58 protein-coding genes (2 of these 58 running past the window's edge) are annotated in these 53,981 nt (G+C 66.5%); 31 read left to right on the forward strand and 27 right to left on the reverse strand.

The window, feature by feature from the left end; genetic code table 11:
* The 4 genes from AB3147_RS14870 to AB3147_RS14885 form a co-directional block, all read left to right on the forward strand.
* A protein-coding gene (locus AB3147_RS14870) for an aromatic alcohol reductase (RefSeq protein WP_367352281.1) crosses the window boundary here: on the forward strand, positions 1 to 509 show its 3' portion. It extends 424 nt beyond the left edge of the window; 509 of the gene's 933 nt are visible here — the last part of the coding sequence; its start codon lies off the left edge, out of view; the stop codon is at positions 507 to 509.
* A gap of 170 nt (positions 510 to 679) precedes the next feature.
* Entirely contained in the window at positions 680 to 1,951 is a 1,272-nt protein-coding gene (locus tag AB3147_RS14875) for a SorT family sulfite dehydrogenase catalytic subunit (protein ID WP_367352282.1), read from the forward strand.
* A gap of 14 nt (positions 1,952 to 1,965) precedes the next feature.
* Complete coding sequence (locus AB3147_RS14880; RefSeq protein ID WP_239212768.1) at positions 1,966 to 2,340, forward strand: SorU family sulfite dehydrogenase c-type cytochrome subunit; 375 nt, start codon at positions 1,966 to 1,968, stop codon at positions 2,338 to 2,340.
* Between the two features lie 145 nt (positions 2,341 to 2,485).
* Positions 2,486 to 3,142, forward strand: coding sequence for a hypothetical protein (locus tag AB3147_RS14885; RefSeq protein ID WP_367352283.1), 657 nt, complete (start codon positions 2,486 to 2,488; stop codon positions 3,140 to 3,142).
* Between the two features lie 6 nt (positions 3,143 to 3,148).
* Here AB3147_RS14885 and AB3147_RS14890 read toward each other — a convergent pair whose 3' ends face one another.
* Positions 3,149 to 3,478, reverse strand: a complete 330-nt coding sequence (locus AB3147_RS14890; protein WP_367352284.1) for a YciI family protein — start codon at positions 3,476 to 3,478, stop codon at positions 3,149 to 3,151.
* A gap of 204 nt (positions 3,479 to 3,682) precedes the next feature.
* On the opposite strand from AB3147_RS14890, the gene AB3147_RS14895 reads away from it, so the two are divergent.
* Positions 3,683 to 4,282: a hypothetical protein gene (locus tag AB3147_RS14895; protein ID WP_367352285.1), complete on the forward strand. Its 600-nt coding sequence runs from the start codon at positions 3,683 to 3,685 to the stop codon at positions 4,280 to 4,282.
* A 9-nt stretch (positions 4,283 to 4,291) separates the two neighbouring features.
* Here the strand turns inward: AB3147_RS14895 and AB3147_RS14900 are convergent, their stop codons facing one another.
* Together AB3147_RS14900 and AB3147_RS14905 are read right to left on the reverse strand one after the other, a co-directional pair.
* Positions 4,292 to 4,843, reverse strand: a complete 552-nt coding sequence (locus AB3147_RS14900; RefSeq protein ID WP_367352286.1) for a sugar O-acetyltransferase — start codon at positions 4,841 to 4,843, stop codon at positions 4,292 to 4,294.
* A gap of 46 nt (positions 4,844 to 4,889) precedes the next feature.
* Positions 4,890 to 6,032 (reverse strand): citrate/2-methylcitrate synthase, encoded by a 1,143-nt coding sequence (locus AB3147_RS14905; RefSeq protein WP_175121363.1) that lies wholly within the window; start codon positions 6,030 to 6,032, stop codon positions 4,890 to 4,892.
* 130 nt (positions 6,033 to 6,162) lie between these two features.
* On the opposite strand from AB3147_RS14905, the gene AB3147_RS14910 reads away from it, so the two are divergent.
* The 5 genes from AB3147_RS14910 (at position 6,163) to AB3147_RS14930 (ending at position 11,212) form a co-directional block, all read left to right on the forward strand.
* Complete coding sequence (locus AB3147_RS14910; protein WP_367352287.1) at positions 6,163 to 7,116, forward strand: 2-hydroxyacid dehydrogenase; 954 nt, start codon at positions 6,163 to 6,165, stop codon at positions 7,114 to 7,116.
* Positions 7,117 to 7,144: 28 nt separating this feature from the next.
* A complete protein-coding gene (locus tag AB3147_RS14915) occupies positions 7,145 to 7,843 on the forward strand; it encodes a fumarylacetoacetate hydrolase family protein (protein WP_367352288.1) in 699 nt (232 codons plus the stop codon).
* A gap of 57 nt (positions 7,844 to 7,900) precedes the next feature.
* On the forward strand, positions 7,901 to 8,665 hold the full coding sequence (locus AB3147_RS14920; RefSeq protein ID WP_175121360.1) for an SDR family oxidoreductase: 765 nt from the start codon (positions 7,901 to 7,903) through the stop codon (positions 8,663 to 8,665).
* Positions 8,666 to 8,747: 82 nt separating this feature from the next.
* A complete protein-coding gene (locus tag AB3147_RS14925) occupies positions 8,748 to 9,722 on the forward strand; it encodes a Bug family tripartite tricarboxylate transporter substrate binding protein (RefSeq protein ID WP_175121359.1) in 975 nt (324 codons plus the stop codon).
* A 584-nt stretch (positions 9,723 to 10,306) separates the two neighbouring features.
* Positions 10,307 to 11,212: a hypothetical protein gene (locus tag AB3147_RS14930; protein WP_438861021.1), complete on the forward strand. Its 906-nt coding sequence runs from the start codon at positions 10,307 to 10,309 to the stop codon at positions 11,210 to 11,212.
* Between the two features lie 35 nt (positions 11,213 to 11,247).
* Here AB3147_RS14930 and AB3147_RS14935 read toward each other — a convergent pair whose 3' ends face one another.
* From AB3147_RS14935 to proP, 4 genes are all read right to left on the reverse strand, one after another.
* Positions 11,248 to 12,411 carry a GGDEF domain-containing protein gene (locus tag AB3147_RS14935; protein ID WP_175136366.1) on the reverse strand — a complete coding sequence of 388 codons (1,164 nt, stop codon included), beginning with the start codon at positions 12,409 to 12,411 and terminating at the stop codon, positions 11,248 to 11,250.
* A 242-nt stretch (positions 12,412 to 12,653) separates the two neighbouring features.
* The gene (locus AB3147_RS14940; RefSeq protein ID WP_056561644.1) at positions 12,654 to 13,133 is read right to left on the reverse strand and encodes a VOC family protein; all 480 of its coding nucleotides are present in this window, start codon (positions 13,131 to 13,133) and stop codon (positions 12,654 to 12,656) included.
* A gap of 124 nt (positions 13,134 to 13,257) precedes the next feature.
* The gene (locus AB3147_RS14945; protein ID WP_175136365.1) at positions 13,258 to 14,136 is read right to left on the reverse strand and encodes a PhzF family phenazine biosynthesis protein; all 879 of its coding nucleotides are present in this window, start codon (positions 14,134 to 14,136) and stop codon (positions 13,258 to 13,260) included.
* Positions 14,137 to 14,147: 11 nt separating this feature from the next.
* Positions 14,148 to 15,680 carry a glycine betaine/L-proline transporter ProP gene (proP, locus tag AB3147_RS14950; RefSeq protein ID WP_367352290.1) on the reverse strand — a complete coding sequence of 511 codons (1,533 nt, stop codon included), beginning with the start codon at positions 15,678 to 15,680 and terminating at the stop codon, positions 14,148 to 14,150.
* Positions 15,681 to 15,813: 133 nt separating this feature from the next.
* On the opposite strand from proP, the gene AB3147_RS14955 reads away from it, so the two are divergent.
* Positions 15,814 to 16,272 carry a MaoC family dehydratase gene (locus AB3147_RS14955; protein WP_367352291.1) on the forward strand — a complete coding sequence of 153 codons (459 nt, stop codon included), beginning with the start codon at positions 15,814 to 15,816 and terminating at the stop codon, positions 16,270 to 16,272.
* A gap of 58 nt (positions 16,273 to 16,330) precedes the next feature.
* Here AB3147_RS14955 and AB3147_RS14960 read toward each other — a convergent pair whose 3' ends face one another.
* Positions 16,331 to 16,735, reverse strand: a complete 405-nt coding sequence (locus tag AB3147_RS14960) for a RidA family protein (protein ID WP_191577414.1) — start codon at positions 16,733 to 16,735, stop codon at positions 16,331 to 16,333.
* 143 nt (positions 16,736 to 16,878) lie between these two features.
* Between AB3147_RS14960 and AB3147_RS14965 the strand changes: the two genes are divergently transcribed.
* Positions 16,879 to 17,796 (forward strand): LysR family transcriptional regulator, encoded by a 918-nt coding sequence (locus AB3147_RS14965; protein WP_175121347.1) that lies wholly within the window; start codon positions 16,879 to 16,881, stop codon positions 17,794 to 17,796.
* A 24-nt stretch (positions 17,797 to 17,820) separates the two neighbouring features.
* Here the strand turns inward: AB3147_RS14965 and AB3147_RS14970 are convergent, their stop codons facing one another.
* Positions 17,821 to 18,705 (reverse strand): LysR family transcriptional regulator, encoded by an 885-nt coding sequence (locus AB3147_RS14970; protein WP_291387367.1) that lies wholly within the window; start codon positions 18,703 to 18,705, stop codon positions 17,821 to 17,823.
* A gap of 156 nt (positions 18,706 to 18,861) precedes the next feature.
* Here AB3147_RS14970 and AB3147_RS14975 point away from each other — a divergent pair, with 156 nt between their 5' ends.
* Positions 18,862 to 19,848: a tripartite tricarboxylate transporter substrate binding protein gene (locus tag AB3147_RS14975; protein WP_175183602.1), complete on the forward strand. Its 987-nt coding sequence runs from the start codon at positions 18,862 to 18,864 to the stop codon at positions 19,846 to 19,848.
* Positions 19,849 to 19,912: 64 nt separating this feature from the next.
* Complete coding sequence (locus AB3147_RS14980; protein WP_367352292.1) at positions 19,913 to 20,245, forward strand: cupin domain-containing protein; 333 nt, start codon at positions 19,913 to 19,915, stop codon at positions 20,243 to 20,245.
* 102 nt (positions 20,246 to 20,347) lie between these two features.
* On the opposite strand, the gene AB3147_RS14985 is transcribed toward AB3147_RS14980, so the two are convergent.
* The 4 genes from AB3147_RS14985 to AB3147_RS15000 all read right to left on the reverse strand — a co-directional run bounded on the left by AB3147_RS14985 (position 20,348) and on the right by AB3147_RS15000 (position 24,292).
* Positions 20,348 to 20,914, reverse strand: coding sequence for a type 1 glutamine amidotransferase domain-containing protein (locus AB3147_RS14985; protein ID WP_367352293.1), 567 nt, complete (start codon positions 20,912 to 20,914; stop codon positions 20,348 to 20,350).
* Positions 20,915 to 20,982: 68 nt separating this feature from the next.
* On the reverse strand, positions 20,983 to 22,314 hold the full coding sequence (locus tag AB3147_RS14990; RefSeq protein WP_313065838.1) for a PQQ-dependent sugar dehydrogenase: 1,332 nt from the start codon (positions 22,312 to 22,314) through the stop codon (positions 20,983 to 20,985).
* Complete coding sequence (locus tag AB3147_RS14995; protein ID WP_217467814.1) at positions 22,311 to 22,739, reverse strand: DUF2231 domain-containing protein; 429 nt, start codon at positions 22,737 to 22,739, stop codon at positions 22,311 to 22,313. Before AB3147_RS14995 ends, AB3147_RS14990 begins: the two co-directional genes overlap by 4 nt.
* 98 nt (positions 22,740 to 22,837) lie before the next feature.
* A complete protein-coding gene (locus AB3147_RS15000; protein WP_367352294.1) occupies positions 22,838 to 24,292 on the reverse strand; it encodes an efflux transporter outer membrane subunit in 1,455 nt (484 codons plus the stop codon).
* An 89-nt stretch (positions 24,293 to 24,381) separates the two neighbouring features.
* Between AB3147_RS15000 and AB3147_RS15005 the strand changes: the two genes are divergently transcribed.
* From AB3147_RS15005 to AB3147_RS15020, 4 genes are all read left to right on the forward strand, one after another.
* The gene (locus AB3147_RS15005) at positions 24,382 to 24,999 is read left to right on the forward strand and encodes a TetR/AcrR family transcriptional regulator (RefSeq protein WP_175121340.1); all 618 of its coding nucleotides are present in this window, start codon (positions 24,382 to 24,384) and stop codon (positions 24,997 to 24,999) included.
* A 74-nt stretch (positions 25,000 to 25,073) separates the two neighbouring features.
* Positions 25,074 to 26,180: an efflux RND transporter periplasmic adaptor subunit gene (locus tag AB3147_RS15010; RefSeq protein WP_367352295.1), complete on the forward strand. Its 1,107-nt coding sequence runs from the start codon at positions 25,074 to 25,076 to the stop codon at positions 26,178 to 26,180.
* The gene (locus AB3147_RS15015; RefSeq protein WP_367352296.1) at positions 26,180 to 29,284 is read left to right on the forward strand and encodes an efflux RND transporter permease subunit; all 3,105 of its coding nucleotides are present in this window, start codon (positions 26,180 to 26,182) and stop codon (positions 29,282 to 29,284) included. Before AB3147_RS15010 ends, AB3147_RS15015 begins: the two co-directional genes overlap by 1 nt.
* A 57-nt stretch (positions 29,285 to 29,341) precedes the next feature.
* Positions 29,342 to 29,881, forward strand: coding sequence for a PaaI family thioesterase (locus AB3147_RS15020; RefSeq protein ID WP_367352297.1), 540 nt, complete (start codon positions 29,342 to 29,344; stop codon positions 29,879 to 29,881).
* Between the two features lie 7 nt (positions 29,882 to 29,888).
* Here the strand turns inward: AB3147_RS15020 and AB3147_RS15025 are convergent, their stop codons facing one another.
* Positions 29,889 to 30,596, reverse strand: coding sequence for an acetoacetate decarboxylase family protein (locus AB3147_RS15025; RefSeq protein WP_367352298.1), 708 nt, complete (start codon positions 30,594 to 30,596; stop codon positions 29,889 to 29,891).
* Between the two features lie 124 nt (positions 30,597 to 30,720).
* Between AB3147_RS15025 and AB3147_RS15030 the strand changes: the two genes are divergently transcribed.
* From AB3147_RS15030 to AB3147_RS15045, 4 genes are all read left to right on the forward strand, one after another.
* Positions 30,721 to 31,125 (forward strand): DUF2946 family protein, encoded by a 405-nt coding sequence (locus AB3147_RS15030; RefSeq protein WP_343739142.1) that lies wholly within the window; start codon positions 30,721 to 30,723, stop codon positions 31,123 to 31,125.
* Positions 31,126 to 31,305: 180 nt separating this feature from the next.
* Positions 31,306 to 33,417 carry a TonB-dependent siderophore receptor gene (locus AB3147_RS15035; protein WP_438860977.1) on the forward strand — a complete coding sequence of 704 codons (2,112 nt, stop codon included), beginning with the start codon at positions 31,306 to 31,308 and terminating at the stop codon, positions 33,415 to 33,417.
* Between the two features lie 13 nt (positions 33,418 to 33,430).
* A complete protein-coding gene (locus AB3147_RS15040) occupies positions 33,431 to 34,909 on the forward strand; it encodes a PepSY domain-containing protein (RefSeq protein ID WP_367352299.1) in 1,479 nt (492 codons plus the stop codon).
* A 32-nt stretch (positions 34,910 to 34,941) separates the two neighbouring features.
* The gene (locus AB3147_RS15045; RefSeq protein ID WP_367352300.1) at positions 34,942 to 35,418 is read left to right on the forward strand and encodes a hypothetical protein; all 477 of its coding nucleotides are present in this window, start codon (positions 34,942 to 34,944) and stop codon (positions 35,416 to 35,418) included.
* A gap of 47 nt (positions 35,419 to 35,465) precedes the next feature.
* Here the strand turns inward: AB3147_RS15045 and AB3147_RS15050 are convergent, their stop codons facing one another.
* The 4 genes from AB3147_RS15050 to AB3147_RS15065 all read right to left on the reverse strand — a co-directional run bounded on the left by AB3147_RS15050 (position 35,466) and on the right by AB3147_RS15065 (position 37,275).
* Positions 35,466 to 35,663 carry a hypothetical protein gene (locus AB3147_RS15050; protein WP_175121331.1) on the reverse strand — a complete coding sequence of 66 codons (198 nt, stop codon included), beginning with the start codon at positions 35,661 to 35,663 and terminating at the stop codon, positions 35,466 to 35,468.
* Entirely contained in the window at positions 35,660 to 35,920 is a 261-nt protein-coding gene (locus tag AB3147_RS15055) for a hypothetical protein (protein WP_286899434.1), read from the reverse strand. The genes AB3147_RS15050 and AB3147_RS15055 overlap by 4 nt, the downstream gene beginning before the upstream one ends.
* Positions 35,921 to 36,004: 84 nt before the next feature.
* Positions 36,005 to 36,853, reverse strand: a complete 849-nt coding sequence (locus tag AB3147_RS15060; RefSeq protein WP_367352301.1) for a c-type cytochrome — start codon at positions 36,851 to 36,853, stop codon at positions 36,005 to 36,007.
* Positions 36,850 to 37,275 carry a c-type cytochrome gene (locus AB3147_RS15065; protein ID WP_218344079.1) on the reverse strand — a complete coding sequence of 142 codons (426 nt, stop codon included), beginning with the start codon at positions 37,273 to 37,275 and terminating at the stop codon, positions 36,850 to 36,852. The genes AB3147_RS15060 and AB3147_RS15065 overlap by 4 nt, the downstream gene beginning before the upstream one ends.
* Before the next feature lie 171 nt (positions 37,276 to 37,446).
* On the opposite strand from AB3147_RS15065, the gene AB3147_RS15070 reads away from it, so the two are divergent.
* Genes AB3147_RS15070 through AB3147_RS15080 form a run of 3 tightly spaced genes read left to right on the forward strand, consistent with a single transcriptional unit; the run spans position 37,447 to position 41,285 of the window.
* Positions 37,447 to 38,409, forward strand: coding sequence for a cytochrome c oxidase subunit II (locus AB3147_RS15070; RefSeq protein WP_367352302.1), 963 nt, complete (start codon positions 37,447 to 37,449; stop codon positions 38,407 to 38,409).
* Positions 38,406 to 40,940 carry a cbb3-type cytochrome c oxidase subunit I gene (locus tag AB3147_RS15075; RefSeq protein WP_367352303.1) on the forward strand — a complete coding sequence of 845 codons (2,535 nt, stop codon included), beginning with the start codon at positions 38,406 to 38,408 and terminating at the stop codon, positions 40,938 to 40,940. Before AB3147_RS15070 ends, AB3147_RS15075 begins: the two co-directional genes overlap by 4 nt.
* A 3-nt stretch (positions 40,941 to 40,943) precedes the next feature.
* Positions 40,944 to 41,285, forward strand: a complete 342-nt coding sequence (locus AB3147_RS15080; protein ID WP_367352304.1) for a hypothetical protein — start codon at positions 40,944 to 40,946, stop codon at positions 41,283 to 41,285.
* 21 nt (positions 41,286 to 41,306) lie between these two features.
* On the opposite strand, the gene AB3147_RS15085 is transcribed toward AB3147_RS15080, so the two are convergent.
* Positions 41,307 to 42,260, reverse strand: a complete 954-nt coding sequence (locus AB3147_RS15085; protein WP_279971109.1) for a cation diffusion facilitator family transporter — start codon at positions 42,258 to 42,260, stop codon at positions 41,307 to 41,309.
* 181 nt (positions 42,261 to 42,441) lie between these two features.
* Here AB3147_RS15085 and AB3147_RS15090 point away from each other — a divergent pair, with 181 nt between their 5' ends.
* Entirely contained in the window at positions 42,442 to 43,050 is a 609-nt protein-coding gene (locus tag AB3147_RS15090; protein ID WP_239212715.1) for an NAD(P)H-dependent oxidoreductase, read from the forward strand.
* Positions 43,051 to 43,073: 23 nt separating this feature from the next.
* The gene (locus AB3147_RS15095) at positions 43,074 to 43,685 is read left to right on the forward strand and encodes a TetR/AcrR family transcriptional regulator (RefSeq protein WP_239212714.1); all 612 of its coding nucleotides are present in this window, start codon (positions 43,074 to 43,076) and stop codon (positions 43,683 to 43,685) included.
* 13 nt (positions 43,686 to 43,698) lie between these two features.
* On the opposite strand, the gene AB3147_RS15100 is transcribed toward AB3147_RS15095, so the two are convergent.
* Entirely contained in the window at positions 43,699 to 44,511 is an 813-nt protein-coding gene (locus AB3147_RS15100) for a class I SAM-dependent methyltransferase (RefSeq protein WP_367352305.1), read from the reverse strand.
* Between the two features lie 43 nt (positions 44,512 to 44,554).
* Positions 44,555 to 44,815, reverse strand: coding sequence for an HAD hydrolase-like protein (locus AB3147_RS15105; protein ID WP_367353542.1), 261 nt, complete (start codon positions 44,813 to 44,815; stop codon positions 44,555 to 44,557).
* Between the two features lie 251 nt (positions 44,816 to 45,066).
* Here AB3147_RS15105 and AB3147_RS15110 point away from each other — a divergent pair, with 251 nt between their 5' ends.
* Together AB3147_RS15110 and AB3147_RS15115 are read left to right on the forward strand one after the other, a co-directional pair.
* Positions 45,067 to 45,582 (forward strand): helix-turn-helix transcriptional regulator, encoded by a 516-nt coding sequence (locus tag AB3147_RS15110; RefSeq protein WP_367352306.1) that lies wholly within the window; start codon positions 45,067 to 45,069, stop codon positions 45,580 to 45,582.
* The gene (locus tag AB3147_RS15115) at positions 45,579 to 45,995 is read left to right on the forward strand and encodes a VOC family protein (RefSeq protein ID WP_367352307.1); all 417 of its coding nucleotides are present in this window, start codon (positions 45,579 to 45,581) and stop codon (positions 45,993 to 45,995) included. Before AB3147_RS15110 ends, AB3147_RS15115 begins: the two co-directional genes overlap by 4 nt.
* Positions 45,996 to 46,023: 28 nt before the next feature.
* On the opposite strand, the gene AB3147_RS15120 is transcribed toward AB3147_RS15115, so the two are convergent.
* From AB3147_RS15120 to araD, 3 genes are all read right to left on the reverse strand, one after another.
* Positions 46,024 to 47,013 (reverse strand): Bug family tripartite tricarboxylate transporter substrate binding protein, encoded by a 990-nt coding sequence (locus AB3147_RS15120; protein ID WP_367352308.1) that lies wholly within the window; start codon positions 47,011 to 47,013, stop codon positions 46,024 to 46,026.
* A gap of 62 nt (positions 47,014 to 47,075) precedes the next feature.
* The gene (locus AB3147_RS15125; RefSeq protein ID WP_056561707.1) at positions 47,076 to 47,786 is read right to left on the reverse strand and encodes a ribonuclease activity regulator RraA; all 711 of its coding nucleotides are present in this window, start codon (positions 47,784 to 47,786) and stop codon (positions 47,076 to 47,078) included.
* A gap of 51 nt (positions 47,787 to 47,837) precedes the next feature.
* Positions 47,838 to 49,571 carry an L-arabinonate dehydratase gene (araD, locus tag AB3147_RS15130; protein ID WP_367352309.1) on the reverse strand — a complete coding sequence of 578 codons (1,734 nt, stop codon included), beginning with the start codon at positions 49,569 to 49,571 and terminating at the stop codon, positions 47,838 to 47,840.
* A gap of 137 nt (positions 49,572 to 49,708) precedes the next feature.
* Here araD and AB3147_RS15135 point away from each other — a divergent pair, with 137 nt between their 5' ends.
* Entirely contained in the window at positions 49,709 to 50,398 is a 690-nt protein-coding gene (locus tag AB3147_RS15135) for a GntR family transcriptional regulator (protein WP_291377265.1), read from the forward strand.
* Between the two features lie 88 nt (positions 50,399 to 50,486).
* Here AB3147_RS15135 and AB3147_RS15140 read toward each other — a convergent pair whose 3' ends face one another.
* Positions 50,487 to 51,905 (reverse strand): hypothetical protein, encoded by a 1,419-nt coding sequence (locus AB3147_RS15140; RefSeq protein ID WP_218344087.1) that lies wholly within the window; start codon positions 51,903 to 51,905, stop codon positions 50,487 to 50,489.
* Between the two features lie 150 nt (positions 51,906 to 52,055).
* Here AB3147_RS15140 and AB3147_RS15145 point away from each other — a divergent pair, with 150 nt between their 5' ends.
* On the forward strand, positions 52,056 to 52,517 hold the full coding sequence (locus AB3147_RS15145) for a surface-adhesin E family protein (RefSeq protein ID WP_175183627.1): 462 nt from the start codon (positions 52,056 to 52,058) through the stop codon (positions 52,515 to 52,517).
* Positions 52,518 to 52,548: 31 nt separating this feature from the next.
* On the opposite strand, the gene AB3147_RS15150 is transcribed toward AB3147_RS15145, so the two are convergent.
* Together AB3147_RS15150 and AB3147_RS15155 are read right to left on the reverse strand one after the other, a co-directional pair.
* Entirely contained in the window at positions 52,549 to 53,370 is an 822-nt protein-coding gene (locus tag AB3147_RS15150) for an ABC transporter permease subunit (protein ID WP_438860978.1), read from the reverse strand.
* A 14-nt stretch (positions 53,371 to 53,384) separates the two neighbouring features.
* Positions 53,385 to 53,981, reverse strand: partial view of an ABC transporter substrate-binding protein gene (locus tag AB3147_RS15155; protein ID WP_343737189.1) — the 3' portion only. 594 nt of this gene lie beyond the right edge of the window; the window shows 597 of its 1,191 coding nt (coding positions 595-1,191); the start codon falls outside the window, past its right edge — the gene reads right to left on this strand; the stop codon is at positions 53,385 to 53,387.

Consider the following 53,981-nt stretch of genomic DNA (forward strand, 5'->3'; position numbering starts at 1 on the left):
ACATGCTGCGCGCCCAGCGCAACACTGAATGGATCATCGTTTCGACGGGCATGTTCACGAGCTTTCTGTTCGAACCCGCGTTCGGTGTGGTGGATCTGGCCGCCAACACGGTGAACGCGCTGGGCAGCCTGGACAATGCGGTCACGCTGACCACGGCCGAAGACATTGGCGCGCTGACCACCGAGATCCTGTTCACACAGCCCCGCATCGCCAACCAGGTCGTGCATGTCGCGGGCGACACCCTCACGTACCGGGCGGTCGCGGATGCCTTGGACCGCCTGCTGGAGCGCAAGGTCACGCGGCGCGAATGGCCGGTGCCGGAGCTGCTGCGCGCACTGGCGGCCGAACCTGACGATGCGATGCGCAAGTATCGCGCAGTGTTCGCGCAGGGCCGTGGCGTGGCGTGGGACAAAGCACAGACCTTCAATGCCCAGCGCGGTATTGCCGTTTGCACTGCCGAACAATGGCTTCGTTTGCACCAGGACAGATTCCGTTCTCTGCGCCCCTGAACCAATATCCGAAAGTCTTATATCTGAAATGACCGTAAACCTATAGTTCTTTAGAACCCGTTGACATAAAGAGGGGCATTGCCGATGATGCGGAAGGCCGCAAGCGCTGGGCCGCCATAAGCACAACACCGCGCTCGCGCTGCGGGACGCGGCAACCAGAGAGGCAAGCCATGGAGACAACCCCACGCAACCCCGCACGGCGCCGCCTGTTGGCCGGCAGCGCCAGCGCCCTGGCCGCGGCCGGTCTGGGCGCCAGCGGCATCGCGCGCGCCAGCGATGCGCCCGCCAAACCCGCCGCCACCCCTGCAACTGCAACTGCGCCCGCAGCGAAACCGGCCGCCGCATCCACGGCCAAACCCCTGCCGCCTTACGCGGCCTGGAAAGACGCCGACAGCGTCATCGTGCACAGCGCCAACACCATCGAAACGCGCCGCAGCGCGTTTGGCGACGGCATCATCACGCCGTCGCGCCAGCTCTATGTCCGCAACAACCTGCCGCCGCCGGACGCGGCCATCCTGGACGATCGGGACGGCTGGAAGGTCGAGATCCAGGGCGTCAAGCAGCCGCGCACGCTGACCGTGGGCGACCTGAAGACGCTGGGCGTGGAATCGATCGCGACGGTGCTGCAGTGCTCGGGCAACGGCCGGGGCTTCTTTCCCCACAAGCCCAGCGGCACGCCGTGGGAAGTGGGTGCGGCAGGCTGCGTGATGTGGACGGGCGTGCCGGTGCGCACGCTCGTGGAATACCTGGGCGGCCTTGATGGCACGCCCGCCTTCATGACCGGCACCGGCGGCGAAGTGCTGCCGGAAGGCCTGGATCCGAAATCCCTGCTGGTGGAACGCTCGGTGCCGCGCGAGGCCATGCAGGACGCCATGCTGGCCTGGGAGATGAACGGCGAGCCGCTGTCACTGGCCCACGGCGGCCCGTTGCGGCTGATCGTGCCGGGCTATACCGGCGTGAACAACGTCAAGTACATCAAGCGGCTGGCGTTCACCGCCGAACAAAGCCCCGCAAAGATCCAGCAGACCGGCTATCGCCTGACGCCGATGGACGCCAAGCCCAGTCCCGACCAACCCTCGGTCTGGGCGATGGAACCCAAGTCGTGGATCAACGCACCGGGCGCAAATGGTCAGGCCGTGAAGGCCGGACGCGTGGTGGTGCGGGGTGTTGCCTTTGGGGGCATGCATGCGGTCAAGCGCGTGGACGTGTCCATCGATGGCGGCAAGACCTGGAAGCAGGCCGCGCTGATCGGACCGGACCTCGGCAAATACGCATGGCGCCAGTTCGCGCTGCCGGTGGAACTGACAGCGGGCCAGCACATGCTGGTCAGCCGCGTCGAAGACACGCAAGGCAACGTGCAGGTGGAGAACCGGTTCGAGAACGCGCCGGGCTACATCAACAGCAGTTGGCGCGACCACGGTCTGGCCATCAACGTGTCTTGAGGATGGCGGAATCGATGCAAAGCCGTTTCTTCAAGCCGAACCCCGCATCCCGCCGCCTGATCGGGCGGCGGACGCGCAACCTCTGCGCGGCGGGCCTGTCGTTGATTGCGGGCGCCACGGCGTGGGCGGCGGAACCGCCCAATGCCGAGGCGGGCCGCGCCTTGTTCCTGAAGTCGACGACCCCGGCCTGTGCCGTCTGTCACACGCTGGCGGATGCCGGCGCGGCCGGGACCATCGGGCCGAACCTCGATGAGCTGAAACCCGACGCCAACCGCGTCACGCAGGCCGTGCGCAATGGGATCGGCGTCATGCCGGCATTCGAGGCGTTAAGTGACGCGGAGGTGCAGGCATTGGCGCAGTATGTGTCGGGCGCCACCGGCGCGCAGTAGCCGGCCCGCAAACCATCACAGGAGGACCGCCGGGCAGCCTTGCGCTGCCCGGTGTCTCTGCGCGCATCGGGACCCCGATGGCGGTCATGTTAGGCTTTTCGCCGGCCGATCTTCCGGCCTCAATCACTCCGCCGACAAATCCTCCATGACGCTCCGACCGCTTGCATTGCTGTTTGCCGCGCTTGCCCTGTCGCCTGGTCTCCACGCTCAGACCGAGTCTCACGCAGTTGCCTGGACGCCCGCCGGCCCCACGGCCTGCCGCTTTTCGGGCTGGACGACCAATGCCAAGCCCGCCATCCCCGTGCGCGCGTCGGCATCTGCCAGCGCCAAGCAGCTCGGCGCGCTGCCGACCACGCGCGGCGACAGCCCGGATCCCGAAGTCGACCTCTACAGCGTGACCTTCGACGTGACGGAGGCGCGTGACGGCTGGCTGAAGATCAGGAACGCCAGCGACGCCATGAGCGGCAGCGACCGCAGCCCGCCGCGGCCCGTCTATCAAGGTGAAGGCTGGATCGCCGCCGGGGATGCGCAAGTCGGCATCCAGTCGGCGCGGGGATATGTTCGCCCGGACGCCGGCAGCGAACGGTTGCTGGACCTGGGCAGCGACTGGTTGACCGAGCGCGCCACCTTGCGCGGCATCGTCGCGTGCGACGGCGAATGGCTGCTTTTGGATTACGAGATGCGCCACAGCGCAACATTTGAACTGCTGGCCGAGACGGACCGCACGCGCGGACGCGCCTGGTTTCGCGGCGTGTGCGCGTCGTCCGAGACGACTTGCGACATGCGGTCGGTCGACCAATAACGCGCGCTACCGCTGTTCCAGCGGCCACACTTCCACGACGCCGTGCGCCACGGCACACGGCGTGCGGGACACCTTTTCAATCGCGTCGTCCAAATCAATCGCTTCGATAACCGCAAAACCCGCAAGCGGCAGCGGCGCGTTCATGAACGGTCCCTGCAACGTCTCGACACCTGCCGCGTCCGGATTCCGCACCTGCACCGGCGTTCCCGCGACGCCCATCAGCACGCCCGCGTGCTGCAACGCGGCATCATGCGCATGCGCAGAATCACGTATGGCTTTGTCTGTGCGGTCATAGCCCTGCTGATCGCCATAACCGATCGTGATGAACATGGGCATGGTCTTTTCCTTTGACGTGGCTGGCGCGCGGCGCCCGTCCCGAAGGTTTTAACACTGCGCGAATGCCTGCCTGTCCGGTCGCCGTGCTGCCGCAGGCGCTGTGCGACCCGTTCAGCATTTCCCGTCCGCCCCGGTCTGATCCACCCTTGACACGCTACCGACCAACTAGTAGATTGGCCCATCGCTCAGCCCACCCAGACGCCCATGCTCCCTTCCCCAATCGCCTCGCCCGGCGCGGTCAGAACCGACGATGCCAGGGATGCATACCGCACTGAACGCGTGGGCGCCCAGTTGCGCGCAGATCGCGTCGCGCGCGCGCCGCCGACGCCGTTCCAGCGCATTTACGCCGCACGTGCGCCGGCCCTGGCTACCAGTGCCGCGCAGCGCCCCCGGGTGCCCGCGGATCACAACCTGACTCCGCCCGCGGACCTGCTGCACGACGATTACACGGCGCACTGCCTGAAGCTCGCCGTCCAGGCGTTTCATGCGCAGCTGGCAAGGCTGGACGCGCGCACGGCAGCGGCGAATCAAGCCGTGAAAGACGAGCAGACCCGCCTTGAAGCGCGCGCTGAGGCGGAGCACGATCTGGGCTCGATCGACGCGCTGCTGCTGCTCCAGTCATATCGGAATGCCGCCGGGATTCCCGCCGTGCTGGCGCCCGCGCTGCCAGCCGTAACGGGCGCGCCGCCGCTGACAGTTGCACCGGTTGCCGCGGCCGCCAAGACACGGGGCGCAACGGAGCACACCGATGGCGCCGGCTACCCTCCCCGCAGACCGCGCAAGCCCACCTCTGACGACCGCTAAGGCGTCCTTCTATCCCCTTACCCGCGCCGGATTCCCCACCACCTTCGCCCCTGCCGGCACGTCGCGCGTTACCACGCTACCCGCGCCGATGATGGCGTCATCCCCCACCGTGACACCCGGCAGGATGATCGCGCCACCGCCGATCCACACCTGCTTGCCGATGTGCACGGGACGGCCGAATTCCAGCATCGCGCGGCGCTGCTCGGGATCGTGCGGATGGTCCGCCGTGTAGATCTGCACGGCCGGGCCGATCTGCGTGCCGTCGCCGATCGTGACTTGCACGACGTCAAGGATCACGCAGTTGAAATTCATGAACACGTTTGCGCCCAGCGAGATGTTGTAGCCGTAGTCGCAATGGAACGGCGGGCGGATCAGCGCGCCCTCGCCCACGCTGGCAAGGCGCTCGCGCAGGAGCGCGTGCCATTGTTCGGGCGGCTCGCCCAGCAAGGCGTTGTACCGCTTCATCCAGGCGCTGGCGGCAAGCTGGTCCGCCTGGATCTCGTCGTCGGCGGCCGTGTAGAGGTCTCCTGCCAGCATCCTCTGCTTCTGCGTACGTGTCATGGCTGATCTCCTGTCCGGATCAGCCAGCATACCGAAGATTGCCGGACTAGGCCGCTTGCGGCACGACGCCCACATAACGTCCGCGCGGCCGGATGACTTGCGCGACGCTGAGCTGCTCCAGGCAATGCGCCAGCAGGCCGATGCTGCGCGCCGTGGCAAACAGTCCAAAGGCCGCATCGTCCGGCAGCTTGCAGTGCGCCGACAGCGCGGCCAGCGCCACGTCGATGTTGGGATGCAGGCCGGTCAGTTGCGTGGCCTTGTCGATGAAGCGCGTGATGACCTCGGCCGGCTCAAACTGCGCCAGCAGCGCCGCCGCGCGCGGATCGCCATCGGGATACAGATGATGGCCGAAGCCCGCCAGCGGCAGGCCCGTGGACAGGTAGTGCGCGATGACCTGATCTTCGCCCTGACGCGCCACGTCGTCGAACAACGCGCGGACGCGGCCGGAGGCGTCGCCGTGCAACGGCCCGGACAAGGTGGTCAGTCCCGACAGCAGGCACGCCGGCAGCGACGCGCCGGTAGAGGCCGCAATGCGCGCGGCAAATGCCGAACTGGTCAGTTCGTGGTCGACGAGCAGGACCATCGCGGTGCGCAGCAACTCGGCGGCTTGCGGCGACAGCTTCCAGGCTTGCGCAAACCGCAGATGCAGCGGCCGCTTGCCGGGCTGCGCGCCAAACGCGTTGGCCAGTTGGCCGACCAGGCTCTGGCATTCGGTGTGGAGGACGCGCGTCATGCGGCCATGCGTGGAGTGCCCGGTGGCGGCCAGCGCCGCCAATGACGTGAACGCCGCGACGCGGCCCGGCGATGCCACGCGCGCAGTGCAAGAGAAGTCCGCCTGCTGGTCCGAATTCCACAGCAATTGCGCGGCCTCTTCCAGGCTGGCCGATCCGGCCAGCGTGACCGCGTCCTGGCCGCGGTAGTACAGGCGTTGGCGATGAAAGGTGGAGATGGCCGTGGGGATGCTGGGCTCGGCGCCGAACAGCGTGTTGGTGGCCAGGGTTTCGTGCTTGCGACCCGCCTGCTTGCGCTTGGCCAGCCCCGCGACGTCTTCGGCGCGGTAAAGACTGCGGCGCGTGTCGGCCGGGTCGGGCATGACCTCCAGCTTGCCGCGACTGACGTAGGCGTAGATGGTCTGCGGCCGCACGCCTAGCTGGCTGCACGCTTCGGCCATTGAAATCCAGGTACCCATGATCTTCTGTAGCAAAGTTTATATGTTGATTTTATAGATCAATATTGCTTTACAAATCAATCATTAAATACCATGGAATCCATGTTCAACGCGGACCCGCAGCCGGTCCCCCCACCAGAGCCGAACCGACATGAAGCCTCAGGTCCTGCAACTCAATCCCATCCTGATCCCGGCGGTCAACAACGAGCTTGCCTCGCTGTACCAGGTGCACAAGTTCTTCGAGATCTCCGATCAGGCGGCCTGGCTGCGCGAGCACGGCGCTCGCATCGAAGCCGTCATCACCGGCGGCCACACCGGCATCTCGCGTGAGATGCTGGAACAGCTGCCCGCCGTGAAGGTGGTGGCGGTCAATGGCGTGGGCACCGACGCGGTGGACCTGGCGTACTGCCGCGGCCGCGGCCTGCCGGTCACCGCCACGCTGGGCGCGTTGACCGAAGATGTCGCCGACCTGGCGATCGGCCTGCTGATCGCAGCCTGCCGCAACCTCTGCGCGGGCGACCGCTTTGTGCGGGAAGGCCTGTGGGAGCAGTTTCCGTCGCCCAGCGCCATTCCGCTGGCGCGCCGCTTCAGCGGCATGCGCGTGGGCATCGTGGGCATGGGCCGCGTGGGCCGCGCCGTCGCTACCCGGGCGGCGGCCTTTGGCTGCCAGATCCGCTACACCGACCTGCGCGCCATGGACGACGTGCCGCATGAATTCGTGCCGGACCTGATCGCGCTGGCCCGCGCCTCCGACGCGCTGGTGCTCTGCGCCGCCGCCGACAAGGCCGAGGGCATCGTCAATGCCGCCGTGCTGGACGCGCTGGGCCCGCAGGGCTTCCTGGTCAACGTGGCGCGCGGCCGGCTGGTCAACGAGGCCGACCTGACCGAGGCGCTGGTCGCCGGCCGCATCGCGGGCGCGGGGCTGGACGTCTTTGTGGACGAGCCCCGCGTGCCGCAGGCGCTGCGCCAGTCGGATCGCACCACCCTGCAGGCGCACCGCGCCAGCGCCACGTGGGAGACGCGGGCGGCAATGGGCCAGATGGTGCTGGACAGCATCGCGCAGGCGCTGGCCGGCGAGCGTCCGGCGTTGAGCCTGACGACCTGAGCCGCAAGGCACATCTTCGACGACTGCCATGACCGACCTCGTCTTTCCCGCCCTTGCACCAACCACGTTGCCGATCGCCGGCAGCGCGGCCCGTTTTCCCGTCGCGCGCGTGTTCTGCATCGGCCGCAACTATCGCTGGCTGCCCGACGAAGCGCGTCCGGCCGAGATGCCGGCGTGGTTCATGAAGCCCACCAGCGCCGTGTTCCCGGCCACCGGCGCGCTGCCCTATCCCGCGGACACGGCGGACTACTGCCATGAGATCGAGCTGGTCGTGGCGATTGGCCGCGGCGGCAAGGACATCGCTGCAGATGACGTCGAAGCCCGCCATATCTGGGGTTACGCCGCCGGGCTGGACATGACCCGGCGCGATCTGCAGCAGCAGGCCAAGCGCGCGGGCGGTCCGTGGGAGCCCGCCAAGGCCTTCGATCATTCCGCGCCGTGCACCGCCATCGTGCCTGCTGACGCCTGCGGCCATCCCCGCGAAGGCGCGTTGTGGCTGTCCGTGAACGGAGTAGACCGCCAGCGCGCCGACGTATCCGGCCTGCTGTGGTCCGTACCCGAGCTGGTGGCGATGCTGTCGCGATCCGTGGCCCTGGCGCCCGGCGACCTCGTCTTTACCGGCACGCCCGCCGGCGTCGGTCCCTTGGGCCCTGGCGATGTCGTCAGCGCGGGCGTGGCCGGCATCGGGGACCTGACGATGACCGTTGCCGCGCCCCGCGTCGCCTGACGCCGCGCCGATTCTTTCAACATCAATAACCATCCAATCCGCCCAAGGAGCCTTCCCTTGAACGACAGCACCACCCAGAAAATTGCTCTGGTCACCGGCGCAGGCAGCGGCGTCGGCCGCGTCACCGCCATCGCCTTGCTGAACGACGGCTGGACCGTCGTGCTGGCCGGCCGCCGCGCCGATCCCTTGCAGTCGCTGCAAGCCGAGGCTGCCGCGCGCGGTCAGACCGCGCTGGCCGTGCCCACCGACGTCACCAGCCCGGAAAGCGTCGAAGCGCTGTTCAACACCATCGAAAGCCGATTCGGCCGGCTGGACCTGCTGTTCAACAACGCGGGCGTCAACGCGCCCGCCGTGCCGATGGACGAACTGCCGCTGGAAAAGTGGTTCAACGCCATCAACACCAATGTGACGGGCGTCTATCTGTGCGCGCGCGCCGCCTTCGGGCTGATGCGCCGCCAGACGCCGCAGGGCGGCCGCATCATCAATAACGGTTCCATCTCCGCGCACACGCCGCGCCCCTTTACCGCGCCCTACACCGCCAGCAAGCACGCGGTCACCGGCCTGACCAAGTCGCTGGCGCTGGACGGCCGCGCCTACAACATCGTGGCGGGACAGATCGACATCGGCAACGCGATGACGGAGCTGTCCGAACGCATGACACGCGGCGTGCTGCAGGCCAATGGCACGGTTGCACCGGAGCCCATGATGGATGCCGTCCACGTCGCGAAAGCGGTGCGCCACATGGCGTCGCTGCCCCTGGACGCCAACGTCCTGACCATGACCGTCATGGCCAGCGCCATGCCCTTTGCGGGGCGCGGCTAAGGCCTTATCCGCGCCCCGGGGTGCAGCACACCCGGGGCGCCCCACAGAGTTGACTGAAGTTGACCACCCCGAGGAGACAAGCATGACCTTCAACACGCTGGCCAAGACCCTGGCCTTTTCGGCAGTCCTTGCCGCCGTGCCCGGCCTGGCCGCGGCGCAGAATTACCCCACCCGCCCCATCAGCATCATCGTGCCGGCCCCGCCGGGCGGCGGCATCGACATGATTGCGCGCGTCGTCGGCGAAAAGCTTTCGCAATCGCTGGGCCAGCCCGTCATCGTCGACAATCGGCCGGGCGCCTCCAACAACCTGGGCACCGCACTGCTCGCCAACGCCAAGCCCGACGGCTACACCATCGGCATCGTGGGCGGCAGCCACAACATCAACAAATACCTGTTCAAGAACCTGGGCTGGGACCCGCAGAAGAGTTTCGAGCCCATCATCTACACGCATGAAATTCCGCTGGTGTTCTCGGTCTATCCGAAGATCCCGCCCAAGACGCTGCCGGAATTGGTGGACTGGATGAAGGCGCATCCCGACGACGCCAAAGTCGCCACGTCGGGCCGAGGCAGCGCGCAGGAAATGGCCGCCGAGATGTTCCGCATGGTCAGCGGCGCGCCCATGCTGCTGATCCCATATAAGGGTTCGTCCGCCGCGCACCCTGACCTGCTGGCCGGCCGCACGGTGCTGTACATCGACACCCTGAGCGCGATGCAGGAACAGGTCAAGGCAGGCAACGTGCGCGCCGTCGCGGTGTCGACCGCCAATCGCACCAAGGCCCTGCCCGACGTGCCGACCGCGCAGGAGCAAGGCCTGAAGGGCTACGACGCCAACACCAACGGCGGCTTCCTGGCGCCGGCGGGCACGCCGAAGGAGATCATCGCCAAGCTCAACACCGAGATCAACGCGGTCCTCAAGCAACCCGCCGTGCGCGCCAAGCTGGAAGCCGCGGGCATCGAGGTCCAGGGCGGCACGCCGCAGGAATACGCGGCGGTGATCCAGTCGGACCTGGACAAGTGGGGCAAGGTGGTGAAGGAAGCGAAGATCGAGGCGGAGTGATGTTCGCCACGCATGCAAACGGGCGCGGCTAGGCCGTTGCCCTTTGCGCGCGCAGGGACGCGGTCCGATGGAGCCCGGATCGCGTCCTTTTCGCTATTGGCGCACAAGCGCCTGGCCGGCACTACGCCGGCCGCCGCAACTCCATCTCGGTCGCAACCCCGAAATATTGCCAAGGTAACAGGGCGTTAAGCGCCGTTTTGCCCAGTCCTGCGGCGTGGATGGCAGGCAAATACGGGTGTTTTTGCGCCCCGCCGTAAACGCCGCCGTGAATCGGCCGGCGATGGCTTCGTTACACGGCCGCCGCCCCCGCGCACACTTGCCTTGACACCCTTTATGTCCCCCTTCTATGGTCGAGGCCGCCAGCGATCTGGCACCCGAAATTCCCGTGCAGCCCGCATTGCGGCGCAGGTAAGCGCCCCAGGCACTGGCGCGCGCCGGCCGCTTCCGCCGATGGCTGCACATCGCGACAGAGAGAGAAGAAGGACATGGCGTCTACGCGCAAGTCAGAAGGAAAAGGTTTGCGGACGGGCAACGCGGCGGCCGCTGCGTTGCTGGTGGCGGCTATCACGGCCGCGTTTGCGGCGATGAGCCCCACGCCGGGCAATGCCGCGCAGGAAAAGGCGGCGGCACCGGCCGCAGCATCAACAGCCGTTCCTGCGGCTGCCGCAGCAACGGCTGCTGCGACCCCTGTCCCCGCCACGGCTGCAGCCAACGCGCCCGCCCCCGCCGCCAACGCCGCTGCGCCGATTGCGCCGCCCGACGCCGCCGCGGTCCTGTTCGCCATCCATCAGGTGGACAGCAAGGGCGCCCCTTCCGCCGACGTCGCCAACGGCAGCATCGCCACCTACTGGTTCGGCCATGCGTTCGAACTGGAAGGCACGCCTTACTACACCGGCTTCATCTGGGAAACCGCCGAGCGCTACGGCAAGCGGGGCGAGGACGACGTCGGTCCGATGACGACCGTGAATCTGGCCGAAGCCACCTTCATCCGCGACCCGGCATCCCCGGAAAGTCCCTGGAAATTCCGCGGCATGGAGCCGACCATCGGCGAATTCGGCGCCTACGAAAGGCCGCCGGAAGTCGACACCCAGCGCAAGCCGCTGGAGTACCGCACGGCATCGGGCAAGCTATTGCTGGCGGTGCCCACCGAAACCTTCGAGAACGGCATCACGATCAGCGGCTACGCGCTGCTTGTCTTCACGCCCCCGGAAAAGCGTCAGGACGAAACGGGCAATGTGTGGTCCTACGTGGGCAACGTGATCGCAGGCGAGGACAACGGGCCGGCCTGTGCGGACGGCGACGTCATGCCGTGTACGCGCAGCGAAGGTGAACTGGTCTTCAGCGCCACCGCGACCGCCGACCTGCCGCGCGTGACGGTGCAGTTCTCGGGCAACACGATCTCGGGTCCCGGCAAAACCCGCAAGCTGGGCCCCGGCGACGCCGTCATCTACGCCTACGACGCCACGCGCAAGCAGTACGTCGCGCAGTAGCCGATACCATCACCGTCCCGAAGCAACGCGGCCGTTCAGGCCGCGGCTTGCTCCCTGGTCCCGGCCACTTCCAGCCGGTTGCCACCCAGCGATTTGGCGCGGTAAAGCGCCTGGTCTGCGATGGCCAGCGCATCCATGATGGTGGGCGCGTCGCCGTTGAAACGCGCAAGCCCGATGCTGACCGTCGCAGCAATGCCGATGTTGTCGATCCGGTTGGAGACGGTCACGGCAAAGCGCTCGGCCATCGCCTTGCCCAGCGTATGGGCGCCCTTTGCGTCGTCGCCCCAAAGCAGCGCAGCGAATTCCTCGCCGCCGATGCGCGCAAGAATGGTGTCGTGACCCAGCACTTCCCGCGCGGTTTCGGCAAAGGACTTGAGCACCTGGTCGCCCGCCGCGTGCCCATAGCGGTCATTGACGGACTTGAAGTGATCCAGGTCGAACGCCAGCACCGACACCGCGCCGCGCCCTTCCTTGCCGTTCAGCATGCGCGCGCCCTGCTCGACGAACCAGCGCCGGTTGCCCAGGCGGGTCAGGTAGTCGGTCTGCGACTCCAGCAGCAGTTGGCGGTGCGTTTCGTCGCGGATGAGCTTGAGGAGCGTCATCGGCAGCACCACTGAATACAGCACGCCCTCGTAGATGGTGAGCTTGCCGGCCAGCGCCAGGACGGGTTGCGAGTCGAACCAGGGCAGGATGAACGCGCGGCCGGCGTAGAGCGCCGTATGCACGCCCGCAACGGCCATCACAATGTGCCGCGACCGGCGCGGCTTGAGCGCCTGGCAGCGGTACACCTCCCAGGCCGTCAATCCGCTGACGAGCGCAATCGGGACCGAGCTTACGTACGTCCACATCACGTCGAGCCAGCGCACGCCCCCGATCACCCAGGTCAGCCCCATGCCGATCAGCACGCAGAGCGACGTGCGCACATAGCGCCGACCGCTCAGCGCGGCAACGCCGTTGAGCACAAGCAGATAGCCGCCGAGGATAACGAGATTGCTCAGCGCCGCACCGCTGACGCCGGGAAGGTCGCGACGATATAACGCCGCCGCGCAGCCAAGCGCCAGCGTGGCGAAACCTGAAGCCAGGATGCGTAATTCCTTGCTGCGAGTGGGGTTGGCCCGCTGTTCCCAGAACATGAGGCCGGCGCTGACAAGCAGTGTTCCAACTGCCAGCAGGTACAGAGTGAGAAGATCGACGTACATCTCGAAAGTCAGGAGATTTCGCCGAAAACGCGCGGCGGCTGCGGGATTTTACGGTGAAAACGTGTCATTTCACCTTTTCCGGGTGCGCTTTTGCATCACGCACGGCAGCGCCCGAGCGCGTGTAATCCGACCCCAAAAATTTGTCCCAGGGGCAGATCATTTCTTGATCTGGCCCCCACACCGGCTGACTTCCAACCGATGGAACTTGCACGGGCCTCAGCCTACGTTGGCCGGCCGCGAACTCACCCCCGCCGTGCCGCTTCAATCGTCGCGATGTCGATCTTCTTCATCGTCATCATGGCCTCGAACGCGCGCTTGGCCGCCGCTTGATCCAGGTCCGTGACCGCCGCCAGCAGCGCCCGTGGCGTGATCTGCCAGGACAGTCCCCATTTATCCTTGCACCAGCCGCAGTCGCTCTCCTGGCCGCCGTTAGAGACGATGGCGTCCCACAGACGGTCGGTCTCTGCCTGATCGTCGGTCGCAACCTGGAAAGAAAACGATTCGTTGTGCTGGAAGGCGTCGCCGCCATTCAGGCCGACGCAGGGGATGCCCATCACGGTGAAGTCGACCATCAGGATGTCGCCCTGTTGGCCCGAGGGATAGTCGCCGGGTGCGCGGTGGACCGTGCCCACCTTGCTGTCGGGGAACGTCTTTGCATAAAAGGTCGCCGCTTCCAGGGCGTCGCCGTCGTACCACAGGCAAACGGTGTTTTTGCTGGCCATCGTGCTCCTCCTTGGCAGGAAAGTGATGCGCTTCAACCTTGCTGCAATGCGCGACGTTCAAGCATAGTCCACGCCGCGCCTGCCGAAAACCGGGCACGCATCGCGGTCATGCGGACCCCTGGTCTCAAACGGCAATGCGCCCGTCGATGCAGGTCACGGACTGCCCGCCCACGCGAATGGCGCCGCCCGCATCGAACGAGATGCGCAACCTGCCCGACCGCCCGACCACGGCGCCCTGCGTGCTGAGGTATTCCGTGCCGAACTGCGGCACCTGTCCGGCGTCGCGGATGAAAGCCGCCACCGAGCCGTTGCCGCTGCCGCAGACCGGGTCTTCGTTGGCGCCCAGGCTGGGCGCAAAGGCCCGGACCTCGATGGCCGCTTCCGCGCCTTCGCCGTAGGCGCCGTACACGACGATGCCCGCGGCATTGTTGCGGCGGTCGAAGTCGGCCATGCGTGCGAAGTCCGGTCCCAACGTCAGCACCGCCTGTGCGCTGGGCAGTTGGGCAATCGTCCATACCGGGCCCACGTTGACGAACTTGGGCGCTGGATCGTGCAGCACCGCCGAGCCCAGGATGGCTTCCATTTCGTCGACGAGATCGGCCCCAAGTTCGGCCAGGCTGGGTTCCGGCAGCGTGAAGGCGATAAGCGGGCTGCCACCCGCCGCATCCGTGACCGACAGTTCGATCAGGCCGGCGGCACATTCCTGCACGAGCCTGCCGTCACGCGCCGCGACGATGCCCGCCTCGAGCAGCGCATGGGCGGTGCCCAGCGTGGGATGCCCCGCAAAGGGCAGCTCGGCCTGGGGCGTGAAGATGCGCACCAGGTAATCGGCGCCGGGCTGCGTGGGCGGCAGCACGAAGGTGGTCTCCGACAGGTTCGTCCAGTTGGCGATGCGCCGCATCTGCTCGTCCGACAGCCCCTGCCCTTGCAGCACCACCGCGACCGGATTGCCGCGATAGGGTTCGTTGGTGAACACATCCACCTGCTTGAATGGCACGCTCATGTCCCGCTCCTCTATTCAATATTCGGATGCCTGTCGGCCAAACGTTGGCGCCGCACGCGCAGCGCGTCGAGCTTTTCCTCCAGCGCCGCGATCTCGGCATCGACGTCCTGCACGCTTTGCTCGATATGTTCGTACGCCTGCTGCAGGAGCACCTTGGCCTCCTTGCGGCTGGACGCCGTGGGCGTTTCCCCGCGCAGCGGCCGGTTGGCCGTTTCGGGCAGGAAGAACGAAGTGATAAGCCCGATGACCGACGCCGCCATCAGGTAGTACGCGGGCATCATCAGGTTCTCGGTCTCTTCCACCAGCCAAGCAGCAACCGTGGGCGTCAGGCCGGCAAAGATGATGGCCACGTTGAACGAACTGGCCAGCGCGCTGTAGCGGATGCGCGTGGGAAACAGCGCGGGCAGCGTCGACGCCATGATGCCGATCAGGCAGTTCAGGAATACGGCGATCAGCAACAGTCCCAAAAAGATGAGCGCGGTGTTATCGCTGCCGATGAGAAAGAACGAGGGGATCGCCGTGACCAGCAGGCCCAGGCTGCCGGCCAGCAGGAACGGCTTGCGTCCGATCTTGTCGCTGATGAACCCCACCACCGGCTGCACGAACAGCATGCCCACCATCACGACGACGATGATGAGCACGCCATGCCCTTCGGTATAGCCCAGGCTGCCCGACAGATACGTGGGCATGTAGGTAAGCAGCATGTAGTAGGTGACATTGGTCACGAGCACCATGCCGATGCTGACCAGCAATGCACGGCGGTACTTGCTGAAGATCTCGCGGAATGACACCGTCGGCTTTTCCTGCACGGCGTCGCGGTCTTCCTTTTCCATCCGTTCAAGCTGTTGCGTGAAGGCCGGCGTTTCCTCGGCCGCGTGGCGCAGATACAAGCCCAGCAGGCCAAGCGGTCCGGCCACGAAGAACGGGATGCGCCAGCCCCAGTCAAGGAAGGTCTGCTCGCCCAGCATGGTCTGCAGCAGCACGACCATGCCCGCCCCCACGACGAATCCGGCGATCGAGCCGAAGTCCAGCCAGCTTCCCAGGAAGCCGCGCTGCCTGTCTGGCGCATATTCGGCCACGAACACGGCCGCGCCGGTGTATTCGCCCCCCACGGAGAAGCCCTGCGCCAGTTTGCACGCCAAGAGAAGAATCGGCGCCCAGATGCCGATCGTGGCATAGGCGGGAATCAGGCCGATGCAGAACGTGCTGATGGCCATGATGATGATGGTGAGCGACAGCACCTTCTGGCGTCCGAAGCGATCGCCCATGATGCCGAAGAAGACGCCGCCCAGCGGCCGGACCAGGAACGGCACGGAAAACGTGCCCAGGGCGGCAATGGTCTGCACGGCGGGCGAGGCGTCGGGAAAGAACACCTTGCCCAGTGCGAAGGCAACAAAGCCGTAGACGCCGAAGTCAAACCATTCCATCGCATTGCCAAGCGCCGCGGCGGTCACGGCCTTCTTGAGCTTGGTGTTGTCGATGACGGTGATGTCGCCGATCTCCAGCGGACGGATTTCTTGCGACGACGTGGGGGTTTCTGCCATGGTGCGACATCCATAAAACGGGACATGCCGATTATGGACCCGATTTTGGCAACGGTCATCGCCCGCGGCATTGCGGGAGTGGCGCGCGCGCGCCCATAATGCCCCACCCACCAGTCGACCGCCGGAGCTGTTCATGACCGATACCCGCAAGCCGCCGCTGATCTATCTTGAAGACCTGTCCGTTGGAGACATCTTCGTCAGCAAGAGCCACGCCCTGGACGCAGCGCAGATCATTGCCTTTGCCTCGCAATTCGACCCGCAGCCCTTTCATCTGGATCCGGACGCCGCGCGTGACACGTTATTTCAGGGTCTGGCGGCCAGCGGCTGGCACACGGCGGCGCTGACCATGAAGCTGCTGGTCGAAAGCTTTCCCGTGGCGCGAGGCGTGATTGGCGCTGGGGCCGAAGTGGCCTGGCCGCAGCCCACCCGCCCCGACGACGTAGTGAAGGTGACGAGCACGGTGCTGAGCATCACGCCGTCCCGTTCCAAACCCGATCGCGCCATCGTGGTCGTGGAATCCGTCACGTCGAACCAGCGGGATGAACCGCTGCAGAAACTGACCAGCAAGGTCGTCGTCTTCCGGCGGTCATGATCCCGTCATGGGCCGGTCATTATCCGGCCAGCGGTCCGGCCGCCTGCCGGCCGCACGCTCAAGCCGTCGCGCCCTCCGGCAGTTTGGCGATGACCTTGATCTCGAACTGGAATCCATAAAGCCAGGTCACCCCCACCGCCGTGATGTTCGGAAACGGCGCCTCGCCCCAGAACTCGGGCACCACTTCCCACATGGTCTCGAACTGCGACTGCGGATCCACCATAAAGACGGTCACGTCGACCACGTCGTCGAACGACGCGCCCGCCGCGTGCAGGATGGCGTTCAGGTTCTGGAACGCCAGCCGCACCTGCTGACGCAGATCGGGCTCGGGCGAGCCGTCGTCGCGGCTGCCGACCTGGCCGGACACGAACAGAAAGCCGTTGGAACGCACGGCCGGCGAGTAACGGTTGCGCTCGTAAAGCGCGTGGCGATTGGGAGGAAACACGACGTCACGGTTATTCATGGGATTCTCCAAGTGAAGGGGCTTCGGACCGCCCGCGTTGACATAGGCAAACTGTAAAAGCGCCCGCCGCGCGGATAAACGGTCAACTTCATCCATCACTATTTGTAGAATCCAAACAATCCCCAACACCCTGCGGAGCAGCCATGGACCGATTTGACGCAATGACCGCGTTTGCGCGCGTGGTGGAGACCGGCAGCTTCACCAAGGCGGCCGAAACCCTGCACATGAGCAAGACCAGCGTCACGCAGCTTGTGCAGCAGCTCGAAGCGCGGCTGCGCGTGCGCCTCTTGAACCGCACCACGCGCAAGGTCAACGTCACGGCCGACGGCGCGGCGTACTACGAGCGTGTGATCAAGCTGCTGGCCGACATGGACGACGCCGAGACCAGCCTGTCCAGCGCCGCCGAAGCGCCGCGCGGCCGCCTGCGCGTGGACGTGCCCAGCCCGCTGGCGCGCATGGTGCTGGTGCCGGCATTGCCGGCCTTTCACGCGCGCTATCCCGACATCCAGCTCGACATGGGCGTCAGCGACCGCATCGTCGACCTGATCGGCGAAAACGTCGACTGCGTGGTGCGCGGCGGCGAGCTGACCGATCAATCCTTGATGGCCCGCCGTGTCGGTGACCTACGATTGGGCGTCTATGCCGCGCCCTCTTATCTGAAACTGGCCGGCAAGCCTGCACACCCGCGCGAGCTTGAGGACACGCACCATCGCATCGTCGGCTTTCTGTGGCAACGCACGGGCCGCGCGCTGCCCTACGCCATGCGCCGCGGCAACGAAGTCGTCAACGTGCACGGCCGTTACGTGCTGGCCGTGGACGACGGCAATGCGTACCTGGCGGCCGGCCTGGCCGGCATGGGCGTGATGTGGCTGCCGGATTACATGTCCGCGCCGCATCTTGCACAAGGCGAATTGGTGCCGGTGTTCGAGGACTGGCGGATGGACCCGATGCCAATGTACGTGGCGTTCCCGCCCAACCGCCACGTCAGCGCCAAACTGCGCGCCTTTATTGACTGGATCATCGAACTGGTGGGCGCGTATTCGCCTGCGGGCGGACGATAGCGCGGCAGGTCACCTCCGCCGCCCCTACCCCTTTGCAAGCTCCCCCGCCAGTTCCAGCGCCCGCGCCAGGAACACCGACGCATCATCCTTGCGATAACTGACGATCACGGGCGACACAAACGCGTCGGCTTCGATCCGCACATGCGCCACGTCCTGGCGTTGCAGGCGCTGCACGGACGCGGGCACGACCGTGACGCCCAGCCCCGCCGCAACCAGCCCGATGGCGGTCTGCAGCTCGTTGGCCTCTTGCGCGACCTGCAGGGAATGGCCAGCGGCGCGAAAGAGTCCCAGCACGTGATCCGCGTAGTTGGGCCGCGGCCGCGCCGGATACAGGACGAAGGGCTCGCGCGCCAGCCGGTCGACCGAGACGCTGCCCTGGCCCGCCAGCGGGTGATGCAGCGGCACGGCGGCCATCAAGGGTTCGGTCATGAGCACGCGGCGTTCGATCGCCGGGTCGTCCAGCAGGATGCGGCCGATGCCCAGGTCAATGCGGCCTGCCTTCAGCGCTTCGAGCTGCGGCAACGTGTTCATTTCCATCAGGCCCACTTCGACCCGCTCGTCCGCGCCGCGCAGCAACCGGATCAGTTCCGGTACGAAGCCGTACAGCGTGGACGGCACGAAGCCGATGCCGAACCAGCGGCGCTCCGTTTGACCCAACCGGCGCGTGCCTTCCAGCACTTCGTCCAGCCGGGCGGTCAACAGGCGCGATTGCTCGAGCAGAAAGCGACCCGCCTCGGTCAGGCGTAGAGCGCGCGTGGTGCGTTCGAACAGGAGCACGCCCAGTTCCTCCTCCAGTTGCTTGATCTGGCGGCTAAGCGGCGGCTGCGCGATGTGCAGCCGCGCGGCCGCCTGCGTGAAACTGCCGGCCTCGGCCACGGCCTGGAAATAGCGCAAGTGCCTGAGTTCCATGACGATTAAGACCCTGAAGGTATCAATTGAAACCCATATAGTCTTGGACGCCTTGGAAAAAGGCAAGCGATACTGCCTCCATCGTTCAAGCGCGGCCGGCCAGAGTATGAATCGGTTCCGCATCGCCGCCCATAAATCAAGAACACGGAGACTTTCATGCGCCTGCGCCCCGCCTTCAAACCCTTCGCCCGCGCCTTGCTGGCCGCGTCGCTACTGGCTGGCGCGGCGGCGGCGCACGCCGATGCCTATCCCGACCACCCGGTGAAGTGGATCGTGCCCTTCCCGCCGGGCGGCGCCATGGACAGCATCGCGCGCACGCTGGGCGAATCCATGGGCAAGCAGCTGAATACGTCGTTCATCGTGGAAAACCGCGCGGGCGCGGGCGGCAATATCGGCGCGGCGGCCGTCGCGCGCGCCAAGCCGGACGGCTACACCATCCTGATCGTGGCGAACGGCATGGCCGTGAATCCCGCGCTGTACCAAGACCTGAATTACGACCCCATCAAGGACTTCGCGCCGATCTCGCTGCTGGCCGTGGTGCCGAACGTGCTGGTCACCAATCCTGAACGCACCGGCGCGACGAGCGTGCAGGACGTGATCGCCAAGGCAAAGGCGCAGCCCAAGCACTACACGTACGCCTCCGCTGGGGTCGGCACGTCGATCCATCTGGCCGGTGAAATGTTCGTATCGATGACGGGCGTGGACATGCTGCACGTGCCGTACAAGGGCAGCGGCCCGGCCGTCGCGGACCTGTTGGGCGGGCAGGTGGACTACATGTTCGACAGCATCACGTCCGCCAAGCCGCACATCGCGACCGGCAAGCTGCGTGCGTTGGGCGTCACCACCACCAAGCGCTCGGCCGCCCTGCCCGACGTGCCGACCCTGCAGGAAGCGGGCGTGCCAGGCTATGAGCTGATGCCCTGGTTCGCCGCCTTCGCGCCTGCGGGCACGCCACCGGATGTGGTGGCCAAGCTGAACGATGCCATGCGCGCCGCGTTGGCGGATCCCAAGGTGAAGGCGACGCTCGATTCGATCGGGGCCGAGTCCATCGGCAGCACGCCCGACGCACTGCGCGACCACCTGGCCAAGGAAACGGCGCAATGGAAGGACCTGGTCAAGGAACGCGGCATCAAGATCAACTGATCGGCCGCGCTGCGCTCGCCTGGGGTATCGTTGGTCCATCCATCTCCCAGCGAAGGAAGTCATCATGGCCCTGAAACACGCGGATCCCGGACAGGTCATCGATCTGAAGCCCTATGGCGCGGCGCTTGCGCAGAAGCAGTCGGTCGCGCTTTTCAAGTCCGAGGATCTGGAGGTCATGCGGCTGGTGCTGCTGGCGGGCAAGACAATGCCCTCGCATGACGTCGAGGGCGAAATCACCCTTCAATGCCTGGAGGGCAGCGTGGAGGTCTCGACCGGCGGCGCCACGCATATCCTGGACGCCGGCCACCTGATGTACCTGCCCGGCCGAGCGCCGCATTCGCTTTTTGCGCTGGAGAACGCGTCGGTCCTGGTGACTGTTGCGTTGAAGCGTACGTAGCGTCATCCGCCGGGGCAGCTTACGGGGCGGCTTCGAGGGCGCCATTCGGGGCGCCTTCCGAACGCGTCTTCTGTTAACCCCGCGCGCTCACCACCGGCCAGCCTACTTGCGGTCACGCCCTTCGACAGCTTTGCGCAGCACGCCGATGAAGGCTTCGTTGAACGCGGGAATATCATCCGGCTTGCGGCTGGACACCAATACGCCGTCGACGACGGCCTCTTCATCCACCCACTCAACGCCCGCATTGCGCAGGTCGTCCTGCAGCGATGGCCAACTGGTCATCTTGCGACCATTGACCACGCCAGCGGAAATCAGCAGCCAGGCGCCGTGGCAAATGACGGCGACCGGCTTTCCCGCGTCAAAGCATGCGCGCACCAGCTCCTGCGCCTTGGGCTGCATCCGGATTTCATCGGCATTGACCACGCCGCCGGGCAACAGCAAGGCGTCAAAGACCTCCGGCTCGGAGGCGGCCTGCAGAAAGGTCAGATCCACCGGAAACCGGTCGCCCGGCTTGTCGTGATGAAAGCCCTGGATCGGATCGGTGCGGGCGGACACCAGCACCGTGCGCGCGCCCTCCTCGTGCAGACGATGACGAGGGCCGGTGAGTTCGACCTGCTCGAACCCATCGACAGCCAGAATGGCGATGTTGACGTCTTGAAGTGTTGCCATGGTTGCTCCTGTTGCGTGGCCCCCCCGACGATGCGATGCGTCGCGCGGGAGGCCTGGGGGATGACTTGTCAGGGCCGCGCCGCAGCGACCGGCTTGGGCGGCTGCGCAGGCTGTGCCGGCTGCGCGGGCGTGACTCGCCAGATCGTGTTCGACAGGTCGTCGGCGACGATGAGCGCGCCCTTCGGGTCCACCGTCACGCCTACGGGGCGGCCGCGCGTCGTGCCGTCGCTGTCGCGAAAGCCTGCGACGAAGTCCACGGGCGGGCCGGACGGACGGCCGTCCGTGAACGGCACGAAGACCACCTTGTAGCCCACGGGATCCTTGCGGTTCCAGCTTCCGTGCTCGCCGACGAAGACGCCGTTGGCAAAACGATCCCCCATCGAAGCGTCTGAGAAATCGACGCCAAGCGCCGCGACGTGCGAGCCCAAGGCGTAATCCGGCGCGATGGCCGACGCGACCTTTGCGGGATCCTGCGGCCGGACGCGATCATCCACGTTCTTGCCCCAATAGCTGTAAGGCCAGCCGTAGAAGGCGCCTTCCTTGACCGTGGTCAGATAGTCGGGCACCAGGTCCGGACCGATTTCGTCGCGCTCGTTGACCACGGCCCACAGTTGCCCGGTGTCGGGCTGGATCGTGAGCGCGGTCGGGTTGCGCAGGCCGGTCGCATACGTCTTGTATTCACCCGTGCTGGCATTCACGCGCCAGATCCGCGCGCGATCGGCTTCAGCCGTCATACCGCGTTCGGTGATGTTGCTGTTCGAGCCGATGCCCACGTATAGATACTGCCCATCGGCGCTGGCGGTCAGCGCCTTCGTCCAGTGATGGTTGATCTCCGACGGCAGCGGCGTGACGACTTCGGGCGGCCCGCTAGCCTTGGTCTGCCCGGGCTGATAGTCGAACCGCACCAATGCGTCCTGATTGGCGACATACAGTTGGTTCCCGACCAGCGCCAGCCCGTACGGCGCGTTGAGATTCTCGGCAAAGACAGAGGCCTCGTAGGTGCCATCGCCTTCCGGGTCGCGCAGCAGCGTCAGGCGGTTGCCGCCCTTGACCGGGCTGGTGCCGCGGGCCTTGATGACGGCCGCGATCACGTCTTTGGGCTTGAGGTCGGGCGCGCTGCCGCCGCGTCCCTCGGCCACCAGGATGTCGCCATTGGGCAGCACGAGCGTCTGCCGGGGAATCTTCAGATCCGTGGCGATGGCCGAAATCTTGTAGCCCTCGGGCACGGTCGGCACCTTGTCGCCCCACGGGGCAGGCTTGGCAATGACCATATCGGGCAGCAGGCCGCGTTCGGGCTTGGGCAGATCAGGCGAAGGTCCATATTGGCCTCCCGCCTGCGCGCTGCACACCCCTGCCATCACCAGCAACGGAATTCCGGCAATCAGTCGTAGGTGATTCATAGCGGCCCCCTGATGTGCGGGGTGCGGAAGCCCAGCCAGAGCGCCACAAGTGCCAGCACGGTGCCGACTGCAGACAGAATCAGTGCGGTGGGCATGCTTGCCCAAGCATCGCGGGCGTGCATAAACGCATTGAACAGGCCTACCAGCCAGGCTGCCAGCAGCACGACGGCATAAGGAACGATTCCGCGCGCGCGCTGCGTAGCCCTGAACAGGTCCACGATGGCAAACAGCAGCGCGATCGCGCCAAACAGCAGTCCGCCGACCAGCAGCCAGGACGCGAAATTGTTCCATTGGATGTGAAAAGTCTGCGCATAGGCAGCATCCGCGAGTGCCGCGCCGAGAAACAAGGGAAACATCCCGGCCAGGAATACCGCCGGCATGGGGCGCACGGTAAGGGCGTACCGATTTTCGATGAGTTGGGTCACTGGATCGCCTCGTGAGTTGCGGGCCCGAGCAGATGCCCGAGAAGCGCAACGCAGCAAGTCGTGTTCCTGTGTCCGTGCCGAGGCCCGCGCGCTTCGGTTCAGCGCGTGGCGATCTGCGCCGGTGCGTCCGGACGCCAGCCTCCGCCCAGCGCCTTGTATGCCGCCACCGCTGCCCGAGCGGTTTCCGCTTGGGCCTGTGCCCGGTCGTCAGAAGCCTGCAAGAGCGAGGCGTCCGCATACAGCACGTCGACCAGACTGGCGGCGCCGCGCTTGTAGGCCGCAAACGACGACGCTCGCGCCTGCGTCAGCGCGTCTTCGCCGCGGGTCAGCACCGCCGACTGTTCGGCACGGTGGATCAGTGCGGAAAACGCGTTCTCGACATCTTCCGTGGCATGCAGGACCGCCAGGCGATATGCCGCCAGCGCCTCGGCCTCTTGGCCCTTTGCCCCGTCGATCTGCGCGTTGATGCGGCCAAAGTCGAACAGCCGCCAACGCAGTCCCAACACGCCCGTTGACTGGCTTGCACCGGCGGAGAACAGATTGCCGCTGGACACGGCCGTGGCGCTGCCCAGCAAGCCGCTCAACGAGAACTTCGGGTAGAACTCGGAGATGGCCTCGCCGATACGGGCGTTGGCGGCCGCCAGCCGGCGTTCGGCCGCGATCAGATCGGGCCGGCGCTGGAGCAGATCCGCGGGAGCGCCCATTTCCTCGATCCGAGGCGCGGCGGGTATCGGCGCGTGCGCCGCCAGTTCGGCGCGATGCGTGCCGGGCGCGGCCCCCAGCATGACGTCCAAGGCGTTCATCGCCGCATCAAGCCCACTCTGCAACACCGGAACGGTCGCCTGTACTTGCGACAGCGCGCCATCCGCCTGACGCACCTGGTATTGCGCAGCCAGCCCGCGTTCGTGCAGCAGCGCGACCTTGGCGACAAGATCCTGCTGCGTCCTGACCTGCCGCTGTGCGATGTCCAAACGCGCCTGGAGGCTGCGGATCACAATGTATGTGTCCGCGGTTTGCGCGGTCACCGCGAGCTGCGTGGCCATCGCTGCCGCTTCCGAGGCCTGAAATTCGGCGATGGCCGCCTCACGGCCACGCCGCAGGCCGCCGAACAGATCGACTTCCCAGCTGGCCTCAAGATTGGCTTCGTACTGGTTGCCCCAGCGGTCGTAACCGGGCATCGTGCTGGCCACCTGTCCCAGTGGCGTCTCACGCGACTGATGCGACCGCGCGGCCAGGCCGCGCACCGAGGCCGACGGCAGCAAGGCCGCGTTGGCCGCGCCCAGCCCCGCACGCGCCTGCGTCACGCGCGCCGCCGCCTGCGCCAGGTCCAGGTTCTGCGCGATGGCCAACGACACGTATCGCGCCAGCATCGGGTCGTCAAACTGGCGCCACCACGTATCGAGGCCTTGCACGGCCCCGGATCCGGCTTGCCGGCCGGGGGCCTGCGAGTAGTGACTGGGAAGCGGCGCCTCCGGCCGGTGGTAATCAGGGCCTGCCGCGCACCCGGCCAGCACGCCGGCGCAGAGCAAGACAAAGGAATGACGGGCGAGCATGGGAATCCTTCAGGCAATTAATTTTGGGTGACTATAATACGTTTTGGTCACCCGTTGTCAACAAAAGTGCTCCGGGTTAAGCTGCACCCATGACGAAAGCAACATCCCCCGCCCTTCAGCCGCGCGGCCCCTCCGATCACGACGTCCGCGATCAGATCGTCGAAGCCGCCACCGAATACTTCGGCCTGTACGGTTTCGACAAGACCACCGTCTCGGACCTGGCCAAGGCCATCGGATTCTCCAAGGCCTATATCTACAAGTTCTTCGACTCCAAGCAGGCGATCGGCGAGGTCATCTGCGCCAACCGCCTGAACACGATCATGGTGGCCGTCGACGCGGCCGTCGCCGACGCGCGATCCGCGCCGGACCGGCTGCGGCGCATGTTCAAGGCCCTGGTGGAAGCCGGCAGCCAGCTCTTCTTCCACGACAGCAAGCTGTACGACATTGCGCGAACCTCGGCCAGCGAGTCGTGGCCTTCCGCGCAAGCCTATGAGGCGCACATCAAGGGCCTCATCCTGCAGGTAATCCGCGAAGGTCGGGAAGCCGGCGACTTCGAACGCAAGACGCCCCTCGATGAAACGGCCGACGCCATCTATCTCGTCATGCGGCCGTATATCAATCCTTTGCTCCTGCAGCACAACCTGGCCAATGGCGCGGAAGCCACGGTGCAGTTGTCGAACCTGATCCTGCGAAGTTTGGCGCCGTAAATTTTCCTCTGTGACCATTGACCTTATTGGTCACTTGTATAGAATGGGGACCTTCTTTGTGAGGATGGTCTCCCATGCTTCGGCGTCCGCTTGCCCCCTTTGCCCTCTGCCTGCTGCCTGTCGCCCTTGCGGCATGCGGCGATAGCCCCCCGTCAGATCCCCGCGTCGACCCGCCGCTTGTCAGAGTCGGCGTGGCGCAAACCGCATCCGCGCCCGCACGCTCCTTTTCGGGGGTCGTGGCGGCGCGCGTTCAAAGCGACCTGGGATTCCGCGTGTCCGGGAAAGTGCTGGAGCGACTGGTCGACACCGGTCAATCGGTGACCCGCGGCCAGCCGCTCATGCGGCTGGATCCGGAAGATCTGGGCCTGCAGGCCCGTGCGCAGATTGAAGCCGTGGCCTCGGCGCGTGCGCGCGCAAAACAGGCTGTCGACGACGATGCCCGCTATCGCGGCCTGGTGGCAGAAGGCGCCGTGTCCGCGTCGGCCTATGCGCAGATCAAGGCCGCGGCCGACACGGCGCGTGCCGATCTGAAGGCGGCCGAAGCGCGGGCCGACGTCGCGAAAAACGCGTCGAGCTATGCGGTGCTGGTGGCGGACGCGGACGGCATCGTCGTGGACACGCTGGCCGAACCCGGACAGGTCGTTGCCGCCGGGCAATCCGTCGTGCGGCTGGCGCGCGCCGGCCAGCGCGAAGCCATCGTCCACCTTCCCGAAACACTACGGCCATCCGTGGGCTCCGCCGCCCGGGCAATGTTGTACGGGGACCGCCAGTCCCCCGCCCCGGCCACGCTGCGGCAACTGTCGGATGCGGCGGATCGCGTCACGCGGACGTTCGAGGCCAGGTATGTGCTGGAGGGCGCGCTGGCCCGCGCCCCGTTGGGGGCCACCGTCACGATCGACATTCCACAGTCGCCGGACGGCACGCCCCTGCTGCAGGTGCCGATAGGCGCTGTCTTCGACACCGGCGCCGGCCCGGGCGTCTGGGTGGTGGTGGATGGCGCCCCGGCCCAGGTGGCGCGGCGGCCCGTCCAGGTGCACGGCCTGAGCGACGATGTGGCGCGTGTCGCCGGCGACCTCAAGCCCGGCGAACGTATCGTGTCCCTGGGTGCGCATCTGCTGCATGAAGGCGAGCCGGTCAGGCTCGGGGAGCAGAACGCTGCCGCCCTCGTGGGAGCGCGTTGATGAGCGAAGGCCGCTTCAATCTGTCTGCGCTCGCCGTGCGCGAGCGCTCGATCACGCTGTTTCTGATTCTTCTCGTCTCTGTCGCCGGAATCCTCGCGTTCTTCCAATTGGGCCGTGCTGAAGATCCGCCGTTCACCATCAAGCAGATGACCGTCGTCACCGCATGGCCCGGGGCGACCGCACAGGAGATGCAGGACCAGGTCGCCGAACCGCTGGAAAAGCGGCTGCAGGAGTTGCGCTGGTACGACCGGACCGAAACCTTCACGCGGCCCGGCCTGGCATTCACCATGGTGTCGCTGCTGGACAGCACACCGCCCCAGGCGGTGCAGGAAGAGTTCTATCAGGCGCGCAAGAAGCTTGCCGACGAAGCCGGACGTCTGCCTCCCGGCGTAGTCGGGCCCATGGTCAATGACGAGTACGCGGACGTCACGTTTGCCTTGTACGCGCTCAAGGCAAAAGGCGAGCCCCAGCGTCTGCTTGCCCGCGACGCCGAAGCGCTGCGCCAGCAACTGCTGCATGTGCCGGGCGTCAAGAAAGTGAACATCATCGGCGAGCAGCCCGAGCGCATCTTCGTGTCGTTCTCCCATGACCGCCTGGCTACGCTCGGCGTCGATCCGCAGGCCATTTTTGCCGCACTCAACGCGCAGAACGTCCTGACGCCTGCCGGGTCGATCGAGACCAAGGGTCCCCAGGTGTTCCTGCGCGTAGACGGCGCGTTCGACAGCCTGGACAAGATCCGCCAAACGCCCATCATCGCCCGGGGACGCACACTGAAGCTTGCCGACGTGGCGACCGTGGAGCGCGGCTATGAAGACCCGGCCACGTTTCTGGTGCGAAATAACGGCGAGCCCGCGCTGCTTTTGGGCGTGGTCATGCGCGACGAATGGAATGGGCTGGATCTGGGCAGCGCGCTCGAGCAGGAGGTCGGCAAGATCAACACCGCATTGCCGCTCGGGATGAGCCTGACCAAGGTCACCGACCAGGCCGTGAACATCAGCGCGGCGGTGGACGAGTTCATGGTCAAGTTCTTCGTCGCACTGCTTGTCGTGATGCTGGTGTGCTTTATCAGCATGGGGTGGCGCGTCGGGATCGTCGTGGCCGCCGCCGTGCCCCTGACCCTTGCGGCGGTGTTCGTGATCATGGCGGCCTCGGGCAAGAATTTCGACCGCATCACGCTTGGCTCGCTGATCCTGGCGCTCGGCCTGCTGGTGGACGACGCCATCATTGCCATCGAAATGATGGTGGTCAAGATGGAAGAAGGCTATAGCCGGATCGCAGCGTCGGCGTATGCGTGGAGTCACACGGCCGCCCCCATGCTGTCCGGCACGCTCGTCACCGCGGTGGGTTTCATGCCGAACGGTTTCGCGCGTTCCACCGCGGGCGAGTACACCAGCAACATGTTCTGGATCGTCGGCATTGCGCTGATCGCGTCCTGGGTGGTGGCGGTGTTCTTCACGCCGTATCTGGGCGTGAAGATGCTGCCGGACATCAAGAAGGTTGAAGGCGGACACCACGCCATCTACGACACCCGCCACTACAACCGGTTCCGGCGTCTGCTGGGGCACGTCATCGGCCGCAAATGGCTGGTGGCGGGCACGGTGGTCGCGGTCTTTGCGCTGGCCGTGGTTGGCATGGGTCTGGTCAACAAACAGTTCTTTCCCACTTCGGATCGGCCCGAGGTGCTCGTTGAAGTGCAGATGCCGTACGGCACGTCCATTGAACAAACCAGCGAGGCCGCTGCGACAGTCGAAGCGTGGCTGGCCAAGCAGGCGGAAGCCAGGATCGTCACCGCGTACATCGGACAAGGCGCGCCGCGCTTCTTTCTGGCCATGGCGCCCGAGCTGCCGGACCCGTCATTCGCCAAGATCGTCGTGCTGACGGGCAACGACAAGGAACGCGAAGCGCTCAAGTTCCGGCTTCGCCAGGCCATCGCCGACGGCCTGGCGCCGCAGGCGCAGGTCCGCGTCACTCAGATCGTGTTCGGACCGCCCTCGCCGTTCCCGGTGGCCTATCGCGTCATGGGGCCTGATGCCGGCCAGTTGCGCGCGATCGCCGCGCGCGTCCAATCGATCATGCACGCCGATCCCATGATGCGCACCGTAAACACCGATTGGGGCGCGCGGGTTCCCGCCCTGCACTTTACGCTGGACCAGGACCGGCTTCAGGCGGTGGGACTGACCTCCAGCTCGGTCGCCCTACAGTTGCAGTTCCTGTTGAGTGGCGTACCCCTCACCAACGTTCGCGAGGACATCCGCTCGGTTGAAGTGGTCGGCCGAGCGGCCGGTGACGTCCGCCTGGATCCAGCCAAGATCGCCGGTCTGACGCTGGTGGGGGCCGACGGCCAACGCGTGCCGCTGTCGCAGGTTGGCACGGTGGATGTGCAAATGGAGGATCCGATCCTGCGGCGCCGTGACCGCACGCCGACCATTACGGTTCGCGGCGACATCGCGGAAGGCCTTCAGCCGCCTGACGTTTCCGCCGCGATCTTCAAGCAACTGCAACCTGTCATCAACGACCTGCCAGCGGGATACCGCATCGAACAGGCCGGCTCCATCGAGGAATCTGAGAAGGCAAGCACTGCCATGCTGCCGCTGTTTCCGATCATGATTGCCATCACCCTGCTGATCATCATCCTGCAGGTGCGATCCATCGCCGCCATGGTGATGGTTTTTGCGACCAGCCCGCTCGGCCTGATCGGTGTTGTGCCGACACTGCTCCTGTTCCAGCAGCCGTTCGGCATCAACGCGCTGGTCGGGCTGATTGCCCTGTCCGGCATCCTGATGCGCAATACGCTGATTCTGATCGGCCAGATCCACCACAACGAACAGGAAGGCCTGGCGCCCTATGACGCGGTGGTCGAGGCGACGGTGCAGCGGGCGCGACCGGTGATTCTGACTGCGCTGGCCGCGATACTGGCTTTCATCCCGTTGACGCACTCGGTGTTCTGGGGGACGCTGGCCTACACCCTGATCGGCGGCACGTTCGCCGGCACGATCATCACGCTGGTCTTCCTGCCAGCCATGTACGCCATCTGGTTCAAGATCCGGCCTGCCGTCGCGCAGGACGCTTCCCAACCTGTTGCGGCCCGGGTAACGACGGGTTGATTCACGCCGCCTGCGGCGTGGCACTCGCCCGCCGGGGCTTCACAACGAGGGGGTCGTATGTACAGAAATCAACAGTCGTGCTGGACGGTCCAGCACCAGGCTGCACTGGCGCGGCTGCGCACGGGCGGGGGCAAGCCTGATATCGCCAGTCCGGATCAGATCGCAGGCATGACAGGCTTGCAGATCCTGCACGCGATGATGGCCGGCGAGCTGCCCTACCCGCCCATGAACGACACCGCGAACATGACGTTGGTGGAAGCGGACTCGGGCTGGGCCGTGTTCCTCGGCATCCCCGAACTGCGGCATTGCAATCCGTTCGGCACCGTCCACGGCGGCTGGTTCTCGACGCTGCTGGATTCGGCATTGGGTTGCGCGATCCAGAGTGCGCTTCCGGAAGGCAGGCGCTACACGACGGTCGAACTCAGTGTGAACATCGTGCGCGCGGCGGCGCCATCCAGTGGCCCGCTTCGCGCCGCCGCCACGCTGATACATAGCGGCAAGCAGATCGCCACCGCGCAGGCGCGGGTGGAGGACGAGAACGGCAAGCTGTATGCGCACGCCACCACCACGTGCGTGGTGTTCGACCGGCGTGCATAGCGCACGGCTACACCCCGAAAGACACCGACATCCGTTCCAACCATGCGCTGGCCACCGGTTGACGCCGTGCCAGAAATCCCAGCGGACCCGCTTCGGCCATGCGCCAGTGCGCGGTCCCGAAACGCAGCGTTCCTCGCAGCGTGCAGCGCGTGCGGATCAGCCCTGCCGGCCCGTCCTGGACCGTCCAGACCGCGAAACGTAGCGGTAAGGCAACGCGCAGGCCGGGTCGGAATTGCACGCTGGCGGCGGGCCGGCCTTCCGCGACGAGCGACGCTTGCGCCAACGCAGCCGGCTCACCTGGCCCGCCCAAGGCGGGCAGCTGCTCGAAATCGCCGATGCGCTTCGGGATGCCCCACAGCTTGCGGCTACCTTCTGCGGCCGCCTCGTCGTCCACCCAGATCGGCCCAACCGTGCACGCGGGCGCCAGCAATCCCGCGTGACGCACCGCCGTCGCAAAGAGCAGCTCGTTGTAGGCGAGCGTGCCGCCCGGCTCGTAAGCGGTCCAGACCGTGGTGCAGATGGCATGGCGTCCCAACGTGACCACGCGGGCATCACCGGGCGCCTGCTGCGGCAGATCGGCCAGCGGCACCCGCCATGCACTCAGGAGCGCATGGCCGTGCAGTTTCCAGGGGGCCTGCGGATAAGGAGACGGGTAGCCTGACTGCGTCCTGCCATCCGGCGTGCCGGTCGGGCTGTCGTTCGATGGGAGCATCATCCTGGCGAACTCCTGTCGGGTTTCCAATGCACACACCCGATCGATAGTAAGCGCCCTGCGACCGAACGCCGCATGCATTTCCATTCGGACAGAATGCGTGAGGTTCTGTAATAGAATCCCGCCCATGTCGACTCATCGGGACTCTGCGTTTCAGCCCCGCGGCCTGCCTTGGCGCTTGCTCGTCTGCCTGGCAATGGCCGCCTTTGTGCTGCGCGCTTTCATCCCGACCGGCTACATGGCGGGGCCGTCCACGACCTCGCTGATGCTGACGCTGTGCGAAGCCGGCGGCACGATGAACGTGACGTTCGACCTGCCGGCCGAGCCGGACGCCAAGCACGGTGCCGCGGAGGCCTGCGCCTTCGGCGCCCTCGCCGCGCACGCGATTCTGCCGGACACCGGGCTCGCACCTGTGTTGTCGGCGCGCGCCGCCTACGCCGCGCCCGACACTCCCGTCTACCGCGCCACGCCGCCGCTGCCGGCTCTTGGGCCGCCGCTAGGGTCACGCGCCCCGCCTTCCCTGTCTTCCTGATCCGCCGCGCGCGCGCCTGACGCCGCGCACGGCAGCGAAGAGCGGGAACCCCGTAGACCAGCTTCATGGCGCCATCGCATCGGCGCTGCCTGCACGGCCATCCCCTCTTCGCCCGCGCTTTGCCGACCGGCCTTCAGGCCGGCGGCAGATTCAGTCGAAGACAAAAGAAGAGGGGTCATCTTGACCATCGTTCGTACGCACGCGTGCCTCGGCACGACACTGATCCTGGCCGCGTTCAACGCCGCCGCCCAAACCGCTCCCGCCACCCTCGCCCCCATCACCGTGGTCGGCGGATCCGAGACGGCGCTGACTACCGAGGCGTCCACCGGCTCCAACCTTGGCCTCACGCCCATGCAGACGCCCGCCAGCGTCGACATCATTTCGCGGGAACAGATCGAGTCCCGCGGCGACGCCAGCGTGATCGAAGCGATTACCCGCGCGCCCGGTTTTTCGGCCGCGCCCCACCCTGGCAACGGCAATAGCGCCCTGTCGGTGCGCGGCTTCACCGACAGCACGTCGGTCATGCGCTTGTACGACGGACTGCGCCAGTATGGCGGCGTCGGCCTGACGTTTCCGTTCGACACGTGGTCGGTCGAGCGCATCGAGGTGCTGCGCGGACCCGCGTCCGTCATCTACGGCGACGGCGCGATCGGCGGCGTCGTCAACGTGATTCCCAAGCGTCCCACTCGCGGGCCGATCCAGAACGAAGTGCAGGCCACGATCGGCACGCAGGATACGGCGCGGCTGGGACTGGGCAGCGGCGGCGCGCTGAGCGACACCTTGTCGTATCGCCTGGATGTCAGCGGCAACTACACGGACGGTTATGTCGACCGCGGCCAGTCGGGCGATGCGACGTTTTCGGGCGCGTTGCGCTGGGACGCCACGCCGGACCTGAACATGACGTTGAGTTACGCCTACGGCTACCAGCGCCCGATGCGGTACTTCGGCACCCCGATGATCAACGGCGAGCAGGATGACGCCGTGCGCAAGCAGAACTACAACGTCGCCGACAGTTTCATGCGCTTTCGCGACCAATGGACCCAGCTGGACACCGTCTGGACGCCGAACGACGCCACCACCGTGCGTGCGCGCCTCTATCACGTGCAGAGCGACCGCGACTGGCGCAACGCCGAGCGCTACGTGTACAACCCCGCAACCAGCCTGATCGACCGATCCGACAACACGCAGATCACGCATGACCAGACCCAGACCGGCCTGACCACCAGCGCCGCCTTCAAGGGCACGCTGGCCGGCCTGGAGAACACGGTATCGGTGGGCTTTGACGTCAACCACGCCACGTTCAAGCACATCAACAACACCTACACAGGCAGTTCGGGGTCGGTGGATCCGTATGACCCGGATCACGGCCAATACCAGAGCGACGTGCCGTTCATTCCGCGTTACCGCAACAAAGCCGATCAGTTTGCCCTGTTCATGGAAGACCGCCTGGCGCTGACCAGCAAGTGGTCGATCATCGGCGGCCTGCGCTACGACCACGCGAAGGTCACGCGCGACGACCTGGTCACCGATCAGCGCGCCTTGTCCAAGACGTTTTCCGACGTGGGCTGGCGCATCGGCACCGTGTACGACGTGACGCCGGATCTGGCCGTCTACGCGCAGTACGCGCAGGCCGCCGATCCGGTCAGCGGGCTGCTGATGATCAGCCCGTCCAACGCGTCGTTCGACCTGTCGCGCGGCAAGCAGATCGAGGTCGGCCTGAAGCAGAACTTCATGGACGGACGCGGCAAGTGGACGCTGGCGGCGTACGAAATCCGCAAGACCAATCTGCTGTCGCGCGACGCCGACGACCCGAGCCTGCGGGTGCAGGTCGGCGAACAATCGTCCCGCGGCCTGGAAACGTCGCTGTCGCTGGCGGTTGCGCCCGGCTGGACGATCGACGCCAATGCCACCGTGCTGCGGGCCAAGTACGACGATTTCTCCGAATCGGTGGGCGGGGCGGCCGTGTCGCGCGCGGGCAATGTCCCGCCCAACGTGCCGCAACGCCTGGCGAATCTGTGGCTGAGCTGGAACTTCCAGCCGGGCTGGACCGCGATGGGCGGGATGCGCTACGTGGGCAAGCGCTATGCCGACAGCGCCAACACCATCGAACTGCCGTCCTACACCACGACCGACCTGGCGCTGCGCTGGGACGTGAACAAAGACACCGCCATCACAGCCCGGGGCTTCAACGTTTTTGATCGCGCGTACTTCACCACGGCCTACTACACCAACACGCAATGGATGTATGGACCGAGGCGCCGGTTCGAGCTGACGTTGAACCACCGCTTCTGAGGCGGGCGCGACCATGGACGCCAAGGCGCGCCTGCGCAGGCTGACCTACCTGGCCCATCGCTGGCTGGGGGTTGGCGGCTGCCTGCTGATGCTGGTGTGGTTTCTCAGCGGCATCGTCATGCTGTATGTCGGCTACCCGAAGCTGACGCCCGAAGAGCGGTTTGCCAGCCTGCCTGTGCTGGCCGCAGACGCGTATCTGCCGATGGACGCAGCGCGGCCCGGCGGCGCGCTTGCCGTTCTGACGTCGGTGCGCGGCGAGCCGACCTACATCGTCCCAACCCCGGACGGCCCGCGCGCCTGGTCCGCGCGCACCGGCCGGCCTGACGGCGTGGTGACAGCGGACATGGCCGTGGCCGCGGCGCACGCGTTCTGGCCTGCGGGCACGGCCCGGTATGCGGGCCTGATCGACGAGGACCGCTGGACGCATTCGCGCGGGCTGGACCGCCATCGCCCCCTGCACAAGGTGAGCATGGAAGGCGACGCGCCGGGCACGCTGTATGTGTCTTCGGCGACGGGCGAAGTCGTGCTGGACGCGCCGATCGCCCAACAGCGCTGGAACTACGTCGGCGCGTGGCTGCACTGGCTATACATGGCGCGCGACCGCTCCGTCGATCCGGTGTGGAGCTGGATGGTGATCGCACTGTCGGCCGTCTGCACCGTGCTGGCTGTCAGCGGCACGGTCGTCGGCGTCTGGCGCTGGCGTTTTCGCGGCCGCTACAAGACGGGCGCGCGCACGCCCTACCGCGAAACCTGGATGCGCTGGCACCACATCATCGGTCTCGCCTTCAGTGCGTTTGTCTGCACGTGGATCTTCAGCGGGCTGATGTCGATGAACCCGGGCGGGCTATTCGCCGGCTCCGATCCCGGCCCCGACCGGCAAGCCATGACGGGCGCGCCAATCGCCGCGCCGATTGCGGACCCGCAGCCGGTATTACAGGCGTTGCACGCCGCAGGCTTTGAGCCGGTTCAGCTCGAATGGCGGCGGATGGCAGGCCAGCCGTACGTGCTGGCCCGCGACGCGACGGCCGGCAGCCGCATCGTTCGCCGGGAGGATGGTGCATTGCTGGTGCAGTCGATGTGGCAGCCTGATGCGGTCCTTGACGCCGCGCGCGCGCTGTTTCCCGGCGCGGCCGTTCAGGCGACGTTGCTCGATCACTACGACGCCTATTACTACGCGCGCCACGCCGAAGCAATGAACGGCGGCGCACCACGGGGCCTGCCAGTCCTGCGAATGGATTTCGACACCCCGGCCAGTGACCGCGTCTACGTGGACCTGCGCACGGGCGAGGTGGCGCTGAGCCTGTCCCGTGCGCAGCGGGTCGGGCGCTGGCTCTTTTACTTCCTGCATAGCTGGGACACCCCCGCCCTGCTGAATGCCGGGGAGGGCCGGGACCTGGCGCTTATCCTGCTGAGCCTCGGCGGCCTGGCGGTGTCCGCCACGGGCATCGTGCTGGGCGCGCGGCGGTTGGGCTGGTCGCGCGGGCGCCAGTAGAATTGCGCAATCTTCCGACCGCAACGCACGAGATGACGCTTCCTCCAGAACCCTATTCCCCCCGCCGCATTGCCACGCTGGGCGTGTGGCGCGAGGCAGGTCATTCGATCAAGGCGTACGGCATCCATCGAGACCCGAACGCTGCGGGTCCGATCCTGTCCGATCCCGTCAACGCGTCAGTCCGCGCCGCCGTGCGCGACGTCCTGGACGAACACGCTGGCGGTCCGCGCACCCATGGTCTTGGCTACTGCATTGCGCACGTAGGCGAGGAGGCCGTGTGGCTGCTCGTGGACTGGTGGATCTCCGGCGGCATCGTGTGCCAGCGCATGCTCTCCGCACCGTTGGCCCAGCCGGACGCGTTTGCGCCGGTCAACGCGCCCGCGCTGGCTTGTGTGTGGGAACTGGCCGTGATCGCGCATGAACGCGACGCGTGGGTGCGGCACATGCTTACCGAACGGCCAGACGCGGACGGATATCTGCAGGACGTGCTGGCCGCCGGGCGCTATTGACGCGGGGCGCGCGGTACGGACGCGGGCCCCACGTTATTGGCGCGGCGTCAATCCGAGTGTGGCTGCGGCGGCGTGTCCATCGAGGCATCGACCTCGGAGATCGTCTCGCCCGGGTAGGCGACGCGGGCGGCTGCCGCGGCGTCGTCACGCGTCGGATACGAGCCGGCATCCTCCTGGACGCCCAGCAAAGCGATGCCCCGAAAGCCCCAGTGGCCATCCGCGCGTTGAAAGACTTCAACGATCATTTCTCTTCCTCGTCGCGGTCCGGCGCGGGACGCGTGTCGTTGCTGCCAGGCAGCGTGCCGCTTCGCGCCTCGGCTTCTTCCTGCGCCACGGCCTGATCGAAGCCCGGCTGGTCATGGCTGCGCGCGCGCGGCGGGTGGTCAACGTCGGGCACCCGCTCCGGCGTCGTGGCATGGCCGGACGGGCGCAACGCGCCTTTGTTGACGTCGGGCTGGCCGGGAATGGATTCGCGGGCGTTGTCGGATTTCGGTTGCGTCATGGAAATGCTCCGGTGCATCAAGGTGATTGGCAGGCGAGCAAGTGCCGTTCCTGCATGCGGCGCCCCATGACGGGGGCAAACGCTTCACGGCCCCTCGTTCAATGTGCGCAGGAACGCGGCGATATCCCTTGCATCCTGTTCGCTGACGCCCAGGTCGGGCATGGCCGTGCCCGGTTTGACGGCCGGCGGGTTGCGCAACCATCGCTCCATGTTGGCGGGCGTATTGGGCAAGACGCCCGCGATGTACGGCCGCTCGCCCATCTGATCCAGCGCCGGGCCCACGTAGTTCCATGCGCCGGGCACGCCCGGGATTGCGTGGCACGTCACGCAAAGATACTGTTGCAGCGCATCGCGCCCAGCCCGCGCGTCTCCCACACGGGCCGCCGGCTGGGCGTTTGCCTGCGGCTTTTCCGCCGGTTGTCCATCATCGCCACGCCGATAGTCGTCGGCGGACAGGCCCGGCAACACGCGCAGAAACGCCACCACGTCCCAGATCTCGTCGTCGGACAGCCGATACTGCCACGCCGGCATGCCGGTCATCTTGATGCCCTGCCGCGTGACCCAGAAGATTTCGGCTGCCGTGCGCGCGCGTGCGGTGGCGACGAGCGCGGCGGGCGCCGGATTCAGCCCCAGCGCGTAGGGCTGCGGCGCCACCCCCGGCCCGCCGTGGCACTGGGCGCAGTGGACGCGGTACAGACGTGAACCGTTCTGGATGCGCTCGGCGGCGTCCAGCTCAGGCGGCACGATATCCGCTGACCGCATCTTCACGGCCCGCGTCAACGCGACATCCAGCAGGTGGTGCACCGGCGTGGTGTGCGGCGACGTGGCCGTCACGTCGTACATGCCGAAATACACCAAGGCGCCGCCAACCGCGCCTGCGGTGGCGGCAGCGGCAACGAGCGTGAGCGCGGCGGTGCGCTTCCAGCGCTTCATGGCGCCCTCGCCTTGCGGTCCGCGCGCTGCATCAGATAGGCGGCAATGTCCTCGGCGTCGGCCTGTTGCAGGCCGGTGTCGGGCATGGCCGTACGGGGATTCACGACAGGCGGATCCATCAGCCAGCGCACCAGATTTTCAGGCGTATTGGGCAGCAGACCGGCAACGTACGCCTGCCGCGCCATGTTGCCCAGCGGCGGCCCGACGCGGGACGCCGGACCGCTGACGCCGGGCACGGTATGACACGCGGTGCAGCCGTGCTCGGCAATCAACCGGCGGCCTCGGTCTGGGTCAGCCCGTTCGCGCAACCCGCCCGCCGCATCCGCAGGAAAGAGCGGCGGCTTGTCTTCCTGACACGCGCCCAGCAGCAACATCGCAGCCAGGGCTGGTAGCAGGCGGTTGGGTCGGGCTAGCCGGCGCAATGCCGTCTCCTGAATCGCGCTGATTGGCGCAGAACCTGGACTTGCCAGCAACTCCTGTGCCTGCGCTTCGGCTGCGGACGCGGGCACGAAAGATGCTGACGATGCCTCTCGCGGGCCGGCGGCCCGTCGGCCTTGTCGGCCAACGCGCGCCGGGTCATCCACTACAAAAACATGGCGAAAATCCTTCTTATCGTGCTCGCCGCCGCGTTGCCCTTTGCCGCATCGGCTCAACCCAGCGGCGAGGACGCCGCGCGCATCGCCGAGATCGGCTGGGTCCTTTACGTGGGTGCGGCGGCGATCTTCGTCGTAGTGGCCGCGCTGCTGGCGCTCGCGATGTTCGGTCCGGTGACGCTGCGCCGCCGGCTGTCCCGGCCCGGGCTCATCATCGGTGCGGGCATCGCGTTTCCCGTCGTGGCGTTGACCGCCCTGCTCGTCTACGTGCTGACGCCTTCCCCATCGGCGGCCCGGGACGCTGCATCGTTTGCCGCGCGCATCGAAGTCACCGGCGAATTGTGGTGGTGGCGCGTGCGCTATCTGGATGCGTCCGGCGGCGTGATCTTCGAGACTGCCAACGAGATCCGCATCCCCACGGGCAAGCCCGTGCAATTCCTGCTCAAGTCCGACAACGTGATCCACAGCTTCTGGATTCCCGAACTGGGCGGCAAGCTCGACATGGTCCCCGGCCGCGTGAACCGGATGCGCGCGCTGGCTCGGACCCCGGGCACATTTCGCGGCCACTGCGCCGAATATTGCGGCGCGCAACACGCGCAGATGCTGTTCGACGTGCAGGCGGTGGACGCCGAGGCCTTCGACGCCTGGGTGCAGGCGCAACGGCAGCCGGCAGCCGCGCCCGACGCCGCGCTGAAACCGGCGGCCGAGCTATTCAATCAGGCCTGTGCGCAATGCCACACGGTGCGCGGAACAGAGGCACGCGGCACGCTGGGACCGGACCTCACCCATGTGGGCAGCCGCCCGTCCCTTGCGGCGGGCATATTGCCGAACAACGTGGGCGCGCTGGGCGGGTGGATCGCCGGCAGCCAGCAGATCAAGCCCGGCAATGGCATGCCGTCCTTTGACCAATGGCCGGGCGAGGACTTGCGCGCCGTGGCCCGCTACCTGGAAGGCCTGAAGTGACGCGCCCGACATCCCCGACCGAGCTTCCCAACGCGTTGCCGCGGCCCGAAGGCGAACTCGAGCAGCTTGAACGCGCCTGGAAGCGTCCCACCGGATGGCGCGCACTCACGGTCGTGAACAACACGTCCATCGGTCTGCTGTACATCGCCACCGCGCTGCTGTTTTTCATCCTGGCCGGCGTCCTGGGGCTGATGATGCGCACGCAGCTGGCTGCGCCGGACAGCAACCTGATCGGCCACGAACTCTATAACCAGCTCTTCACCATGCACGGCACGGTGATGATGTTCCTGTTCGCGGTGCCGGCCGTCGAAGCCGTGGCCGTGCTGCTGCTGCCCAACATGCTGGGCGCGCGCGACCTGCCGTTTCCAAGGCTGTCGGCCTACGCTTACTGGGCCTATGCGATCGGCGGGCTGGTGTTCTTCTGCAGCATCTTCGTGGGGTTGGCGCCCGATGGCGGTTGGTTCATGTATCCGCCACTGACCAGCACCCAATACTCGCCCGCGGTGAACGCCGACCTGTGGCTGCTGGGCATCGGCTTCATTGAGATCTCGGCAATTGCGGGCGCCATCGAGCTGGCCGTCGGCATCCTGCGTACGCGCGCGCCCGGCATGACGCTCGACAAGATCCCGGTGTTCGCCTGGGTGATGCTGGTGTTCTGCGGCATGGTGATCATTGCGTTTCCTGCGGTCATCGTCGCCACGGCCCTGCTTGAGCTCGAGCGCGCCTTCGACATGCCGTTCTTCATTGCGGCGCGCGGCGGCGATCCACTGCTTTGGCAGCACCTGTTCTGGTTCTTCGGCCACCCGGAGGTCTACATCATCTTCCTGCCCGCCGCCGGCATGGTGTCGATGATGATTCCCGCGATGACCGGCACACCGCTGGTCGGCTATCGCCTGGTGGTGCTGGCGGTCGTGTCCACGGGGTTCCTCAGCTTCGGCCTGTGGGTGCACCACATGTTCGCGACCGGCATTCCGCAGCTGTCGCTCAGCTTCGCGTCGGCCGCCAGCATGGCGGTGTCGGTCCCGACCGCCATCCAGATCTTCGCGTGGATCGCCACCATTGCCGCCGCCGTCCGGCTGCGCCCGCTCAGGACGCCGACGCTGTTCATCCTGGGATTCTTCTTCGTATTCGTGATCGGCGGGCTGACGGGCGTGATGGTGGCCGTGATTCCGTTCGACCTGCAGGCGCACGATACCTATTTCGTCGTTGCGCACCTGCATTACGTGCTGTTCGGCGGGATGGTGTTCCCGCTATTCGCGGCGTTCTACTACTGGACGCCCTTCATCAGCGCGCGGCGGCTGTCGGAACGGCTGGGCCGCTGGGCCTTCTGGCTGATGTTCGTGGGCTTTAACGTCGCGTTCTTTCCGATGCACTTCACCGGGCTGGCCGGCATGCCGCGCCGCGTCTACACCTACGCCGAAAGCCAGGGCCTCGGTCCGCTGAACCTGCTGTCGACCGTGGGCGCCTACCTGATCGCCGCCGGGGTGCTCGTCTTCCTGATCGATCTGGCGCGCAACTTCCGGCCGACCATCGACAACAATGCGGGCAACGTCTGGGACGCCGGCACGCTGGAGTGGCTGCCCAGCGGCAGCTACGGGCTGCGCAGCGTGCCTACGGTCACCAGCCGCGAGCCGTTGTGGGACCAGCCCGGCCTCGCGCGGCAGGTCACCGATGGCCAGCATTACCTGCCCAATTCGCCGGCTGGCCTGCGCACCACACTGGTGACCAGCGCGCTGGACGCCCGGCCCGACTACGTGCTGCCGCTGCCCGGCCCCGCGTGGTCGCCGCTGCTGGCCGCCGTGGGCACTGCGGGATTCTTCCTGCTGCTGACCTTCAAGCTGATGCCGCTGGCGGCGGCCTTTGGTGTGCTGGCCGTCGTCTCGCTGTGGCGCTGGCTGTGGGACGCGGATACCGGGCCGGATTACCCCCCGGTTGAGATCGGCGGCGGCCTGCGGCTGCCCATGATGTGTTCGGGCAGCGCGTCGCATGCGTCGTGGGCGATGGTGCTGCTGCTGATCGTCTGCGCCAGCATTTTTGGCTCGTTGCTGTTCAGCTATCTGTTCCTGTGGACCACGAATCCGCAGGCCTGGCCCTCTGCCCGCGCGCTACCCTCGGCCGGGTGGCCGATACTGTCGACCGTCATGCTGTTGACGGCCGGCGCCATTGCAGCGGCCGCCGGACGGTTGATGACGCAGGACCGGCAAGCCGCGCTGCGTTGGTGCGTCGCAGGCGCGGCGCTGTTGCTGACGGCAGCGCCTGCGCTTGACCTGACCGCGCAATGGCAGGCGGGGCTCCGCCCCCAAACCTCCGCCTACACGGCAGCGACCTACGCCGTCGCGGCCTTGCAGGCGCTCTTTGGCGGAATTTCGGCCGTGATGGCCATCTTTACGGTGGCGCGGTCGCTTGCCGGACGGCTCAGCCCCACGCGCCGCGCGGCGTTCGACACCACCCGGGCGATGTTGTTCTACACCGTGGCGCAGGGGCTGATCGCGCTGGCGCTGCTGCACGCCTTTCCGCGGCTGACGGGGTAAGGCATGCAGACGCGCTTCTCGGTAGAACTGCTGTACCTCATCGCCGGCCCGCTGATCTGGCTGGTGCACTTTCTGTTCATCTACATCGTCAACGCGCTGGCCTGCGCGCGTTCGGCGCTGACCGGCCTGTGGCTTGGACTGCCGGTGTCGTCGTGGATCATCGTGGCCGGTGGCGTGGCCGCACTGACCGGAATGGCGCTGGCCGCGTGGCGCCAGCATGCGCGGGTGCGGGCGCAGCATGCGCCACCATTTCATGCCTGGCTTTGCGCCGCGCTGTGCGGGCTGTCGGCCGTGGCCGTCGTCTGGGAAACGCTGCCGGTGTTCCTGATGGCGGCGTGTCTTTGAAACGACACACGGCAGCTGACGCTATTCCGCCCACTCCGGGTCACCCGTAAATACCACCGTCAGCCAGCGATCCGGGCTGTCCGCGCCAAGCGCCTCCCCGATCTCATCACGCAGGCTGTCCCACGCTTCAATGCCGCGCGCCGGCGTGTCGGCCGGCACGATGAAATACAGCTCGATTTCCTGCGACCGGCCGACCTTTGCCACGTACGCGCGGTACGACGCGAAGCCATGGCGCTGCACGAAGGCCTGCGCCACCGAGTCCACGTGCTGCTTCAGGTCGGCCGGCGTGACCAGCAGCATCTCGGACAATGCCTGGCGGATGACCGACAGCGGCAAGGGGATGATCACCGCGCACACCACGGCCAGCACGGCCGGGTCGATGTAGGGCGAAATCCATTCCCAGCGGGTGCCCTGTACGCCAAACCCGATGCAGAACGCCACCAGCAGCGCGGCCGTGATGCTGGCCGACATGATCCAGCCCTTCAGGTCCATGTGCAGGAATGCCGACCGGATCCGCCGGTTCGCGCGCGCCTCGGCCAGCGCGATTGCCACGCAGGCGGTCAGCGTAAGCACGGCATAGATGAGCGCCAGGCCAAACTCCAGATCGCGCCCGCCTTTCAGCAGACTGCTGATCGCGTTGATGAGGGCGTAGATCGCCACGCCGCTGAGCAAAATGCCGTTCAGGGCCAGCACCATCGGTTCCAGATGCCAGAACCCCATCGTGAAGCGCTCTCGCAGCTTGCGCGGCAGTTGGCGGGACGTGGCGTAAGAGGTGATCAGCCGCACGACGACCAGCGACAGCGCGCTCATGCTGGCGTCGACCAGCGAATAGACACCATCGAAGACGATGGAAAACGATCCCGAGGCCACGCCAAAGCCGATACCGATGGCGGCGATGCACAGTGTGACCGCGATGGATATCCGCAACACGCCCTGCTCCGAGCGCAGGTCGAACAATGCCGTTCGTGAGGTCATGCTTCCTCCGTGGGGGACTGATCTGGCGACACGATAACCGTATAGATCCGCGGGCGGTGCATGGCTGGGTTCGACGACACCTATGGGAGCGGAAGATTTTTCTGGCATTACCTACTAAACGTAGGCTACGATTCGTACACTACGTTTGGTAGGTTAAATCTTCCGATCAAAGGAATTCGCCATGCATGCGCTCATCGTTGTTGCTCATCCCGACCCGGCGTCCCTGACGCACGCCATCGCCAAGCAGGTCGCGCAAGGGGTTGCGCAGGCAGGCCCGCAGTCGGAGCCGCCGCATTCTTTCGAGATGGCGGATCTGGCCGCCGAAGGCTTCGACCCGCGCTTCACCCAGGCCGACGTGGACCTGCACCTGACCCGTTCCAACCCGCCCGCGGACGTGACCGCCGAGCACGCGCGCCTGGACCGCGCCGATGCGCTGGTGCTCGTGTACCCCGTTCATTGGTGGTCGTTTCCCGCCTTGATGAAGGGCTGGATCGACCGCGTCTTCACCAATGGCTGGGCCTACGACGCCCCGCCCGACGGCAAGGTCGTCAAACGCCTGCAGCGGCTGCAGGTGCATCTGGTCGCCAGCGGCGGCGCCGATATGCGCACCTATGCCCGGCACGGCTATTTCGGCGCAATGAAGACGCAAATTGATCACGGCATCTTCGGCTACTGCGGCGCGCGCGTGGCAACATCCGATCTGCTGGTCGCGTCCGACGCCGGATACCCCGAAGCGCACCTGACCGCCGCGCAGGCCATCGGCCAGCGGATCTTTGCCCCGCAGTTGTGAGTTTGACCTCGAAGAGACCCTTGATGACGTCCCTATCCGCCCCCTCTCCCCGCCGCCGGTTGTCCAAGGACGCACGGCAACGCCAGCTCATCGACGTGTCCTGGGCGCTGATCCGCGATGAAGGCACGGACGCGCTGACGCTGGGCCGGCTTGCTGAACAGGCCGGCGTATCCAAGCCGGTCGTCTATGACCACTTCGGCACCCGCAACGGGCTGCTGGCGGCGCTGTATCAGGATTTCGACCAACGCCAGACGGCGATCATCGACGACGCCATCGCCGCCAGCAAACCCACGCTGCAAGACAAGGCAGACGTCATCGCCACCCGGTACGTGGAATGCGTGTCGGCGCAGGGGCGTGAAATCCCGGGCGTGCTGGCTGCGTTGAATGGCTCACCGGAACTGGCCGCGGTAAAGACGCAATATCAGCACGCGTTCATCAGGAAATGCCAGGACATCCTGGCGCCGTTCGCCGGCTCCCAAGGCGTTTCCTTGGCCAGTCTGTGGGGCATGCTGGGCGCGGCCGACGCGCTCTCGCAGGCGGCGGTCGCAGGCGAGATCACGCAGCAAGCCGCGCGGGACGAGTTGTTCCGGATCATCGTAAACATGGTGAAACACGCGCGCCCCCCTGAAAAATAGGGTTTGAACTGCCCTATTTTGTTGCGGTGACCACATGCGCCTGGATCTTTCCTGTGATCGGACCGGCACCGTAGCGGGCGGCCAGAACCTGCGCCGCTCGCTCCGTGGTGGGCATCAGCAGACTCGCGTCGCGCGCTTCGATTTCGTTGCGCAGGGGCGTGCCCTGGCAGTAGGCGGTCGCAGCTTCCTGGGCGGATCGCGCACGGCTGACTTCCTCGTGCGTCTCGATTTGCACGTCTTCAAAGCCCGCCCGGCGCAGGTCATCCTGGATTCGCGCCTTGTCGTAGTAACCATGAGGCGTGCGCGCGATAAAGACCGGTGGGTTCTCCGGAAACATCTCGGCGACCGCCTGTGCGACAACGGCAGCAAATTCATTCTCTTGAACGCTGTCCCACACACTGAAGACAAAGCGCCCGCCCGGCTGCAGGACCCGGCGCGCCTCGGCATAGGCGCCTACTCGGTCAGGAAAAAACATCGCTCCAAACTGGCAGCACACGACGTCAAAGGTTTCGTCCTCGAACGGCAGGTGCATGGCATCCGCCTGCCGCCATTCGATACGGTCGCCGTCTGCCTGGCGGGCGGCTGCGTAATCGAGCATGGGCTGATTGAGGTCAGTGGCCACATAGCGCGTCCCGGCGCCCAGCCGCGGCGCCAGCGCCCGTGTAACCGCACCGCTGCCCGCTGCCGTTTCCAGCACCGCGTGCGGCGAAAACCCTGCTACCCGCTCCGCCATGCCCGCCGCATAGGGCGCGAAGATCATGGGGACCATCAGGGAGTCGTAAAGCTTCGGAATCGAACCGATGAATGCCTTGTCGAAGTCGGTCATGGTGCTACTCCTTTAACACGCCGCGCGCCGTCAGCGCGCCGGCCTATGGAGAGTCGAGCAACGCCGCGCAGGCTTCCGCCAGGTCGCCGAAGCCATGCAGGAGCACGTCCGGCGCAAGTTCCACGGCAGGGATTTCCGTATACCCAAAGTCGACCAGCACCAGCGGCGTGCCGGCCCCGCGCGCGGCGCCCGCATCGGTGTCGGCATCACCCACCATGACGGTGCGAGCCAGATTGCCACCCACGGCCTGCACGGCTTCGATCAGGTGTGCGGGATTGGGCTTGGCCGCAGACACCGCGTCGATGCCTACACGCCGTCAAGGTCGAAAGCGATGGTGGCCCCTTCCAGGGCGATGAGATCGGTCATGAACGGCAGCTCCGCTTCGGGTCCGGCAGTCAACCTGACCCAAATACATAGCTTAGCGCTGAGCGGCCCCGCCCACACTACCGGCGTATCCCTCGCCCACGCCGCCAGATGCCCGCATGGGCAATCATGGTCGGAACCTCAGGCGCGAGCTCGATACACTAGCCGCGTATCCGCCCTCATCCGCCGATCATGCCCGCTCGCGATCCTCATAGACCCCGTCCCGGGGACGACGCCCTGCTGGACCCTGCGCTCCTGCGCCGCCTGTTGCGCGCAAAGGATCTGATGGACGCCGCGTCGCACGAGGCCTGGCCCGTCAGCCGGCTGGCCGAAGTCGGCGGCGTTTCGCCTGCCTATTTCGCCCGCTCATTCAAACGGGCGTTCGGGATGCCGCCTCATCGTTATCTGATGACCCGTCGCATCGAACGCGCCGTCACGTTGCTGCGTGATACCGGCATGAGCATCACGGACATCGCCTTTGCGACCGGCTGGGAAAGCCTGGGCACGTTCGGCCGCACCTTCCACGACATCACCGGATGCAGCCCCGGCGCCATGCGTGGCGACCAGCAGCGTGCCGCACCGTGTACCGCCATTCCCGTCTGTGTGCTGCAAGCCGTCCAGCGTCCCGATCTGGCCACCGCAGTTTTGGAGAAGCGGCGCCTCGCCGGCAACGCTACAGTGCGGCCATCCACCAAGGAGAAATCATGACCGAAGGCGTCAATGTCGCAGGCATATACGTGGAAGACCAGGACGAAGCGCTGGCCTTTTACGTAGACAAACTGGGGTATCGCGTACATACGGACGTGCGCAACGGACCCTACCGCTGGCTCACGGTCCAGCATCCCGAGCAGCCGTCGTTCCAGCTTGGCCTGTTCCGGCCGGGTCCGCCCATCCACGACGAAGCCACCGCTCAGACCTTGCGCGCCATGGTTGCCAAGGGCGCGATGCCGCCCTTGGTGTTGTCGGTGGCCGATTGCCGCGCCAGCCATGCCCGCCTGAAGGCGCTTGGCGTGGAGTTCACCCAGGAGCCCGTGGACAGGTACGGAAGCGTCGACGCGGGCTTTCGGGACCCGTCGGGCAATGGGTGGAAGATGATCCAGTCGCCAACGCGCGCCGCCTGAACGCGGCGCGCGTTGGCAAGACGTCCTGCTATTCCACCGACGCGCCCGACTTCTTCACCACTTCCGCCCAGCGCGGAATCTCGGTCGCCATCAGCTCCCGAAGCTCGTCGGGCGTGCTGCCGACCAGTTCCATGCCCATGGTCTTGCCCAGCTTTTCCTGCACGTCGGGTTCTTTCAGGATTAGGGCGATCTCGGCGGCTAGCTTGTCCAGAATGGGCTTGGGCGTGCCCTTGGGCGCGTACACCGCCTGCCAGGACGCCATCTGGAAGCCCGGCACGCCGGCTTCCTGCATGGTCGGGACCTCGGGCGCGAGGGCGATGCGGTCCTTGGTGGTGACGGCCAGCAGCTTGAGCTTGCCGGTCTGCAGCAGCGGCAGCGCCGCCGTCATCTGGTCGAACATGAACGTCACCGCGCCGGACGAGACATCCACCATGGCGGGCGGCGTGCCCTTGTACGGCACGTGGGTGAGCGGCACGCCGATCATGCCGGCGAACAGCTCACCGGCCAGGTGCGTCGAGGTTCCCGCCCCCGAGGACGCGAACGTGCGCTTGGTGGGGTCGCGCTTGAGCAGCGCGATCAGGTCGGCCACCGAGTTCACGCCCAGATTTGGATCCACCAGCAGCACGTTGGGCAGGAAGGCGATCAGCGACACCGGCTCGAAGTCTTTAACCGGGTCGTACTTCAGGTTCTTGTACAGGCTGGCGTTGATGGCATGGGTGCTGATCGTGCCGCCGAACAAGGTGTAGCCATCGGGCGGCGCCTTGGCGACGTAGGTGGCGCCGATGCCGCCGGCGGCGCCCGGCTTGTTTTCCACGACGACATTCTGTTTCAGGCGGTCGCCCAACTTCTGGGCCAGCACCCGGCCCACCACGTCGGTCGAACCGCCCACGGTGAACGGCACCACATAGGAAATCGGCTTTTGCGTGGGCCAGTCGGAGGCGCTGGCGGGCAACGCCAGCGTCCCGAAGACCGCGCCGGCCAGAAGCGCGGCAAGCGCGCCACGTCGTTGCGTGTTCATGAGTTGTCTCCTGCCTTGTTTTATAGGTATGTGTGGGGTGCCGGTCGTGCCGGCGGCAAGGCTCAGCGGCCCTGTTCTTTGCGCCAGGCGGCGAATTTGTCCTTCGTGCCCGGATCGGTCGGCGGGTACAGGCCCAGGATGGACGCGCCGCCTTGCACCTGGCTGGTGACGAAATCCTCGAAGGCGGTCATCTCGACGGCTTCCAGGGCGATCTCGTCAGCCAGGTGCGCCGGAATCACCACCACGCCTTCCCGGTCGCCCACGACGATGTCGCCCGGCCACACGGCCACGTCGCCGCAGCCGATGGGCGCATTGATGTCCAGCGCCTGATGCAACGTGAGGTTGGTGGGTGCGGACGGACGCTGGTGATAGGCGGGAAAGCCCATCTCGGCAATTTCGGGTGAATCGCGAAAGCCCCCGTCGGTGACCACGCCCGCCACGCCACGCTTCATCAGGCGGGTGACCAGAATGGAGCCTGCGGACGCGGCGCGCGCATCCTTGCGGCTGTCGATGACGAAGACCGCGCCTTCCGGGCAGGTCTCGACCGCGGCGCGCTGCGGATGCGCGCGGTCTTCAAACACCTTGATCGTGTTCAGGTCTTCGCGCGCGGGGATGTACCGCAGCGTGAAGGCCGGGCCGACCATGTTGGGCAGGTTGGCGTTCAACGGGCGCACGTCCTGGATGAACTGGTTGCGCAGGCCGCGTTTGAACAGGGCCGTGCACAGGGTGGCGGTGCTGACGCCTGCCAGCCGGGCGCGGGTTTCGGGATTCATTTGGGACACGATGGCTCCGGGTATTGGATCGGGGATCTAAAAATGGCGGATTCAGAAAATGGCGGGCTCGGGCACGGGCGCGCCGAATTCCGTTTCCAGGAAGTCCAGGTCGCAGCCGTCGTTGGCCTGCAGGATGTGCTTGGAATACATCCAGCCGTAACCACGCTCGTAGCGCTTGGGCGGCGGCGTCCAGGCGGCGCGGCGCGCGGCCATTTCCTCGTCGCTGATGTTCAGGTTGATGGTGCGGGCGGGCACGTCCACGGTGATCGTGTCGCCGGTCTTGACCAGCGCCAGCGGGCCGCCGATGTAGCTTTCGGGCGCGACGTGCAGGATGCAGGCGCCGTAGCTGGTGCCGCTCATGCGGGCATCCGACAGGCGGAGCATGTCACGCACGCCCTGCTTGACCAGTTTGGTCGGGATCGGCAGCATGCCCCACTCCGGCATGCCGGGACCGCCCTGCGGACCGGCATTGCGCAAGATCATGATGTGGTCGGCGGTGACGTCCAGGTTCTCGTCCTCGACGGCGGCCTTCATGCTGGGATAGTCGTCAAAGACCAGCGCAGGGCCGGTGTGCCGCAGGTATTGCGGGGCGCACGCGCTGGGCTTGATGACGCAGCCGTCCGGCGCGATGTTGCCGCGCAGCACGGCCAACGCACCTTCGTCGTAGATCGCCTCGTCAAGCTTGCGGATCACGTCGTCGTTGTAGACCTCGGCGCCCGCGATGTTCTCGCCGAGCGTCTTGCCGGTAACCGTCATGGCAGACAGGTCCAGGTGGTCATTCTGCAACCGCGACATCAGCGCCGGCAGGCCGCCCGCGTAGTAGAAGTCTTCCATCAGGTAGGTGTCGCCGCTGGGCCGGATGTTGGCGATGACGGGCACCTTGCGGCTGGCCGCGTCGAAGTCGTCCAGGCCCACCGCGCAGCCCGCCCGCCGCGACATGGCGACCAGGTGGATGATGGCGTTGGTGGAACAGCCCATCGCCATGGCGACGTTGATGGCGTTCTTGAACGACGCCACGCTCAGGATGCGCTGCGGTGTCAGGTCGTCCCAGACCATCTCGACCACACGCCGGCCGCACTCGGCCGACATGCGCATGTGGTTCACATCCGCAGCAGGGATGGATGAGGCGCCGGGCAGCGTCATGCCAATGGCCTCGGCGATGGCGGTCATGGTGCTGGCGGTGCCCATCGTCATGCAGGTGCCGTAGCTGCGGGCGATGCCGCCCTCCACTTCCGTCCACTGTTCCTGCGTGATCTTGCCAGCGCGGCGTTCGTCCCAGAGCTTCCAGGCGTCCGACCCGGAACCCAGGATCTTGCCCTTCCAGTTGCCGCGCAGCATGGGGCCGGCGGGCACGTAGACGCACGGCAGGCCGGCGCTGATGGCTCCCATGATGAGCCCGGGCGTGGTCTTGTCGCAGCCGCCCATCAAAACGGCCCCGTCCACCGGGTGGCTGCGCAACAGCTCCTCGGTCTCCATGGCCAGGAAGTTGCGGTACAGCATGGTGGTCGGTTTGACGAAGGACTCCGACACGGAAATCGCTGGCAGCTCCACCGGAAATCCGCCCGCCTGGAACACACCGCGCTTTACGTCTTCGACGCGCTGCTTGAAATGGCTGTGACAGGGATTCAGGTCGGACCAGGTGTTGATGATGGCAATGACGGGGCGACCGGCCCAATCGTCGGGGCCGTAGCCCATCTGCATCATGCGGGAACGGTGGCCGAAGGAGCGCAGATCGTCCTTGGCCATCCAGGCAGCGCTGCGCAAGCTTTCGTAGGTGCGTTTCATGGGGATACGAGGGATGCGGAGTAAGAGTCAAAGCATTTAAACACTAATACATTAGTGCGTCAGCTAGGTGAAAACCCGCTACACTGCGGCATTCGCCATCCGCCCATTCCTGCGCGGAACCTCGACATGTTTACTCGATGCAAAGCCAGAAGCTCAGACTGGATCGCTCCCGCCACGCGGCCCCACAGGTTTTCGAACACCTGCGGCGCCAGATCATTTCGCTCGAACTCGTACCTGGCGCACCGCTATCGCGCGTCACCCTGGCCGAATGCTACGGTCTGAGCCAGACGCCCATCCGCGATGCGCTCATGCGGCTGGCCGAGGAAGCCCTGGTCGAAATCTACCCGCAGCACACCACGGTGGTCAGCCGTGTCGACATCGCGGCCGCCCGGCAGGCGCATTTCCTGCGCCGCTCGCTGGAACTGGAAATCGTCCATGTGCTCGCGCAGCGGCCTGACCCGATGCTGCTCCAGCGCCTGCAGGCCTCCATCGACCTGCAGCGCGCCGCCCACGCCACCGGCGAATACCAGCAATTCATCAACGCGGACCAGGCGTTTCACCGCGACATGCACGAAGCCGCTGGCGTGGCCAGCCTGTGGGAAATGGCGCAGCGCTACAGCGGCCACCTGGATCGGCTGCGGCGGTTGCATCTGCCGGAAGCCGGCAAGGCGGAACGCATCCTGGACGATCATCAGCGGCTGGTGGACGCCATCGCCGCGCAGGATCCTGCCAGGGCGCAACAGGTGCTGCGCGAGCACCTGTCAGGCACGCTCAGCCAGGTGGCTGAAATCTGCAAGCGTTATCCGGAATATGTAGTGACCGATTAGCCGAGGGCGCGCTGCGGCTGAAGGAGGAACCGACGGCCGATTGGCGGACGCCTGCTAGCGAACGCGGCGGGGTGCCGCTATCTCGGACTCAATCCAGCGGATACCGCTGAATGACGGTCTTGCCGTTGCGTTCCGCAAGCGACAGCAAGGCGTCGCCGGTCTGGTCCAGGCCCAGCAGCCCGCGCTCCTGCTCATGGGACAACTGGAATGGCCGCCAGGACCTGCCCTTGTCGCGGCTGTAGAAGTAGGTCTTCGTGTATTCGTTGCCCGAGAACAGCTGTTCGGCGTAGGTCTTGATGACCCACGCATTGCGCCCAAACCACGCCTGCCCGATCCACGACGCCGCGCCGCGCACGTTCGGCGAGCGTGATCGCTTCACCCAGGCCATGCCGGTCTTGTCCAGTTGGTAGATGGTGTCGCCTTCGGTTTCGAAGACGGGTTGATCGCGCGTCAGCAGCGCATGGGCGTCCTGGGCGGGCACCCGGGCAACGTCCGGCGTAATGCGGAACGCGGGCGACGCGCCTTCCTGGAATTGCACTTCGAAGCGGCGCGTCTCGATCAATTCGGGCGCGTCCTGGCCTTCCGGCCGCACGCGGGTGCGCCAGCTCCAGCCCACCGCGCGCGTGTCGTCCAGCGGGTAGAGCGACCAGCCATAGCCCAATTGCTCCGTGCCGTACGCCTTGCGATCCCGCTCCGCTAGCTCGGCGAACTTGCGCTCGAACGCGGCCGAATCCGGCCACACCTGCTCTTTCAGTCGCGTCGCCGACCAGTGCTTGGCGCCGTCGCAGCTATGCAGCAGGCGCACGCCGGTCTCGTGGTTTTCCAGGGCAATCGCCAGCCGGTCGGTGAGAAAGGCCGTGTGCAACTGCGGCACGCCCAGCGTCACGTCGGGATCGTACGTCCACGTGACGCCCAGGTCGTCGGAACGCAGCGCGTCCCAGGCCGCGGGCTGGTCGCCTTCGCCCGGACTGCGCAGGGTGCTGGTGATCAGAAACAGCGGCTCGCCGCCGGGCGCACCGATCAACGTTACGCCGGTATCGCCGCTGATGGAGCCCAGCAGCTCGAATACACCGGTGCCCCGTCCTCCGTAGATCAGGTTGCGCGTATCGGTGGTGGACCGGCCGGTCTGCAGCATGGTCAGGGCCAGATCGCCGTGGCCATGCGCCATGGCGGTGATGGCGCCGGTCTGCGCGAGCTGGATCCGCTGCTTTTGCAGCCTGTCTTTCAGCGCCGGGATCTGCGTGTCCAGCACGGGCGCCTGCGCCAGGCCGTCAATGTCCTTGGCGGTGACCAGAAGCTGGCCGGTCAGCAATTGGCGTTCGCCGTAACGCTGGATGGCAACGCGCGAGTAAGACGCCAGCGCCGGGCCATTGAGTTCACCCACGACCTCGCTGCGCGGCAGCGGATCGCCCATCGGGATGATCTGGTAGATGCCGCGCGCCAGCACGGCGGCGGTGATGACCGCCAGGCCAGCGGCCACGAGTCTGATGGTCTTGGGTCCAGGCATGCCGGGCATAATGCCAGCCCCCCACGCCGCCAGCCACATTTATCGAACGGACGGAACTATAGCGCGTTGCGCCCGGTTCTCTATACTGGCGTAACGCATGCTCACGTCTTACCGGACGCGCGCCCCTGCCCCGACACCACGGAATCGCCCATGACCGCAAGGCCCCCTTCTGCCCTCCTCGCCCTGGCCCTGTTTGTCGGGGCGAGCGGCGGCCCGATGGCGCATGGCGCCGCCGCCAACGATCCGGCCTGGGTGCCGGTCGACCCGCAGACGATGCCGGGCGTGTTCTACGACAGCAATTCCATCCGCACCGTGTCCGAAAGCCCAACGGTACGCGCGGTGACGGTGGCCTGGTTCTATGCGCAGCCGCGCATCTCCGAGGCCAATGGCCAACCCTACGGCTCGGTGACCCAGCCGGTAACGCTGAACTGCGCCGCCGACACCTATACCGTCACCCAGGTTCTGCACCACGCGGGCAACGACGCCACCGGGGCGATCGTGGAGTCCATCCCGGTGGCGGGCATCCGCAACGCGCCCGTCACCCGCGACCCGGTGCAGCGGCGCCTGCGGGACCTGGTGTGCGCGGCAAACGGCAAAAGCGCGCGCAAGTAGCGGGTGGCAAAGGGGTAGCCACCCCGGGTCGCTACTGGCCGCGCCAGTAGCGGTACAACGCCCGGGCGCCGGCGTCCAGCAGGAACCCCAGCACGCCGATCATCAGCACCATCGCCATCAGTTCCGCATACGCCAGCCGGTCGCGCGTGTCCAGGATGAAATACCCCATGCCGGCCGACACGCCCAGCATTTCGCACGGGACCAGCACGATCCACAGGATGCCGATCGCCAACCGCACGCCGGTCAGGATGTGGCCCATCACGCCGGGCAGGATGACGCTGCGCAGCGTCTCCCAGCGGGTCGCTGCCACGCTCTGCGCCAATTGCAGCCAACGCGGATCAAGCTGCTGCACGCCGGCAGCCGTGTTCAGCACGATCGGCCAGACCGCCGCGAACGCCAGCAGAAAGTAGACGGGATCGTCCCCGACGCCAAACACCATGACCGCGATCGGCATCCACGACAGCGGCGAGATCATGCGCAGGAATTGCATGGCGGGCGAGGCTGCCGCCTCCAGCCGGCGCCAGCTGCCGATCGCCAGGCCCAGCGGCACGCCGATCGCCAAGGCCAGCCCCAAGCCCACCGCGATGCGCCGCAGGCTGACCAGGATGTGGTGCGGCAGGTCCGAGCCGGACAGCAATTCGCCCAGGCTGACGAAGGTGGGTCCGGGCGCAAAGCGCCGGGCCATGCCGCCCGCCGGCGCCAGGACTTCCGTGCCCAGCCACCACAGCGCCAGCAGGAGCCCCAACCCGCCCAGGCCGAGCGCGTAGCGCGCGCCCAGACCCAGGCCAGCCGCCCTTGTGCGACGGGCAGGCACCGCCGCCTGCCGCTGCACGTCGGGCGGTGCCTGTGCCACGGACTCGCGCCCCGTCACGCCTGCACCAGCTCGGTCCGGCTGTACGCGTCGGGAAAGCCGAAACGCGTCAGGCCACCGGCCGATTCGATTGCCCGCCGGACATAGCGATCGTCCACCAGTTCGGCCGCCGCGCGCGCCGGATCCAGGTCGGCCAGGAATCCGCGGTCCGCCTCGATCAGCGTGTCGCGCAGCCGCCGCACCAGTTCCTCGGTGTAGCTGGGAAACGGATACGGCTGGAAGTCGATGCGGCGTTCGTCCCAATCGGCATGCCGGATCGCGCCGCTGGCCAGGTACTGCTCGCGGTCCTCGGGCGGCGGCGCCAGCACCTTGGACAACGCCGGCAGCGTGTGCGGGGTGTAGCGGTTGATGCCCTCTTTGGAGAGCAGCCGCGCCGTCTCGGCCCGGTTGCCGCGGATCCAGAGCTGCGCCTGCACGATGGCATCCACCACCTTCTGCGACCATTCCGGCCGCTGCGTCAGGTCCCGCTCGTGCATGAAGACGACGCAGCAAGCATGGTTGCGCCAGATGTCGCCGGTGAAGCGCAGCACCTTGCCCACGCCCAGGGTTTCAGCCGCCGCGTTGAACGGCTCGGCCACGATGTAGCCCGCAAT

The sequence above is a fragment of the Achromobacter animicus genome (genome assembly GCF_040775605.1).
Lineage (GTDB): Bacteria > Pseudomonadota > Gammaproteobacteria > Burkholderiales > Burkholderiaceae_B > Achromobacter > Achromobacter animicus.

Excerpts from the sequence above, each read along its gene's own strand:
- AB3147_RS14875 (WP_367352282.1), top strand. The coding sequence starts at position 680 with ATGGAGACAACCCCACGCAACCCCGCACGGCGCCGCCTGTTGGCCGGC.
- AB3147_RS14880 (WP_239212768.1), top strand. The coding sequence starts at position 1,966 with ATGCAAAGCCGTTTCTTCAAGCCGAACCCCGCATCCCGCCGCCTGATC.
- AB3147_RS14885 (WP_367352283.1), top strand. The coding sequence starts at position 2,486 with ATGACGCTCCGACCGCTTGCATTGCTGTTTGCCGCGCTTGCCCTGTCG.
- AB3147_RS14890 (WP_367352284.1), bottom strand. The coding sequence starts at position 3,478 with ATGCCCATGTTCATCACGATCGGTTATGGCGATCAGCAGGGCTATGAC.
- AB3147_RS14895 (WP_367352285.1), top strand. The coding sequence starts at position 3,683 with ATGCTCCCTTCCCCAATCGCCTCGCCCGGCGCGGTCAGAACCGACGAT.
- AB3147_RS14900 (WP_367352286.1), bottom strand. The coding sequence starts at position 4,843 with ATGACACGTACGCAGAAGCAGAGGATGCTGGCAGGAGACCTCTACACG.
- AB3147_RS14905 (WP_175121363.1), bottom strand. The coding sequence starts at position 6,032 with ATGGGTACCTGGATTTCAATGGCCGAAGCGTGCAGCCAGCTAGGCGTG.
- AB3147_RS14910 (WP_367352287.1), top strand. The coding sequence starts at position 6,163 with ATGAAGCCTCAGGTCCTGCAACTCAATCCCATCCTGATCCCGGCGGTC.
- AB3147_RS14915 (WP_367352288.1), top strand. The coding sequence starts at position 7,145 with ATGACCGACCTCGTCTTTCCCGCCCTTGCACCAACCACGTTGCCGATC.
- AB3147_RS14925 (WP_175121359.1), top strand. The coding sequence starts at position 8,748 with ATGACCTTCAACACGCTGGCCAAGACCCTGGCCTTTTCGGCAGTCCTT.
- AB3147_RS14930 (WP_438861021.1), top strand. The coding sequence starts at position 10,307 with ATGAGCCCCACGCCGGGCAATGCCGCGCAGGAAAAGGCGGCGGCACCG.
- AB3147_RS14935 (WP_175136366.1), bottom strand. The coding sequence starts at position 12,411 with ATGTACGTCGATCTTCTCACTCTGTACCTGCTGGCAGTTGGAACACTG.
- AB3147_RS14940 (WP_056561644.1), bottom strand. The coding sequence starts at position 13,133 with ATGGCCAGCAAAAACACCGTTTGCCTGTGGTACGACGGCGACGCCCTG.
- AB3147_RS14945 (WP_175136365.1), bottom strand. The coding sequence starts at position 14,136 with ATGAGCGTGCCATTCAAGCAGGTGGATGTGTTCACCAACGAACCCTAT.
- proP (WP_367352290.1), bottom strand. The coding sequence starts at position 15,680 with ATGGCAGAAACCCCCACGTCGTCGCAAGAAATCCGTCCGCTGGAGATC.
- AB3147_RS14955 (WP_367352291.1), top strand. The coding sequence starts at position 15,814 with ATGACCGATACCCGCAAGCCGCCGCTGATCTATCTTGAAGACCTGTCC.
- AB3147_RS14960 (WP_191577414.1), bottom strand. The coding sequence starts at position 16,735 with ATGAATAACCGTGACGTCGTGTTTCCTCCCAATCGCCACGCGCTTTAC.
- AB3147_RS14965 (WP_175121347.1), top strand. The coding sequence starts at position 16,879 with ATGGACCGATTTGACGCAATGACCGCGTTTGCGCGCGTGGTGGAGACC.
- AB3147_RS14970 (WP_291387367.1), bottom strand. The coding sequence starts at position 18,705 with ATGGAACTCAGGCACTTGCGCTATTTCCAGGCCGTGGCCGAGGCCGGC.
- AB3147_RS14975 (WP_175183602.1), top strand. The coding sequence starts at position 18,862 with ATGCGCCTGCGCCCCGCCTTCAAACCCTTCGCCCGCGCCTTGCTGGCC.
- AB3147_RS14980 (WP_367352292.1), top strand. The coding sequence starts at position 19,913 with ATGGCCCTGAAACACGCGGATCCCGGACAGGTCATCGATCTGAAGCCC.
- AB3147_RS14985 (WP_367352293.1), bottom strand. The coding sequence starts at position 20,914 with ATGGCAACACTTCAAGACGTCAACATCGCCATTCTGGCTGTCGATGGG.
- AB3147_RS14990 (WP_313065838.1), bottom strand. The coding sequence starts at position 22,314 with ATGAATCACCTACGACTGATTGCCGGAATTCCGTTGCTGGTGATGGCA.
- AB3147_RS15000 (WP_367352294.1), bottom strand. The coding sequence starts at position 24,292 with ATGCTCGCCCGTCATTCCTTTGTCTTGCTCTGCGCCGGCGTGCTGGCC.
- AB3147_RS15005 (WP_175121340.1), top strand. The coding sequence starts at position 24,382 with ATGACGAAAGCAACATCCCCCGCCCTTCAGCCGCGCGGCCCCTCCGAT.
- AB3147_RS15010 (WP_367352295.1), top strand. The coding sequence starts at position 25,074 with ATGCTTCGGCGTCCGCTTGCCCCCTTTGCCCTCTGCCTGCTGCCTGTC.
- AB3147_RS15015 (WP_367352296.1), top strand. The coding sequence starts at position 26,180 with ATGAGCGAAGGCCGCTTCAATCTGTCTGCGCTCGCCGTGCGCGAGCGC.
- AB3147_RS15020 (WP_367352297.1), top strand. The coding sequence starts at position 29,342 with ATGTACAGAAATCAACAGTCGTGCTGGACGGTCCAGCACCAGGCTGCA.
- AB3147_RS15025 (WP_367352298.1), bottom strand. The coding sequence starts at position 30,596 with ATGATGCTCCCATCGAACGACAGCCCGACCGGCACGCCGGATGGCAGG.
- AB3147_RS15030 (WP_343739142.1), top strand. The coding sequence starts at position 30,721 with ATGTCGACTCATCGGGACTCTGCGTTTCAGCCCCGCGGCCTGCCTTGG.
- AB3147_RS15040 (WP_367352299.1), top strand. The coding sequence starts at position 33,431 with ATGGACGCCAAGGCGCGCCTGCGCAGGCTGACCTACCTGGCCCATCGC.
- AB3147_RS15045 (WP_367352300.1), top strand. The coding sequence starts at position 34,942 with ATGACGCTTCCTCCAGAACCCTATTCCCCCCGCCGCATTGCCACGCTG.
- AB3147_RS15050 (WP_175121331.1), bottom strand. The coding sequence starts at position 35,663 with ATGATCGTTGAAGTCTTTCAACGCGCGGATGGCCACTGGGGCTTTCGG.
- AB3147_RS15055 (WP_286899434.1), bottom strand. The coding sequence starts at position 35,920 with ATGACGCAACCGAAATCCGACAACGCCCGCGAATCCATTCCCGGCCAG.
- AB3147_RS15060 (WP_367352301.1), bottom strand. The coding sequence starts at position 36,853 with ATGAAGCGCTGGAAGCGCACCGCCGCGCTCACGCTCGTTGCCGCTGCC.
- AB3147_RS15070 (WP_367352302.1), top strand. The coding sequence starts at position 37,447 with ATGGCGAAAATCCTTCTTATCGTGCTCGCCGCCGCGTTGCCCTTTGCC.
- AB3147_RS15080 (WP_367352304.1), top strand. The coding sequence starts at position 40,944 with ATGCAGACGCGCTTCTCGGTAGAACTGCTGTACCTCATCGCCGGCCCG.
- AB3147_RS15085 (WP_279971109.1), bottom strand. The coding sequence starts at position 42,260 with ATGACCTCACGAACGGCATTGTTCGACCTGCGCTCGGAGCAGGGCGTG.
- AB3147_RS15090 (WP_239212715.1), top strand. The coding sequence starts at position 42,442 with ATGCATGCGCTCATCGTTGTTGCTCATCCCGACCCGGCGTCCCTGACG.
- AB3147_RS15095 (WP_239212714.1), top strand. The coding sequence starts at position 43,074 with ATGACGTCCCTATCCGCCCCCTCTCCCCGCCGCCGGTTGTCCAAGGAC.
- AB3147_RS15100 (WP_367352305.1), bottom strand. The coding sequence starts at position 44,511 with ATGACCGACTTCGACAAGGCATTCATCGGTTCGATTCCGAAGCTTTAC.
- AB3147_RS15110 (WP_367352306.1), top strand. The coding sequence starts at position 45,067 with ATGCCCGCTCGCGATCCTCATAGACCCCGTCCCGGGGACGACGCCCTG.
- AB3147_RS15115 (WP_367352307.1), top strand. The coding sequence starts at position 45,579 with ATGACCGAAGGCGTCAATGTCGCAGGCATATACGTGGAAGACCAGGAC.
- AB3147_RS15120 (WP_367352308.1), bottom strand. The coding sequence starts at position 47,013 with ATGAACACGCAACGACGTGGCGCGCTTGCCGCGCTTCTGGCCGGCGCG.
- AB3147_RS15125 (WP_056561707.1), bottom strand. The coding sequence starts at position 47,786 with ATGAATCCCGAAACCCGCGCCCGGCTGGCAGGCGTCAGCACCGCCACC.
- araD (WP_367352309.1), bottom strand. The coding sequence starts at position 49,571 with ATGAAACGCACCTACGAAAGCTTGCGCAGCGCTGCCTGGATGGCCAAG.
- AB3147_RS15135 (WP_291377265.1), top strand. The coding sequence starts at position 49,709 with ATGCAAAGCCAGAAGCTCAGACTGGATCGCTCCCGCCACGCGGCCCCA.
- AB3147_RS15140 (WP_218344087.1), bottom strand. The coding sequence starts at position 51,905 with ATGCCTGGACCCAAGACCATCAGACTCGTGGCCGCTGGCCTGGCGGTC.
- AB3147_RS15145 (WP_175183627.1), top strand. The coding sequence starts at position 52,056 with ATGACCGCAAGGCCCCCTTCTGCCCTCCTCGCCCTGGCCCTGTTTGTC.